Genomic DNA, 43559 nt, shown 5'->3' on the forward strand with positions numbered 1-43559 from the left:
TCACCACCGAAACCACCCCAACCTGGCGAGACGACTAAACCACAACACACGCAAAATACGTGAATCAGACGTCCTCTCAGACCGGAGCGCCGTTGATGGTCTCAGCCGGGCGCTGGTAGCCGAGCATGACCTGGAGTCGTTGATCATGGACCCACAGGTCTGGCGGTAGCGGATCGGATAGCGGGCGGATCCACCGTTCGACGAAGCTCATCAGTACTGCAGCGCGCGGCTGTTCGGACGCGTTGAAGCCCGATCGATGCCAGGTCGCCGCCGCCATGATCAGCAACGTTCCGGGCGACGCGGTGAACGTCTCGGCGGTCGTCTGCCCCATGGAGGGAGGTCGGCGTGGTGGCACGTGTGATCCGGGGACGAGACGGGTGGCACCATTGTGCTCATCGAAGTGATCGAGCGCCAGGACGCATTGAAGGCCGAGGATGGCCCCATCGACCAGTTGCGGCATCTCGTTGTAGGGGTAGTCGATGTGCCAGTCATCGACCGGTTGTCCAGGGTGGACGACGTTGAGGCTGTAGTCGGACAGCAGGTAGTACCGGCCGAGGAGTTCGTCGAGCAGATCAGCGAGTCCTGGCTTGACGAGCATGTCGGCGAAGATCGGATCGAACTGATAGAGGTTCCATACCCGGGTCGACTTGGGGTATCTCCTGGCGTGTTCGCCGTTGGCGAGGATGTCCGTTGCGGTTTTCAGCGTCGCGCATTCGCTCGGTGTGGCGAAGCCAGGCCAGGTAGCGAAGCCGCGATCGCGGATCTCGTCAGCGAGGAGGGCGGGGACGACGGTCATGGTTCGTTCCTTGGCTCAGGGGCGACGACGCGGAGTTCGACGATGCCGGTGCCGTTGTCGTATCGAGATAGATCGATCATGGTCCGCTCGTGGTCGAGCAGCGCGACGATCGTGTCGGTGAAGGCGTTGAGGTCGTTGTCCGTTCGGCGCACGGCATAGGTCCGGATCGGCACGGTCGCTGGTTCGGCCTCGCCCGTGTCAGGTCGATTGCGCATCCGGCCTCCTTTCGAGTAGGCGCTCGGCCTCCTGAGCGACGATGGCACTGACACCCACGACGCGAACAGGCTGACGTGCGATCCACTGCCCAACTGCCGTCAGGTAGTCAGCCAGCGCCAACGGCGGCAACGCGCGGAGGTCGACCAAGATGGTGCCGGCGGCGCCGGCATTGAGAAGCTTCGTCGCGCGCCGCTTGAGGGCTTCTGGGCGAGGTGACGCCCTGACGAGTTCGGCCTGCTGAGCGAGCAGAGCCGGACGACTGGGGTGAAGCCGAAGCCAGCGGTCAACGGCAGGCGACGCGCCTGTCCGGATCAACAGGCGTACGCCACGTTCGGCGAGTTGTTGAGGAGTCATCGGACCGACCTCGCCGTCAACGACCACGGCTGCCACCGCCTTGAACGATGTCCTGTCGAGTGAGGTGAGCCTGACGAGCGGCTCATCCTGTTCGAGGCTGTCGACGATCACCGCCTCCCGAAGGGAGTCCGGTAGCTGTTTACGAAGCTCGGCCGGTTCAAGGTAGTCCGGTGCTATCAGCGCCAACAGGAGGAGCTTGGGGGAGACATCGCAGCCTGGCGCGAATCCGGCATAATCGTGGATGGCGTCCACCACTGCGGCGAGGGCGGTGGGCCGAGGCGCCAACCGAGCTGGTCTGGGCCCGCGGGCCAGCGCACTCCGGATGAGCGGCTCAAGGCTGTTCCGGTCTGGAGTTCCGACGACCCCGCCGTAGCGCTGAGCGACCCTGGCCGCGTGTTCGTCGAGTCCCTCCATGAACGACACATCCGGTACGAGGACGAGCTGACCGCCTCCGGCAAGCGCCTCGGACAGCGCATTGTTGCCCGGCTTGATCACTACTACGTCGCCCGCAGCGAGTAGCGCGGGCAGGCGTGGGTCAAACCGGCGGACCGTCACGTTCTCGGACTCCTGGAGGGGCCGACCGGCGTAGTAGGGGCCGGTGACGAGGACGAACCGCGCGGGGTTGCCCTCGGCCGCCAGCGCGGCGGCGACGTCCTGACATGCCGTGAACAGGCGATCGCCGTATCCGTCTGGCATCTGGTCGCCGCCGGCACCTCCGTTGACCACGACGAGGGGGGCGCCATCGGGCGCGTAGGCCATGCGCGCTGCTATGACTTCCTCGCCGTTTGCGATGTGCGCGATGTTCCCTACGAAGCGAAACCGGCCGCTGAGTTCCACCGCGGCGAGTGACTCGCCGCTGTGTCCTTCCTCGTGGAATGCGTGTTCGTCCTGGGCTACGAGGATCTCGTCGTAGTGCCCGAAGTCGCCGCGTTGACGGATCTGGTCGAAGGAGAGGCCGTCGAGCCGGCGCATAACCAGCAGCCGGGGACGGTCGGCCAACGCGGGGAGTCGTCGGTATCGGGCGTCTGGGTAGGTGTCCTCCACGACGACGACGGGATCAAGGCGGCTGAGCAGGCGGTCGAGGAGGTCGGTGTAGAGGTCCTCCGCGACGGCGGAGGGCACCCGGTGCAGCAACGGGAAGTTGACCACTCGCACCGGGCTGTTTCGATAGAGGGCGAGGGAACTGGCTTGGCTGATCACGATTGGGCGAAGCCGGCCTGCCGACTGGACGGCCTCTGCGATGAGTAGCGCCCGACGGATGTGGCCGAAACCGATGCCGTTCTTGACGAGGAATACCGCGTTCTTCATCGGCTTCCAACCCGTTCGTCGTTCGAGGTCTGGGTGAGCCCGAGCAGTTGCAGCAGGATGCGGCGGGCAACATCATGGCTGTGTCGTTCCTCGATCGCAGCGCGGGCGGCCAGCCCAAGTCGCCGCCGTTCCAGCGGGCTGGCGGCGAGATCAAGAAGTGCCGCCGCCATGTCGGCGACGTCCTGCTCGGCGACGAGCCGGCCGTGAACTCCGTCAATGACCGCCTCCGGAATGCCGGCGTGTCGGGTGGCGATTACCGGTAGCCCCGCCGCCATCGCTTCGAGGATCGCCAACGGCTGGCCCTCGGTGTCGCCGTCCTGCGGCGATGTCACGGCATGGTGCAGGAGAAGATCCGCGCTGCGGATCAGCGCCAGCGTATCTGCGTGCGGCAGGCTGCCATGGACGCGAACGCGGGAAGCTAGGACGTGCTCATCGACGTACCGCCGCACGTCCGTCATCAATGGGCCGTTGCCCACCAGGTCTAGGACGATGGCAGGGTTGCGTGTGGCCGCGCGGCGGAACGACTCAAGAAGGAGCAGAGGGGCCTTCTTCGGTACGAGCCGTCCCACAGCGACACAGCGGACCTCCCCCGATGAGTTTGTTCTCGAGACGTCGGCGATCGTCGGCAGATCAACGCTGTACCGCACGACGTGGATCTTTTCTGATGGAAGCCCAAGCGCCACCAGAGCCTCGGCGGCGACGTGGCTTGGTACGACGATGCCGTCTACCCGGTCATACCGTCGGTAGACCTCGCGCCACCGCTGTTCCCTCAGCCGCGCCGAGAAGTCCACGCCGTGACCACGCAGCCAGACACGCACGCCCTGCTTTAACAGGACATCAAGCCAGCGATCGGCGAAGTCGAGGTACTCCACCAGGACGACCTCGACCCGATGCTCGGTCAGAAAGTCGGCTACCGCCGCCATTCGCTCCGGGGAAGGCGGAGGGTCGCCAGGAATGGGAGTGAGGGCGAGCGTGGGACGACCATCGGTGTCCCATGCTGGGCGTTGGCGGATCGACGCGCCGCCCGGCGGCGGATCGGCGATCACCACGGTCCCACGGGGCAGCAATTCACAGGCGTCCCAGCGGAGGAACGTCTCGCTGATCACGCCGATTTCGGGCAGGAGGATACAGAGGGGCCGTGACACGCCGAACAGTATCGGATGATCAGCACAACGTGGCCACCCCGTGACGCGTGGACATCACCCGCGGCTTGGGGTCCTCTCTGCCGGCGGGGTTATTCGTCGGACGGTGGGGCGGCGTGGACTAGATTGTCTTCCCATGGCGACCCTGGAAAAGCTGCTCCATGATCGGCTCGCGTCCGCGTTCGAGGCCGTGGCCGGCACGCCAGCTCCCCCCACCGTCCACCGATCGCAGTACGCGGATTTCCAGGCGGATGGCGCGCTGGCTCTCGCCCGCCAGCTGGGCCGCAAGCCCCGTGACATCGCCGCCGATGTCGTACGCCACGCCCAACTCGACGATCTTTGCGCCTCGGTGGAGATCTCGGGGCCAGGATTCATCAACCTCACTGTGTCTGAGGGCGCCCTCGCGCCGCTGCTTGCTGAGATGAGCCGCGGTGAACGCCTAGGGGTCCCGCTCGTCGCCAGCCCCGACACGGTTGTGATCGACTATTCGGCACCCAACGTGGCGAAGGAGATGCACGTCGGTCATCTGCGCTCCACGGTGATCGGGGACGCGGCTGTCCGGGTGCTGGACTGGCTTGGCCACCGGGTGATCAAGGCGAACCACCTCGGTGACTGGGGCACCCCGTTCGGCATGTTGATCGAGCACTTGCTCGACATCGGCGAGTCCGAGGCTGCCCATGAATTGTCGCTCGGCGATCTCAACTCGTTCTACAAGGCTGCCCGTGTCAAGTTCGACGCCGACGACGCGTTCAAGGAACGCGCCCGGCGGCGCGTGGTCGCGCTTCAGGGTGGCGACAAGCTGACCCTTCGGCTGTGGCACCTGCTCGTGGACGCGTCGGAGAAGTACTTCATGGCCGTCTACGACCGGCTTGACGTATGCCTCACAGAGAAGGACTTCTTCGGCGAGAGCTTCTATAACGACATGCTGCAGCCGGTTGTCAGCGAGTTGGACCGGCTAGGTCTGCTACGGGAAAGCGAGGGCGCGAAGGTCGTCTTCCCGGCGGGGTTCACCAACCGCGAGGGAGAGCCGTTGCCGCTCATCGTGCAGAAGCGTGACGGTGGGTTCGGTTACGGTGCCACGGACCTTGCGGCGATCCGGTACCGCACCCAGGAGTTGGAGGCGACCCGCCTGCTCTACGTGGTGGGGCTGCCGCAGCGACAACACTTCGAGATGGTCTACGAGGTCGCCCGCGAGGCTGGTTGGTTGCGGCCGCCGGCCCGGGCGCAACACGTTGGGTTCGGCTCTGTCCTAGGCCCTGACGGGAAGATGTTCCGCACCCGGGCGGGTGACACGGTCAAGCTGGTCGACCTCATCGACGAGGCCGTGGCGCGGGCGGCGGCCCTTGTCAAGGAGAAGAACCCCGATCTTGACGAGGCGGAGCGCGCTGAGGTGGCTCGGATGGTCGGCATCGGCGCATTGAAGTACGCCGACCTTTCTAACGACCGGAACAAGGACTACGTCTTCGACTGGAAGCGAATGCTCTCCTTCGAAGGCAACACCGCCCCTTACCTGCAGTACGCCCGGGCTCGGATCCTGTCGATCTTCCGGCGCGGCGGCGTCACGCCCGCTCGGGACCTAGCCACGATCACCGTGTCCGAGCCTGCGGAGCGGGCGTTGGCGATCGAGCTGCTCGCCTTCGAAGACGTGGTCACCGGTGTGGCGGAGTCGCTGGATTTCCATCGGCTGGCGGTGTACTTGTATGGGCTTGCGACGGCGTTCACGGCGTTCTACGAGCGGTGCCCGGTGCTGCGCGCCGAGGGGGAGGTACGCGAGAACCGGCTGGCGTTGTGCGACTTGACCGCGCGAGTGCTCGCCCGCGGCCTCGGCCTACTGGGGATCGGCGCCCCAGACCGCATGTGATCAGAGGTACCCGAGAGCGCGGCACAACGACCGCAGTTCCTCGGGCGTCTGTGCCTGGGTCGGTGCGGGTCGGCCGGGTAGCACCCGGCCGGCCCGGATACGGTCGGTGAAATCGCCAATGCCCTGCAGGAACGGCCCATGGTCCTGCCGCCCGTACTCGATCATGGTTGGCTCCCACGGGACACCAAGGTAGTCACATGTCCGGCGGGTCGCAGCCTCGGGATCTGCGGTCAGCTCTTCGTAGCGAACCGTCATCCCCGGCAGGCTCTGCCGCGCCTCGACCAACTGGGTCAGGAAGAGATGGACCAACTCCGTGGAGTCGGTCGGCGTCGCGCGCGGCCGTGCAGCGATCGCCGACTCGACGACGTGGACAGGGTGGCGCAGAAGAAAGATGTATCGGGCGGCAGGCCAGCAATCGGCGACTCGTCGCCACCGCAGCAGGTTCGTGGGCGTCTTGTCGACGATGACTGGCTTGCCTGATCGGAGCAGTTCCCGGTGAAGCACCCGGTCCCACAGCAGGTGTTCCAGCTCGCGCTTGTCGAGATGGGCGACCTCCATGGCCAGCCGCGCGAAACGGCTGTCCATGCCGACCGTCAGGTCCACCATGTGCAGTTCGTGGGGAGCGTGCAGTTGTGAGTGCGTGTTGAGCATGCATCGCAGCAGCGTGGACCCGGATCGGATCGAGCTGAGGATGAACACGGGCGAGGCGACCAGGCGGTCCGAGACTGTCATGACCCCGTCCGATCGTGCGCCAGGCCCAATATCGCCATGAGACTTGCCTGGTGTTCGGCGTGGCGTTCCAGGACGCTCCTCGCTCGTGCGGTGAGCTCGTCAAGCACCGGTGAAGGCCGTATCACCATCCGACGGTCGAGCAGCGCACCGAGCACCTCTACCTCGTCACTAGTCGCAACCGAGGGATCGAGCTGCCCACCGGCGGCGCCCGCGAGAGCTCGGTGCAGCGGCTCGCTTTCCAACGCGGCAACGCAGGCGCCGACGGAGAACAACTCAATCGGGTAGTCGGGGTCGGGAACGTAGCCAAGGGAACATTGCAGCGTGGCGAACTCGTTGCCGAGCAGGTGCCGCTGTTCCGGACTGAGGTCCCGGGCGGTGATGACGAAGCAGTCGATGTCGCTGTACGGTCCGGCCCTGTCGGCGGCGACGGACCCGTAGATGAAGGCCGCCGTCAGCATCGAGCCGAGCTGGCGTTCGAGGAATGACGCGATCGCGGCCAGGTTCATGGCATGTCGCTCCACCCAGCCGGCCCGGTGAGGTTCCCCCGGTAGCTCGGAGGCTTTCGATCATGCTCTGATGGAGCTGAAGGGAGTCATCCGTGGCAGCACCGAAGAAGTACCCCGATGAGCTGCGTGAACGTGCGGTGCGTTTGTATCGGGAGTCGGACCCGAAGCCCGTGATCCGCCAGCTGGCCCGCCAGCTTGGTGTGCATCACGAAGCGTTGCGGAACTGGATCCGTCAGGACGAGGCCGACCGGGGTCAGCGTGACGACCGGCCGACGACCTCCGAGTTGGAGGAGTTGCGTCGGCTGCGGCGGGAGAACGCCGAGCTGAAGCGGGCCAACGAGATCCTGAAAGCCGCCTCGGCTTTTTTCGCCTCGGAACTCGACCCGACCCGGCGACGGTCGTGACGCTCGTCGACGAGCTGAAAGACCGCTTCGGGGTCGAGCCCGTCCTCCGGGTCATCGGCGTGGCCGTGTCGACCTACTACGGCTGGCTCGCCCAAGCCGCCAACCCCTGCGCTCGCCGACGCGAGGACGCCGTACTGGCGGTGGAGATCGCGGAGATCCATGACGTCTCCGGTGGCACCTACGGCAGTCCACGAGTGCACGCCATGCTGCGCCGCCAAGGCCGCCAGGTCGGCCGCAAGCGGGTCGAGCGGTTGATGCGGACCGCCGGCCTGCAGGGCGCGTTCCTGCGCAAGAAGTGGCGCATCCCGTCGACGCGGTCGAACCCGAAGGCGACACCGGCTCCGGACCTGGTCAACCGGCAGTTCACCGCTGCGGCGCCCAACCGGCTGTGGGTCGCTGACGCCACCCGCATCCCCTGCGGCGAAGGCGCGTTCTGGCTCGCCGCCGTGCGGGATGTGTTCTCCAACCGCATCGTGGGCTGGCGGTGTTCCGACCGCTGCGACACCGATTTGATCCTCGGCGCTCTGGAGTACGGCATCTGGTCCCGCGACGTCCGTGACGGCCAACTGATCCACCACAGCGACCGCGGGTCGAACTACACGTCGTTCCGCTTCGCGCAGCGCTTGGCCGACAACGGCATCCTGCCCTCGATGGGGTCGGTCGGCGACTCGTTCGACAACGCGCTCATGGAGAACTTCTGGTCGACGTTGAAGATCGAACTGGTCTACCGCACATCCTGGCGGACCCGGGACGAGGCCGAGAACGCGATCTTCAGCCATTACGGCTGGTACAACACCCGCCGTATCCAGAAAGACCTCGGCTGGCGATCTCCAGACGAGTACGAAACCGCCTGGCACACCCACCAGGCACAGCACGACCTGACGGCTATCGTTCAGCCTGAGCCCACCGGCGCCAGGTAACCAACCCTCCGGCAAACCGGGGGAACCTCACCCCAGCGGACGATGGTGCATCCCGTGGGACCTCACCACCCAGGAGATTTACCGGCCGAAGGTCGCCGGCTCGTTCCGCCTCAAACCGGTCCAGCAGACGCAGCGAACGGTAGGCGACGTCTGATTCGATGTCGGAGTACGGCCAACGCGCGCAGCGAGGTCGCCGAGGCAGCCGACCGGCATCCCATCGAGCCGGACGGAGATCCCCTGACGAAGGTCAGGGGTGCGGGGTGTCGATCGGGTCCTGTACCTGGTCGCCCCGATTCCTACCGTGGTCAGCTATGTGGCAGAACAAGCACCGACGACGTGGCCTGATATCCGTGCTGATCCTGGGCCTGGCCGTTCCCGCCGCGCAGGTGGTTCCCGGTCCGGCGTACGCGCAGAACGGTATCGACAGTGGCTCGGTCGAGCGCGTGGTTAACGGCTTCACCGCCAAGGCGGGCTACCCGGGTGTCGCCGTCGCGATCACGAAGGGCGATCAGGTGCTGCACGCGGCGGGGTACGGGCGTGACGCGACCGGCGCGGCCGTGACCGCGACGACGCCGATGCCTATCGCCTCGCTCAGCAAGTCATTCACGGCGCTCGCCGTCATGCAGCTGGTCGAGGCGGGGAAGGTGACGCTGGACGCGCCGGTGCGCGACTACCTGCCTGGCTTCCATGTCGCCGATCCCCGCGGCGCGCGGATCACCGTGCGGCAGTTGCTGAACCAGACGTCCGGGATCACCGACCGCACACTGCGGGAGAAGAGCCTGCAGCAGCCCGACTCGCTGGCGGCGGCCGCGGTACGGGCGCGCGCCGCGACCTTGGCGAGCGAGCCCGGCACGCGTTACGCATACACGAACACCAACTATCACCTCGCCGCCCGGCTGGTGGAGGTCGTGTCCGGTGAGCCGTTTGCCGGCTACCTACGCCGGCACGTCTTCGAACCGCTCGGCATGTCGGACAGCACCACGATCGACCTGACCCCCCGCGATCTACCGGACACCGTGCGGCAGGGACACATATACGCCTACGGGGCGTCGATCGCCGCCGCCGAGCCAAAACGGTTCGTCAACGGCTCCGACGGTGTGCTCACCACGGCGCGGGACCTGGCCCGGTGGCTGGTCGTCCAGGGCAACGCCGGCGCGGCGGCCGACGGCACCCGGCTGGTCTCGGCGCAGAGCATGACGGCCATGCACACCTCGTCCGACCGGCGATGGACGTACGGGATGGGCTGGAACGCCGACAGCGACGGCCGGGTCCACCACAACGGGATCTGGTTCACCTACACCGCGAGCGCGCTGCTACTGCCCTCCGGATACGGCATCGCGGTGCTCGGCAACAGCGGCTTCAGCCTCGCCAACGGGGGCACCGACCAGCTGGCCGACGAACTCGCCGCCCTGGTCCAGGACGGTCGCTCCGCCCCGCCCCCCGCGCCGACCCGGTTGATCGTCGACCTGGTGCTGGCCGCGCTGACGGTGATGAGCGTGCTGCTCGGCGTACGCAGGTTGCGCCGCACGTCGGCCTGGGCGGTGCGGGCCGGTGAGCGGCCACTCTGGCGGCCGATCCTGCGGCTGCTGCCCAGGCTGGTGCCGGTCGCGGTACTCCTGGCGCTGCCGTACCTGCTCGGCACGATCGTCGGCGGCGGCCGGGACATCACATTCCGCCAGGTGGCGTACACCGCGCCCGCGCTGGTCGGGTGGAGCGCCGTGGCCGCGGCGATGAACGCCGGCTCGCTCGTCGCCCGGGTGGTGGCACTGATGCGGCGTCGGCCGACCGGTCCGACGGCACGGTAGCGTTGATGACCATGAAAGGCGACCGGGACGGCTGGTGGCGGCGGGGTCCGGCCCCGCCGTGGGTGCTCTCCGCGCTCGTCGTGCTGCTCGCGGGCGTCGCGACGTCCTATCAGCAGCTGCCGTGGTGGGTGTCGACCGGGGCGCTGCTGGCGCCGGTGACCGGCGTTGCGCTGCTGCGGACGTATCCGATCATCTCGCTCGCCCTGGGTACGGCGGCGAGCGTGGCAATGGCGCTCGCGTTGGGTGATTCCGTACCGGTCTGGAGCGTCGCGCTCGGTGCGACGATCTTCGTGATCAGCGTGCTCGCCGGCCGCCAGATGCCGCGGACGACGCATGCGCTGGCCGTCTTCGTGGCGGGGGCGACGCTCGCGATCCCGCTCGGCCTGGCCGATGGCAGTGCGTGGCTCTCCGCCCTAGTGCTGCTCGGGGTGACGGTGGTGCTGCCGTGGATTCTGGGGCGCGCTCTCCACCAGCAGGCCGAGCTCGTCGCGGTCACCGCCGAGCGTGCTCGGCTCCAGGAACGCAGCCGCATCGCCTACGACATGCACGACACTCTTGGCCACGAACTGACCCTGCTGGCCCTGCGCGCCGGCGCGCTGGAGTTGGCGGCCGATCTCGACGACGGCCACCGGGCCGCGGCGGCGGACCTACGAGCCGGCGCGGGACTCGCCACCGACCGGCTCGCCGAGATCGTCACCGTCCTGCGCGACGGCGAGCCGGTGCCGCTGCACCCCGGCCCGGATCGCATCGAAGACCTCGTCGATCGCGCCATCGAGGCCGGTGTCGCGGTCTCGTTGGACTGGGACGGCCCCCGTGACCTGCCGCCGAGGACCAGCCGGGCCGCCCACCGCGTCGTCCAGGAGGGGCTCACCAACGCCCTGAAACACGCACCCGGCGCGCCGGTACGGGTGTGCCTAGCCACCGTTGCCAGCACGACCACCGTCACCGTCACCAACCCGGTCACCCCCGGCGCCCGTCCAGGGCCCGGCGGGCACGCCGGCCTGACCGGGCTGCACGAACGAGTACGCCTCGCCGGCGGCACACTCCGCGCCGGTCCGCGCGGTCACACGTTCGAAGTCATCGCACGGCTGCCACACGCGGATGCCTCATGATCCGGATCCTGCTCGCCGACGACGAGGCGATGATCCGGGCCGGTGTCCGCGCCATCCTCGCCACCGACACCGACATCGAAGTGGTCGCCGAAGCCGGCGACGGGCGCGAAGCCGTCGAGCTGACCCTCGCGCACCGCCCCGACGTCGCCCTGCTAGATATCCGCATGCCCCGCCTCGACGGCCTCGCCGCGGCCGCCGAGATCGTCCGCGCGATGCCCACGACCGGCGTCGCGATCCTGACCACGTTCGGCGAGGACGACTACCTGGCACGCGCGCTCGACGGCGGCGCCCGAGGCTTCCTGGTCAAGTCCGGCAACCCCCGCGAGCTGATCGCGGGCGTCCACGCCGTCGCCTCCGGCGGCGCCTACCTCTCACCGGCCATGGCCGCACGGATGATCGGCAAGCTACGCGATGGCGGGCTCAGCCGCGCCGCGACGGCCCGCGCCCAGGTGCAGACACTCACCGAGCGCGAACGCGACGTACTGGCCTTACTCGGTGCAGGCCTGTCCAACGCCCAAATCGCCCACCGCCTCAACGTCGTCGAGGGCACGGTCAAAGGCCACGTCAGCGCCATCCTCACCCGTCTCGACCTGGGCAACCGGGTGCAGGCGGCCCTCCTCGCCCACGATGCCGGCATCACCACCAAGTGACCCGCCGATGCGCTGCGGGGCACCGGTCGGCGTAAAGCCCGTCCCGCAAGGGTCGTACTGGCGGCGCCGGCGCTGGTCGTGGCTGTAGTGACGTACCGCGACCAGCAGGAGATCAACCGGGCACAGTTGGAGATGACACGGCTGGAGCGTCAGCGGTACGACCAGCGCTTCGCATCGCGGGTCGCCGCGTGGCAGATCCGGGAGAAGCCATGGGATTCGAAGACGCCGGTACACGTGCGCGTGCAGAACCGAGCACCTGTACCAATTAAGCGGTTGTCTGTCGAGGCCACATCGGATTTCCTGCTGAGCTGGCCTAGTGGTCCCAGGTTCTTCGATCTGAACGTGGACATCCCGCCCTGCACCCTGATGACGTTCGACATCAACAACATGATCGTGCCGGAGGGTGAGAGTGATCTGCCACTGATCAATGTCACCCTCTGGTTCTCCGACCCAGTCGGCTCCTGGAAGGCCGGACCTCAGGGGGTAGAGAGGGTCGACGAAACGTCACGCAAGCCGGTGTTCGGTTACGGCGTGGAGTTGTCGGAGGAGCGGGAGACCGCAGCCGACTGCGGCGAGGGCTGACTCAATACCACAACCGGCCCTCGACTTGGCTGATGTGTCTACAGCAGCCGATCTGTCCACACCTGATCGTCGCGGTCGAAGGCTGCGTCGACTCCGTCGCCCTGTCCCTAGAGGGCCCGCCACCCCAGGTGGCGGGGCCCTTTTCCTCACATCAAGAAGGACAAATGCCATGGATAGCACATTCCCTGTTCCTTCTTGAACACCCCGGCATCCCCGCCCGTCTGGACGATCGAGCGCATCCGCGCGCTCGGCGCGGTCACCGATGTCGCCACCACCGGGCAGATCTTCGGCCTGTCCCGTAGCAGTGCCTACGAGTTGGCGCGCTGGGACCGGCTGCCGGTGCCCGTGTTGCGGTCGGCTCCCGCTACCGGGTCTCCGTCGCGGCGATCCTGGCCGCCCTCGGCGTACCGAACGAACTCCCGACCCCACCGGCGACTTGAACACACGACCGCGACGAGCGTCGATCACCATCCGACGAACACCCCACAATCCGATGCCCGCCCACCGGCGGCATCGGCGAGGAGAGAACTCGTGGCAGACGAACCCATCACCAAGCTCTGCAGCTGCCGCATAGACGGCAAACGCCTCGGCGCACGATGCCCCAAGCTGCGCCGCGGCAACGGGTGGAACCCCCACCACGGCACATGGCGCTACCAGCTGGAACTCCCTCTCGATGCCGCCGGCAGGCGGCGGCAACTGCGCCGCGGCGGCTTCGACACCCGAGACAAGGCCGCCGACGAATGCGACCACGCCCGCGCGCTGCTCGACCTCGCCGGCCGCGATGAGATCCGACGCCGGCAGATCGCCGACCTGCTGTACGCGGTCACGCCCCAGCAGCCGCTGATCGAGCGTGATCACGTAGCCCGTCGCATCCGCGCCGAGGTGTCCACCGGCACCCAGCTCACTGTCGGCGAGTACCTCGCCGAGTGGATCAAGGGGCGGACGAAGCTGCAACCGGCGACGCGGCGCAGCTGCCAGGACCACATCACCACGTACTGGACACCCCACCTGGGGCAGGTGGCCCTTCAGGACCTCACGGCCGCGCACATCGAATCGGTGTTCACCGCGATCGAGTCCCGCAACGCCGAGATCGTTGCCGCCAAGACCAGCCCCGTGAAGGAGATTCGGGATACGGTCATGGGGAAACGGACGGTTGGCGCCGCCAGCCAGCAGCGCATCCTGGCGACCCTGCGCAAGGCGCTCAACGACGCGCGCCGTCTCTACCACCACCGCCTGATCGACCGTAATCCGGCCGAGTCAGTCGAACTCAGGTCCGGCAAGTCGCCAGAGCCTCGGCTGTGGACCGACGCGGCGGTCAACCGGTGGCGTCACACCGGGCAGCGACCCAGCCCGGTGATGGTCTGGACCCCCGCCCAGGTGGTCGCGTTCCTCGACATCGCCGAAGCCGAAGAACCCGAGCTGTATCCCCTGTTCGACCCGGCCATCCACCGCGGCCCGCGTCGAGGTGAGCTGTGCGGTCTGCACGACTACGACGTCGATCTGGCAGCCGCCGCGATCACCATCACCAGCCAGCGCACCAGCGTTGGCTACCAGGTGATCGAGAAGGGGGTGAAGTCGGCGGCCGGGGACCGGGTCGTCGACCTCAGCGACGACACCGTGACAACCCTGCGCACCTACCTGATGCGCCGCGCGGGGTGGAAGCTTGCCGCAGGCGACGCCTGGGTCGACAGCGATATCTTCTTCGTCCGACGCCGTGGCGGCCAACCCTGGCATCCCGAGACGGTCACCGGCCGCTTCGATCGGCTCGTCGCCCGAAGTGGCCTGCCCCCGGTCCGGTTCCACGACATGCGGCACATCGCCGCGACCCTGATGCTCGCGGCTGGGGCGAGCATCAAGCAAATCCAGGACACCCTCGGCCACTCCTCGTACACGATGACCGCCGACATCTACACCTCCGTCCTCGCGGAGTTGAAGAGGACCACCGCCCAGGCGACGACCAAGCTCGTTCCACGCCGCAACCGCCCGGAGGCGGCATAGCGCCCACCGATGGCACGTTGCTGACCTCGACGCGGCACGGGCTTTGGGCAGGTCCGACGGCCAGGTAGGGCCCGGGTTGCACGCCTGGGTGTTCCCGTGCCGATGGTGAGAGTGCTCCGGCTGGGGGAGAAGCATCTTTGGTCAGTCCAGTTGGCCGACGACGATGCGGTTGGCCTCGAAGCCCAGCGGCCCGCCGACCCAGCGACCACCGCAGGTGACCAGCACGATCCGGTGGGGCCCGTGCTGTGCGAACAGGTCCGGGGCGCGTCGCGGCAGGTCGTTCTTCACCACGGTGTGCACCTCGGTGATCCGGTAACGGTGCAGGCGTCCGTGCCGGTCGGCGACCTCGATGTGGCCGCCGTGCTCGGCCTGCCACAGTTCGGCGAACGGTCCAACCTCGCCCTGCCAGTTGACATGCCCGGCGAGTACCGCCGCTCCGCTTGCGGCGAGCAGGTCCGATCCCCACCAGGTCACCTCGGTGACCCCGTCAGGCACGGGCAGCGTGCCATCGGGCCGAACGTCCCGGCGGACGAGGCGAGCCGTGCTACCTCGCGGCAGCCGGACGGATCCCGCCGCCAGCAGGGACGGCGCGGTGACGGCCGTGCCGGCGGTAGACACGGCCGTCGGTCCCGGACCGGCGGCTGCTGTGGGTGTCACGGACCTGGCCGGTCGCGTTGTCGGTGGGCTCGTCGCTGTCCGCTGTTGGGACAGTCCGGTGGTCGACGGGGGTGGCGTCTCGGGTGCCGAGACGACCAGGACGGCGGCGGTGGCCAGCATGGTCACCGCCGTCGTCAGCGGTGCGGTACGGCGGATCGTGGACTGCGCGCCCATCAGGGAAGTCGAGGCGGCTCGCCCGGCACCGCCCGGTGGCGGCGTCGCAGCCGCACCAGGGTGAGCAGGGAGAGCACGGCCGCGGTCGCCGCGAGGGGTGAGGCTGCGCCGCTTTCCACCGGCCTTTCGACGGGGGTGGCGGCTGTGGCTTCGGCGGGCTGGTCGCCGGCGGGGATCTGCGTGGGGACCGTCGGCTGCGGCCAGGGCGGGCAACCCTTGGGAAGCTTGAGTTGCAGCAGCTTGGCCACGCGCAGCCGGCCCTCGGGCGGCGCCCAGAGCAGCCGGACGTCGAGGAGGTCGGCGGTGGCCTGGTCGAAGTCGGCGTTGCGCTGCCGGGTCTTCGTCATCGCACTGAGGAAGGCGTTCAGGTCCGGGTTCCCGGGTGTCGCGGGGCTCAGGTCGGCGGGGAAGAGCGACCGGAAGTTGGCCAGTGGAACTGCTGCGCCGGGGAGCACGTTGCCTCGGTTCGCCGTCAGGCTCTGTCGGCCCTTCGCGTCCCGCGTGTTCACCAGGGCCAGCAGCGCAGTGTTCGCCCGCCGAGTCAGCTCGGTGCCGCTGGTGGTCAGCTTCGGTTGCTCGAGTAGCACCTGCCCGTAGTAGCCGCTGTGTAGGGCGTAGGCGATGTACTCCTCCATCCCGCTGATTGCGGGGTCCTGGTGCAGTGTTTCATGCGCCATCGTCACGCCCAGCAGGCTGAAGTTCTCGAAGCGGTACCGCTCGTTGAACAGGATTCGCGGACCCGGTGGGTGAACCTCCGCGATAGACGTTGGATCCAGTTCCGCGAAGATGACCTCGGTGTAGAGGCCGGAGCGGATCGTGTCGACGCTGACCTCGGACGGACCACCGACCAGCGACGCCAACGCCGCCCGCAGGTTCGGGTCCGGAATGATCACCGATCCCGACTTCACCACGAAGATGCGCCGGATCCTGGATCTCTACGACCACCCACCCGCCGATGGCAGGGTGCTGTGCGTCGACGAGTTCGGGCCGTTGAACCTGCAACCCCGCCCCGGCCGCGCCTGGTGACCCGTCGAATGGATGACGGGAGTCGGGCGTAACCGGACGACGGATCGACCCACCGGCTCTGCCGATCGTCCGGCTGGGAGTTTGGGCCAGTCAGTGAGTCACGCCGGTTTGATGGAGGAGAGGAACGCCAGCACCCGCTCCATGAGTAGCGCGGCCGCCTCCGGGTCGTACCTGTCGAGCGAGGAGTCGGCGAAGAGGTGCTGGTCGCCGGGATAGACGAACAGTTCGGCGTGCGCCGTGGAGCCGACTAGCTCGCGTGCGGCCGGCAGGTCCTCGTCGAAGAACTCGTCGTCCTCCTTGCCGTGGATCTGCACCGGCACGCCCTCGGGCCATGTCTCTCCGAACTCCGTGACGGGGAGGCAGGATTCCATGAGGAGCGCCCCGCAGGCGTCGGGTCGGGTCTGCGCGAGCCGCTGGGCGATTGTCACGCCGAAGGAGAATCCGGCGTAGACGAGCCCGTGGCCGAGTCCGGCGGCTGCGGCGATGCCGCGTTCCTGGAGCGCGTCGAAGCCGAACTTTCGAGCGAATCCGAGCCCCTCCTCGATGCTGCCGAACGTGCGGCCGTCGAACAGGTCCGGGGTGTGCACGGTGTGCCCGGCCTGTCGCAGGCTGTCGGCGAAGCTCCGGACCCCGCCGGTCAGACCTTGGATGTGGTGGTAGAGCAGCACGTCGGCCATGGCGTCGAACCCCCCGCTAACGATCGAGATTTTTGGAACGTTCGGTGATGCTAGTTTGTTACGCCATGGCCGACAACCCACCGGACTACGAGCTTGCCGATCGGAAGGCGCTGACCAGACCGGAGCAGGTGAAGGCGATCGGTCACCCGCTCCGTACGGTCATCCTGCAGCTGCTCCACGAGCGGGCCGCGACCGTCACCGAGCTCGCGGCCGCAGTCGAGCGCCCCAAGAGCACGGTCGCGCACCACGTGGACGTACTGACAAGGAACGGCCTTCTCCAGGTGGTGCGCACGCGGAAGGTGCGGGCGGTCGAGGAGCGCTTCTACGGGCGTACGGCGCGCATGTTCTACGTGGCGGCGGAGCCATCGCCCGGCGGAGAACAGCTACCGGGTGACTTCAACGACTTCGAGGTGGCTGCACGCGAGTCAGCGAAGGCGTTCGAGCAGGGGAAGCTCTGGGGCTTCATTCGACATGCGCGCATTTCGGCAGATCAGGCCTCGCAGTTCTGGGACCAGATGGCGGAACTGGTCGATGCGTTCGACCGGATGCCGAGGTCCGGCGAGACCGTGTACGGGTTCGCGGTCGGCATCTACCCCACCGACCACCCGACCCTGCCGGCAGTGGAGTGAACACACGGGTGTGGCCGAGGAGCTACAGGTGTCCCGTGTCGTTGAAGCTGATCAGGGTTGGCGGCCGGTCGGAGTGCCACTGCACGATGGTGAGTGCACAGTTGGCCTGGTTGAGGCCGATCCATCGCCAGGTCGGGGCGTCGAGGGCGTGGCGTACGAACCAGCCGATGACGAAGTTGTGCGTGATCAGCAGTTCATGTCGCTCGGCGTCGCCGGTCACGCCGAAGTGGGCGACAGCGGCTTGCAGGGCTGCGGCGTCCTCATCGCGTTCGTCGTCGGGTATCCCGTCGAGCCAGGCATGCCAGCGGTGCGGGTAGTGGCCACGTTGTCCGACGGAGGGCACTGGTGTTCGGTCGGCCACCAGGTCGCAGGGGTGCCTCGGCACCTGAGGCAGGTGGGTGGCAACGACGTCGGCGGTCTCGGTCGCTCTGGCCAGCGGGCTGTGGTGGAGCGTCGCGAACGGCACCGTCTGCAAGCGTCGGCCCAACCGGTCTGCTTGTTCGCGGCCGAGGTGTGACAGGCCAGCATCTGACCGGTGCCCGGACGCCGCGTCCTGTTCCCCGTGGCGGACGAGGTACAACCAGGTCCGACCCATGGCGGACCTCCCTCCGAACCTTCGACCGGCGATGAGCACCAAGATCACGTAGTGGCTGGCTGGCGGGCGTCAAGTCCTCGCCTACGGCTGGAAGTACTCCGACATCAGTTGGCTGACCCACTCCGGCTGCTGGACGTTCGTCGGCAGGAACTCGGTCATCGTCGGCTTCACGTCGATGACGGGGGTACCCGAGACCGCGTCGAGGCCGACCACCGTCAGTTCGCGTCCGCGTACGGATTCGATCGCGCAGCACGTCACCCCGATGCGGTTCGGTCGGCGGGGACCGCGACCGGCGAAGACGCCGACGGGCGGGAGGTCGGTGCGGCCGCGATTCGGGCGAGGCTCGCGGTAGTCGTCGTGTTCCGAAAGCTGATCGAAGACGAACAGTACGTCGACGTGGGAGAAGTCTTCCAGCCCTTGCAGGCACGCCTCGCCGAAGCGCTCGTCGATGGTGATCGTGCTGCGGACGGCACCCCAGTTGTCCGTGTGCTGGACATCCGTCCGGTCGTTGCGCACCGTACCGATCGGACTGATCTCGAAGCTGAGCATGGAGAGGAGCTGTTCCCTTCAGTGATGCGATCGTCGGCTGAAGCGGCCTGACTATGTGGTCAGGCGACGAGGAGGAGCACGCTGATCACCACCATCATCGCGGCGGTGGCGGCATGCACGCCGTACGCGATCGCCTTGGGGCCGTTGCCGCGCAACACGATCATCGCGTCGCCGGTGGGCATGCCGGCGGCGGCCAGCATGTACCAGCCCAGCAGGTGGGGAGTGCCGCCGGCCAGCACGATGAAGATCAGGATGCCCGAGGCGATGTCGCGTACGGCCTTGACCCTCAGCCAGGCCCGGAAGGTGGGGTCCTCGGTCGGCGTGTCCGGGATGCCGAAGCCGGCTGCGGCGTGTGGTGCCCGGAAGGCGTTCAGCCCGATGGCGATGATGCCTGCGCCGATCAGTCCGGCGAGGACGGTGGCGACGGTGGTGAGCACAGCGTCTTCTCCCTGGCAGCGGCGGTGAAATCTAGCGGTGCTAGATCTGATAGCGACGTTAGGCTGTCTTCGACAGGATGTCTAGCGTTGCTAGGATGTGGCAATGTCCGCCGTCAGCGAGCGCCGCGAGCGGGAACGCGCTCACCGTCACCAGCTGATCATCACGGCCGCCCGCGAACTCGCGGAGGCCGAAGGTTGGGAAGCGGTCACGACACGACGGCTGGCGGAACGCGTCGAGTACAGCCAGCCGGTGCTGTACAGCCACTTCAATGGCAAAGACGCCATCGTCAGCGCTGTGGCCCTGGACGGATTCAGCCAGCTCGCCGTCCACCTGAGCCAGGCAAGGCAGGCCGCTGCCGAACCCGGACAGGCCCTGCGCGCCGTCAGCCACGCCTACCTGGCGTTCGCCACCGAGCGACCCGCCCTGTACCAGGCCATGTTCATCCTGCCCACCGACCTGAAGTTCGCCAGCACCGAGACACCGGCCCCGCTGCGGGCTTCGTTCGACGAGTTCGTCAACTGTTTCCCCCCGGAGAACGAGCGACGCGAACTGTTCGCCGAAGTCGTCTGGAGCGCCTTGCACGGCATCACCGTCCTGGCGGGCAGCGGCCGCATCCCCCCTGACGGGCAGGAGGAGCGAGTCGACCTGATCGTCGCCCAGATCGCCGGCATCCGACAGGATCGATAACTGGGCGTCAGGGGACGATCACCACGCCGCCACGGACGCCGCCTTGCGCCAGCCGGTCGTGAGCGGCCGCGGCGTCGGCGAAGGGGTACACGCCGGCGACCCGAAGCGGGATGTCGCCGCTGGTAACGAGTTTGACCAGTTCACTCAGGCGCGATCCGTCCGGTCGTACCTCCAGCGCGAAGGTCCGGATGCCCCGCACCGGTTCCGGACGAAGCGGAGGCGACGCGGCCACGTAACCGCCGCCGTCGCGGATGAGGTCCAGCAGCGAGGGACCGATCACCGCCAGGTCGACGACCGCATCGAAGACTCCCGTCAGGTCGTCTGAGCACGACAGGAATGCCGCGCCCAGCGACTCCACGAACGCCCGGTCGTCGGTTCTGGCGAGTCCCGTGGCGTGTAGGCCGATCGTCCGGGCCAGCGCCAGAACGAACCCGCCGACCTGCCCGGCGGCGCCGGTGACGAGCACCGTCGAACCGGCCGGGACCGCGAGTAGGTCGAGGGCCTGTGTGGCGGCGAGGCCGTTGGTGGGCAGGGTCGCCGCCTCGGTGGCGGGGACGTCGGCGGGCGCGAGGGCCAGCCAGGCCGCGTCGAGCACCACGTACTCCGCGTGGGCGCCGACCGTGGTGCGCAGCCATGGCGAGAAGCCGACGACCGCGTCGCCGATCGTGAACTGCTCGACCGCCGGGTCGATCGCATCGACGGTGCCGGCCACATCCCAGCCGGGGGTGTACGGCAGACCGGTCGGCAGCGGTGCCGGGAACCGACCGGAACGGATCAGCAGGTCGACCGGGTGGACGACGGACGCGGTGACCCTCACCCGCACCTGTCCCGGCCCCGGCTCGGGCACCGGCACATCGGCCACGTGCAGGACCTCCGGGCCACCGAACTGTGCATACCTGACTGCGCGCATCGTCGACTCCTTCGTGGAACTTCGTGATCACCAGGACCGTACGAATCAGCGGGCACCATGAGAAAGTAGGTACCTGGAAGTGCCTAGGGCACCAGTGGGGGGCAAGATGGCTACGACGACCGCGGCCCAACGACGCGAGCAGGCCAAACGCGAGTACGACGCGTTCCTGCAACGGTGCCCGACCCGCGAACTGCTGAGCAGGCTCACCGACAAGTGGGTCGCACTGGTGATCCCAGCTCTCGCCGACGGCCCGCAGCGGCACAGCGAACTCGCCAACCGCATCGCCGGCGTGAGCCAGAAGATGCTCACCCAGACCCTGCGCACCCTGGAGCGCGACGGCCTGGTCACCCGCACGGTCACGGCCTCGGTACCGGTCCGCGTCGACTACGAACTCACTCCGCTCGGCCATGAACTGTTCCCGGTCATGGTCGCGATCAAGAACTGGGCGGAGACCCACATGGACCGCGTCTTCGAAGCCCGCGCCCAGTTCGACGCACGTCGCTGAACCTTCTCAAGTGCGTGATGGGCTTGGTCCCGCCGTCACTAGGCTGCTGCGATGAACTCCGCCGATTCCGTGGGTCCGACACAGCTGACCGACCAGATCATCGCCGCCCGTCGGCAGCTGGCCGACGATCTCGCCGACCTGACCGAGGCCCAGTGGGCCGCCCCGTCGCTCTGCGAATCGTGGTCCGTCGAGGAAACGCTGGCGCACCTGACCTCGGCCGGGTGCATGACTCCGTTCCGCTGGATCCGTAGCATCGTCGCAGCCGGATTCCGCCCGGACCTGCACAACCGGCGCCGCTTGAACGAGCAGCTCGGTGAGACGCCCGCCGAGACGCTTGCGAAGTTCCGGGCGATCATCCCGTCCACCACCGCGCCCATGGGAAATCCCGCCGCCTGGCTCGGTGAGGTCGTCGTGCATGGCCAGGACATCCGCCGCTCGCTCGACCTACCCGGTGGGCCGTCGGTCGAGGCGGCCACCACGGTCGCCAGGTTCTTCGTGGCCAAGAACTTCGCCGTCAACAGCCGCAACGTGGCCACCGGACTGCGCTGGGAGGCGACCGATGGACCGCTCCACATCGGTGACGGTCCGATCGTCCGGGGAACCACCGAGGCGTTGGTGATGCTTCTCGCGGGAAGGCGTGCCTATCTGGCGGACGTCACCGGCGACGGCGTGGAGACGGTGAACGCTCGCATCTAGCCCCTCGGCGGCAGGCTCGTTGCGGGATGCAAAGCTCAGTCGGAGCTGGCTGGCGGTCAGTGCGTGCGTTGCGCCACGAACACGTACTCCCGTCCCGGGCGGTCCGGGGCCTCGCGGACGTCGATGACGGTGAAACCACTGGTCACCAGGGTTTCCTCAACCTCTGCTCGACTGCGGAACCTCAGGGTGGAGTCGGACTCCACCGAGAAGCCGTCCGCGGCGAAGGTGTACGTGTACCGGAAGGAGACATACGGCAGCGCCACCCTGGTGACCTCCATGCGCCGTTCGACCGCACCGATGCCAGGAACGTTTCGGGTGACGGGGTCAGTGTCGAGTACCCATTCCTCCCAGGCACGGCGCTGCGGGCGTCTCGTTTCGAAGACGAGGTGACCGCCGTCGCGTAGCGCGCCATGAATGCCCTGGAGCGTCGCGCTCCAGGCATCGTCGTCAAGGAAGACTTGAGCCACGTTGCCGGTCATCAACGCGATGTCAGCTGACAGCGCGGGAAGCGTCGTGGCATCCCCGTGGAGCCAGGTGACCGATGCGGCGCCGGGTTTGGACATCGCCACGTCGAGTGAGGCGGCGGCGGGATCAACACCGGTCACGTGTCGTCCGCTTCTCGCCAGCGCGATGGCCAGGGCTCCGGTGCCGCACCCGATGTCGAGCACGTGCCGGGCGTCGAACTCGTCGACGATGCGCAGGTACGCGTCGAGGTCTGCGCGGTCGCCGTCGAACGCACCGTAGACAGGCGCGAGGCGCGGGTGGGCAAAGATCGCGTCGGGCATGGCACCGAACCGTAGCGACACCAAGTGTCCGCGACCAGCAATAACCGAAGCGGTTGCGAGGCCGGGTATGTCAGCCTGCGGCGTACCGACGCTCCCCAGTACGAACTCGCACTGCTCGACTAGACCCACCCCACGGTGCCTGCTGCCTACCGCAAACCCGTCCAGGGCATTCGTTCGCCCCCCGGTATCGCAGAGGAAGCTTCGTCCTGACGCTACCGCGCGCTCCAAGGCGAGGACCAACTTGAGCACTGCTATGCGGGTTTGGACGGAGAACGGTTGTACGGCAACCCGATCAACGGCTGTCTCCCCGCCGAACCGTGGGATCGGTAGTCATCGCCGTGCCGCCGCCAGCAGCGAACCGGCTGGCGGCGGCACGGCGACAGAATTTAGGGCTGACTACGGGTACTCAGCTGAGCACGTCGCGGACTCGGTCGCGTTCCGCCTGGAAGAGGTTCCAGAGGTGCTCCTCGTCGGCGTCCGGCAGGTTCTCGACGCGGCCGTAGTCGAACGGCGGCTGCGGGTCGTACTCCAGGAATGCCTGGCCCCGGCCGGCGGCCCGTTCGCCCCACAGGCTTGCCGCGACCACGAGCGCGGCGTCTATCCCGGCGCTGACGCCGGCGCTGGTAACGATCCGGCCGTCGACGACCCAGCGTCGCCGCTTGAAGCGTGCGCCGGACAGCGGCAGCTCGTCGGCGAACGCCCAGTAGGTGGTCGCCGCGCGGCCCCGCAGGATGCCGGCGGCGGCCATCAACAGCACGCCGGTGCAGACTCCGAACGTGATGCGGGTGTGCCGGTGCGCGGTGCGGATGTAGTTCAGGGTGGCGGGATCCTGCATGAGGATGCTGGGTTGGCCCGGCCCGGGCACGACGAGCACGTCGGGGCGGGGGAGGGTGTCGTAGGTGGCGGTCGGCGCCCACTGTAAGCCCGCACCGCCGGGGATCGGTGCCAGGTCCGGGCCGACGAAGTGCAGCCGGGCCGGTGGTCCGCCCGCGCGTCCGGTGGAGCCGAGGACGCTCAGCGGGCCGATCAGGTCGAGTGGGACGAGCCCGTCGAAGACCAGGAACGCGATGTCGAGCGGTTCCTCGTCGCCCGCCGACCGCGTGCGGGCGGCGGCCGGGGCGGCGCTGCCGATGGTGAGCCCGGCAGCGGCCAGCGCTGCGCCCATGGTCAACAGTTGGCGACGGTTCGGGTGGTCAGGCATGGGGTGCGCCTTTCTGGAATCGTTGGCGGTAGGTCGTCGGGGCCATTCCGAGGACCCGGTGGAAGGCCTGCCGCATGGTCTCGGCGCTGCGGAATCCGCACTGCTTGGCCACCACCTCGACGGTGTCGTCACCGGCTTCGAGGAGCTGTTGGGCGGCCTCGACCCGGATCTGTTGGACGTACTGGCCGGGCGTGGTGCCCAGTACCTCGATGAAGAGGCGGGACAGGTGGCGAGGGCTTATCGCCGCGCGGGCGGCCATCGCCTCCAGCGAGTGGTCGGCGTGTGGCTGTTCGACGACCGCGTCGAGCACCGCCCGCAGCGCCGGCTGGCGTGACGGTCGGGTACGGCCACGGACCGACAGTTGTGACTGTCCGGCCGGTCGCTGTAGGAAGACCACCAGCCACTGGGCGACCTGCCGGGCGAGTGCGCCGCCGTGGTCACGTTCGAGCAGGGCCAGCGCGAGGTCGATGCCGGCGGTTACCCCGGCGGCGGTGTAGACGTCGCCGTCCTGCACGTACATGCCGTCGGTCTCGACGGTGACCTGTGGGTACCGGTCGGCCAGTTCGCGGCACCGGGCCCAGTGGGTGGTCGCCCGTCGGCCGTCGAGCAGGCCGGCCTCGGCGAGTACGAACGCGCCGATGCACACCGAGGCGACGACGGTGCACCTGTCGCGGACTCGACGCACCGCCTGCGCCAGCGACACCAACGTGGTGCTGGTCGGAGCCGGGTCGCAGCCGGCGACCACCAGGAGGTGCACCGGATCGGTCACCGCGTCCAGGGCGGTGTCGACGCCGAGGTGGACACCCTCGCGGGTGTGGATCGGCTGACCGTCGGGCGACGCCAGGCGGACCCGGTAGTCGCCGCCGAACTTCGCGGCGAGCGCGAACACCTGCAACGGTCCGGCGACGTCGAGCAGTACGGCGTCGTCCGCCGCCACGATGACCACGTGCCGAGAGCCGTCAGCGGGCGAGGGCGAAGCTCTCATGCGTCGAGTATTCGAAGCAGATATCGATCACGGCAACGACGGCCGTCCCACGGATCCGGCCATGATGGTCCGGAACCGCAGCCGCTCTCCGAACGACCGTCAGGCGGATCGCTGCGCGCTGTCGCCGCTGCGGAGGTGGTCCAGTTCGGCGAGGTACATCGCCTGCATACGGTCGTAGTGCTGGACCAGCAGCTTGATCTCCTCGACGCGGTAGCCCTCGACGAGCTGTTCCACGCGGGCGGCGAACCGTTCGTACGGTCGCTCCAACTCGGCGATCCGCTCCGGACGCAGGGTGACGATGACCCGCCGTCGGTCTGCGGGATCGCGTTCGGCGGTGACGTAGCCGGCCTGCTGGAGCCGGCGGAGCATGCTGGTCACGGCCCCGGTGGTGAGGTTGGTCCGCTCGGCGACCTGACCTGCGGTGGCGGATTCGACGTCCGCCAGGTAGTCCAGGCACTCCAGGTCGCTCACGGTGAGGCCCAGCCGCTCCGCGATGGCGTACCGGAACACCGTGGCCAGGCGGGACGTCTCCCGCCCGGCACGCATGAGGTCGGCGATCGCGGACGCACGAGCCGGCTGGTGGGACATGCCGGCAATCATGCCTCCGGTACGGTCACCCGGTGCAGCCGAGGTAACACCCGGGTCAGGACCCAGTGTGGTGCGGCGGCGCTGCCGGTGAGCCGGCGCATCAATCGGCTGGCGGTGCCGACGGCGCGGAAGGCGTAGCGGACCATCTCGTCCTGGTAGCCGTCGATCGCCTCCTCCACCGGCGTGCCGTTCGTCCGGGCCTCGACAAGTTTGCGGCCCAGCAGGGCGGCGTCGCGGAGTGCGGTGTTGCCGCCGTGCGCGCCGAACGGCGGCATCGCGTGTACCGCGTCGCCCATCATCGTCGCCCGGGGCATCGCCCACCGGTGCGGGCGTCGGCCGGTGGCGAAGAGGTTGAGCACCGTGGCGTCCGGCTCGGCCGTGTCGACCAGCCGCCGGACGAGCGGGTGGAAGTCGGCGCTCATCCGGTCGACCAGCTGCCACAACGCCAGTAGGTTCCTGCGGATGCCGGTGGGCACCTCCTCCTGCCGGAGCAGCATCGCCCACATGACGTAGTCGTCGCCGGTGGGCGCGTAGCTGCCCGGGGCCAGCCGGGCGAACGCCGTCCGTGGGCTCTCGCCGAAGTGCATCGAGGTGAAGAAGAAGGCGCGTCCGGGCTGGTCGGCGATGGCCAGGACCCCGCTGGTACGCAGGGCGTCCGGGATGACGCTCGCGCCGTTGTGTCGAAGCGGTGACCGGCCGTAGATGCCGACCATAGGGGTGCTCGACGGCTCCGCGTCCGGCATGAGCTGCGCGCGTATCGCCGAGCCGACGCCGTCCGCGCCCACGACGACGGATGCCGTGGCGGCTGTGCCGTCGGAGAACCGTAGTCGCGGTCCTGCCTGGCCGTCGCTGTCCACCGCGACGGCGGCCTTGCCGTAGTGGATGCGTCCGTCCAGTCCGGATTGCAGGATCGACCGCAGGGTCAGCCGGTCGAGCTGCCGGGTCGCGTGCGGTTCGTCCTTGAAGGTGATGGTGAATGCGTCCCGCAGGCGGCTGTCGGTGAAGCGCATGTGCCCGCCGGGCTGGTCGCCGGTGGTCAGCGCCAGGCGGTACAACGGGCGGGGCAGGCTCTCCCGCAGCGCCTCAAGCCCGTGTTGGTCGAGGATGATCCGGTAGCCCTGTCGTCTGACGAAGGGCCCCGGGTCCCGTTCGTAGACGTGCACGTCGACGCCGGCGCGCGTCAGGTACTGGGCGAGGCAGAGGCCGGAGAGGCCAGCACCGGCGATCGCCACTGAGAAGTCGGTCGATATAGGCATGGAATTATCTTAACCGTTAAGATGATTTGGTGAAGGGTCGCCGGCACCTGGGGCGTTCGTTCCGCAACGGAGGGCTGTCGCACCAGGGCGCGGGTTGTGCCGAGCGGCACCGGCGGCCGGAGGATGAGGGGGGTGCGACCCGGATCGCAGTAGCGGCCGACTCCTACGGGGGAAGGAGTCGGCCGCGTCCGGTTACCACACCACACCACGGGCGTGGCCGCGACCCCGGCGCGTTATCGACCACGGGGTACGCGGAGGTGCCTCGACGGTCGTGAGGGTCGAGCGCGTACGTCACAGACATTGATCGGCGTTGTGGCCCCGGGCGATGGGGCCCGGGGCCACCGAATGCCAGATCGTGGGTCGGCGCAGGTGCAATGTGCGGCGGTGTCGGCCCGGTCGTCTTTCGTCGCCGGTGGCATCCCGGGTCGGGACGCGTATCCAACGCGATTCGCACATCCCCCGATCTGCGACCCCGCCACGCCTGGCGATTGTTACCCGACCGTAATATCGTCTCGGCCCCTGCGGGAGGACGGGCGCGGCCATGCCGTCACTATGGTTGTCCAGTGTGGCGTCGCGGCCACTGAAGTGGTCGGGCTCCGCTAGTGAAGCACGGTCGATCTGCTCCTGCAACTATTGTGGAGCAGGTATCCGGGTTCACCACGATTGTGGCGCTCTGGGATGGGAGGGCGGTCATGGGGGACGGTGGCGAGGACGTGGGAAAACCGTCCTTCGCGGCGAGACTCAGGCATCTGCTGGATACCCACGTCAAGCCTGGCACCGACGAGCCCTACTCGCCGGACGAGGTCGCCAAGGGGACGGGACTGTCGACCAGCTACGTGAACTATCTGCTCAGCGGCGCGAGAGACAACCCCTCACGGTCGGCGATCCAGCAACTGGCGAACTTCTTCCGGGTGCAGCCGAACTACTTCTTCGACGCCGTGGCCGACGCCGACTCCGGCGAGATCGAGGTTGATCCCGACCTGGAGACCATCACGGTGCTGGCCCGCCGGCTGCCGCCGGGAGTTCCGCGCGCCAGTCTGCGCAGGATCGTCGAGCAGGTCGCCGCGCTGGAGGCGCGTAACAAGTCGGCGCGGCGAGACCGGCCGACGCAGTAGCTACCGAAGCAGCAGGAAGATCGGCACCGCCACGACGAGACCGGCCACGGTGCCGGCGATCACCTGACCGACGGTGTGGTCGCGAAGCACGACGCGCGACCAACCCACGAGGACGACTGCGGGAGCGGCGAGGAGCAGCTTCGCTCCGAAGACGATGACCAGGACGGCGCCCGATCCGGCGGCGACCGCCGCGTGAATGCTCAGTTTCCACACCAGGTTCACCAAGGTCACGGCGAGGCCCAGGCCGAACATCACGACGACCATCGCGATGACCGGCCGGGGCGCCCGGAAGCCGATCAGCAGAGCCAGACCGACCAGTACGGAGACGAGCCCGTACACCAGGGGTGTGCGCCGCTGCTCGCGTACCCGGATGTGATGGTCGCTGAGTCGCCCCCGGCGGACCCCCCACCAGATGAGGCTGTTGGGGATCACCGAGCAGAACAGCGCACCGACCAGCGCCCAGCCGAGACCCGGCCCGACGGCCGGCGCGGTGGTGTGCAGCGCGACGACGACCGGCATGACTGCGGCCAGGAGCGCCGGCGCGAAAACCTCGGTGACGACCCGAGCGAGTCGTGGGGACACGCGGCGGCTGGGGGATTCCTGGACGTCGAGCACCCCTCGAATTCTGCATCAACCGCTTACGATCCCGATGTAGCGACGCCGGTAGCGGGGAACTGCCGGTTTTTTGCCGGTGACACCTCCTGCCGCAGGTCACCCGTGTGCCAGCCGAGGCTGCCTCCGGCACCTGCCGCCCGCCCCCGCCGCGAGCAGTCCTCGCCGACTCCTGTGGGTGCCCCGGCTTGACTATGCTGCCTGTCTGCGAGCGCCACTATCGTGGCTGATACGAGCGCTGACGGCCGGACCCTGACCCTTGTGGTCGGAGTGACGCACGAGCGGGAGGCGTCTCGGGCACTGCCCGCAGAAGGGTGATGACGCGATGTGGCACCAGAAGCGCCGCGCTCGAAGGTTGCTGCGTCGGCTTGATATCGCCCTGCCGGTGCCGTTGACCGTTCCGGCGTTGGCATCCGCGATCGAACAGCAACGTGGCCGCCCCATCCGGTTCGTCGCGATGACCGTCGACGAGCCAGCCGGACCGTGCGGACTGTGGGTGGCGACGGCCGAGACGGACTACGTGCTCTACAACCGCGACTCGTCGCCGGTGCTACAGGTCCAGACGACGTTGCACGAGCTGATGCACATCGCGCTGAAGCACACCGGCGCGGCGGTCGTCGACGGTCCGGCGCAACCGGCCGAGCGCGAGGACGCCGATCGGGCGGTGAGCATCCTCGCCCGGTCGGCATCGTCCTTCGATCAGCAGCAGGAGATGGACGCCGAACTGTTGGCCACCTATCTGGGGGCGCGGCTTGACAAGGTGGGCCAGGTCGGGGCCTTCGAGAACCTGCACGAGCACACCGCCGCAGTGATGTACCGCATCGCGGCGACGCTGACCGACTAGACAGGAGCAGCAGGTGCTGGTGGCCATCGGCCATGTCGTCGCCGCGCTCGTGGCCGCGGTGGCTCTCGTCGTCAAGCTGGGTGCGCTGGTCCGCGACCCGAGGGACCAGAAGATCTGGGCGAGTGTGGGCATCTGTCTGGGCTGCGGTCTCGCCGTCACGCTCGGCTGGGCACCGGTCTACAGCTTCATCGACCAGGTCACCGGCGTACCGAATCTGGCGAAGCTCGCCGAGCACGGCTCGGCACTGCTGACGGCGACCGCCATCCAGTTCCTCTTTCTGCACCTCGGCGACCCAGAGCGGGCGCGGCGGCAGATCCGTCGGCGGCTGGCCCTGCTGGTCGTCGTGTTCGCGGTGATGGCCACGATGTTCTGGGCGGCGGACTTCCCGGCCTCCGAGCCGCTGCACTTCGCCGAGCGGTACGGGGACCTACCCGAGGTCGGCGTCTACATGCTGGCCTTCCTGCTGTACCTCGCCGTGTCGGTGGCCGACATCCTGCGCATGTCCCTCGGCTATGCCAGATATGCCGGCACCCGGCTGAAGGTGGTGATGCGCCTGCTCAGCGGCGGAGCCGGGTTCGGCGGTGCCTACGTCGGGCACAAGGCGTTCTTCATCGCTCTCGCGTTGTCCGGCGTACGGGCACCATGGCCGGAACCCGCCGCCTCGCAGACCCTGGTCGCCCTGTCGGTGTCGTTGACCTGTTCGAGCTTCGTGCTGGCCACGGTGTGGAAGGCCGTCGACAGCCTGCGCGCCTGGCCCCGTCGGAGTGAGGCGTACCGCCAGCTGCACGCCCTGTGGTTCCTGCTGTATCAGGCATCCCCGACCATCGCGCTGCATCCGCCTCGTCGACCTGAACGCGCCCGTGGTGCGACGTGGGGTCTGGGACAGCGGCTCTACCGACGATGCGTCGAGATCGGTGACGGATTGCAGGCCATCGGCAAACTCGATCCGAGCGTGCAGGCGGCGGCCCGGCGCCGCGCGATCGAGGCGGGCTGGGAGAAGGAACGAGCGACGGCGGCCGGCGAGGCGGCGGCCATCCTCGCCGCGGTACATCGCCAGCGGCAGGGGCAACTCGTCAGCCACGAGCAGGATCCCTCGCTGGAACAACGGCCACCGATGATCGAGCGCATGGACGTGGACGCCGATGCGCGACGGCTCGGGATGATCTCGGCGGCGCTGCGTGAACCCTTCGTGGGACAGGTGGTAGCCGAAGCCGTCGACGTCACGCCCAAGGGTTGACCGACTCACGTGGTGCCAGGCACCGATGCGTCCAAACGGGAGGATCCGTCCCGGACTGACACAGGTGTGGCTGTCGCCGCAAGGTTGAGTGACGAAGGTGGTCACCCATTGCGAGATCGCCTTCACGAATTGCACACTGAGCCCTGACTAAGCCCTGGAAGTTGTGCTCTCGGCAACTTTCAGGGCGAGGCTTTGGGAGGAGGCCAACGGTGACGCCGAAGGTAGGGACAGTCAGCAAACCCGTGACGGTGCCGGCTTGGCAAGCCCTGCCGAGCTTCCTCCGAAACGCACACCAGTCCCTGGTGGACGCCGGTAACGCCGCCGGCGGCGCGGTGGTGCGCCTGGGGCTCGGAGTCTCCCGCCCCTACCTGGTGACCGATCCGGAGCATGTGCACCAGGTGCTCCAGGAGCGGGCCGCGAACTACCCCCGGGGCGATGACACCGCACTGTGGCGATCTGTCCGCAAACTGGTCGGCGACGGGATCCTCGCCGAGGGCGACACCTGGTTGGCGTCCCGCCGGACGCTCGCCCCGCTGTTCCGGCGGGGCCGCCTTGACGCACTGGTGGACCCGATGGCGCAAGCCATCGACGAGGCGACCGGCCGGCTGGAGGAGGCGGCCGCAGCGGGCAGCGTCGTCGACATCGGCAGCGAGCTGGCACGCCTTGTCTGCGCCGCCATCATGCGGGTGTTCTTCGACTCGCGGGTCTCGGTCGACGAAGCGTTGCGCATCATGGAGGCACAGGAGGCCATCGTCACCGCCATGGCGTCACGCCTGTTGGCCCCGTTCGCGCCGTGGTGGGTCCCGATGCCGGGCGACCGTCGTTTCCATCGCTCCGTGCAGGCCATCGACGACATCCTGCTCCCAGTGCTGCGCGCCGCGGTACGTGAGCCCGGCGACGGTGACGACGTGCTGTCGACCCTGGCACGCGCCCAGCGCGACGGCCAACCGTTGTCCGAACGCCAGATGCGCGACGACCTGGTGTCGATGGTGGCCGTCACCACGGAGACCAGCTATGTCGTGCTGACCTGGCTCTGGCCGGTCCTCGCCAACCACCCCGACGTCGCGGACCGGCTGTACGCAGAAGTCGACGAGGTGGTCGGGGCGGGGCCGGTACGCGCAGAGCAGCTGCCCCAGCTCACCTACACGCAGATGGTGCTCAACGAACTACTGCGGCTGTACCCCGCAGGCTGGATCGTCCCCCGGCGGGCGGTGGCCGCCGACGTGCTGGGGGGCGTACGGATACGACCGGGCGCGACGGTGATCATCTCTCCGTACGCCACTCAGCGGATGACGGCTTACTGGGGTGAGGCCGCCGAATCCTTCGACCCGGAGCGCTTCGCCCCGGGCCGGGCCGAGGCGGAGAAGGACCGTCGCCGCGCCTACTTCCCGTTCGGCCTCGGCATGCATCGATGCCTCGGGGAGCACCTGTTCAACGTGGAGGCCCTCTTGATCGTGGCGACCCTGGTCAGCAAGTTCCGGGTCACCCTCACCGACCGCACAGTGCCCACGCCACGGGTCGCCGCGTCGTTGCGTCCAGGGCGGCGAGTCGAACTGACCCTGTCCCGTCGCGAGCACTCTGTCGCCGGTAGGAGCCTCTGATGTCCACGGAACCCCTGGCCGCCACGTTCGAGCGCACCGCCGAACAGGGACGCATCTGTTCCGTGGCCACGCGCGGTCATCGCGACCTGCAGGAGCGGGTCGCCAGTTATCCGGCCCTGTTTCCGGACCCGCCCGTCGACGGGGCGATGCTGAGCGCGCTGGCGATGTCCACCGCGTTCATCGCTCCATGGTGCACCGCCGCCGAGCTACGAACGGCGAACCGTACATCGCTGTGGGTGACCGCTGAGGACTGGCGGATCGACTCGGAGATCATTTCGCTGGAGGAGGCCACGGCTACCGTCGCCGCCTGTCTCGCCGTGGCGGAGGGCGGCGCGCCCGCAGCCGATGACCAACTCACGCAGTTCCTGGCCGATATCCGCGACGACCTGACGGCCACGCCCGGGTTCGCCCGCCTGGGGCACCTGTGGCGAGACGAGTTGCGCCGGATGCTCGACGCGGAGCTGCGGGAGTGGCAGTGGAGAGCGAACAGCGCGAGCGGAACCGCTCTGCCGTCCGCCGATGAGTACCTGGCCAACGCCGCCGGATACGGCGCTACCTGGGTCAACATCTCGCACTGGATCGCCACCGACGCGGTGGAGACGGAGGAGCAGCTGGCCGCGCTGGCCACCGCCAGCTACGCGGTGGAGAAGGTGCTGCGGCTGGTCAACGACCTGGCCAGCTACAAGCGGGACGTCAAGGGCGGCGACCTGAACATCCTGATGCTGGGCCTTGACGAGGAGCAGGTGCGCAAGCAGGCGGTGGATCAGGCCGACCAGTGCCAGAAACTGCTCGATCCGTTGACCAAGGTCAGCCCGAGGCAGGTGGCCTACCTTCGGCGCGTACTCGATTTCACGGTCGGCTTCTATCACGGCACCGACTTCTGGGGGGTCCGGTGACATCGGCCCACCCTCGGGCGGCGACCATCGGAGGGGTGCGGCCGGGTACGGGGTCTCGGGCCCGGCAACCGAGTGTGTTCGCGTGACCACCGACGCCGAGCTGGTCTGCCTGTCGGCCGGCGGCTGAGGCGAGTCGATCACCAGCCCGACGCGGCACCGGGAAGCCGTTGACCTCCCCTTCTGAACGAGCTTTAGGTTTGCCGGTCGCATTCCGCGATCGAACTGCCCGAAAGCCACTGTCCACTATGGATATAACTCATAGTTACGACCTTGAGTCGATAGTCAGACAACTGCTAGCGTGCGTCGGTCTGCCTACACCGGCGGCTTGGTCGGCATGCCCCTGTCGACAAGTTTCTTCTGCTCGGCATGGACGGTTCAATGCGGTCTCGCAGCGCCAATCTGCGCACAAAGGTCATCGCGCTTCTCGCCTCTCTCGTTGCCCTTTGGGCATTCGCTGCCTGGGTCACCTTACGAGAGGGTGTGAACCTCCTTGGTGTGCAAGCGGTGGACAGTCAGATCGTCTCTCCGAGCGAGCCGCTGTTGTTGGATCTCCAGGTCGAGCGACGTCGCACCGTGGCTTACCTCGGTGATCCCACCGCCGAGCGGAAGGGCGCACTCGATGACGCCCGCGCGGCTGTCGACGAGAACGCCAAAGTCTTCATGTCGAGCGCACGCGGCCGGCTGGCCCGCCTGGCGGCGGATCGTGAGGCCGAACAACGCGTCGACGAGACCATTGCCGAACTCGATCGCCTGAAGAACGTCCGCGAGTCCGTGGACAGTCGGTCGATCGACCGGGCGAGCACCATCACCACCTACAGCTCGCTCGTCGAATCGCTGTTCGCGATCTACGACGTCGTCGGCACGCTCGATGACACCGAGATCCAGCAGGACACTCGGAACCTGATCGAGCTGTACCGTCTCCGCGAGATCATCTCGCAGGAGGACGCGCTGCTCACCGGAGCGCTGGCCACCAGCCGGATCACCGCTGGTGAGCAGTACCGGTTCACCGAGCTGGTCATCTCGCAGCGCTTCGTCGCCGGGCGCACCAAGCTCAACGACGCCGATCAGCGAGCCTTCAACCAGGTCGTCAACGGCGATGCGTTCCGGAGTCTGCGGCAGCTCGAGGACCGGATCATCAACGCCAGGACGTCGGCCCGCCCGCCCGTCACCGTCGAGGAATGGGACGAGGTCGCCGACAACGCGTTGACCCATCTACAGGAGATGGTCCTCGACAGCGGTGACAACGTGGTGCAGCGCGCCGCCCCGGTCGCGGTCGGCGTGATCGTACGGTTGGTCCTGGCCGCCGGTCTGGGTCTGCTCGCGGTCATCGCGTCGATCGTCGTCTCGATCACCACCGCGCGTGCGCTCGTCGCCCAACTTCAGCGGCTGCGCGACGCGGCCCATCAGCTCGCCGACGAACGACTTCCGGCAGTGGTCGAGCGCCTCCAGCGCGGTGAGAAGGTGGACGTCGCGGCGGAGGCGCCACCCCTCGACTTCGGCTCCGACGAGATCGGGCAGGTCGGCCAGGCATTCAACGCCGTCCAGGAGACGGCTGTCCGCACGGCGGTCGAGCAGGCGGAACTGCGTCGAAACGTACGCGATGTGTTCTTGAACCTGGCCCGGCGCACCCAGGCCCTCGTCCACCGCCAGGTGACCCTCCTCGACGAGATGGAGCGCCGACAGGAGGATGCCGACGAGCTCGAAGACCTCTTCCGCGTCGACCACCTCGCCACCCGGATGCGGCGTAACGCCGAGAACCTGATCGTTCTCTCCGGCGCGACGCCCGGCCGTGGCTGGCGTCGGAACGTGCCGATGGTCGACGTCGCGCGTGCCGCCGTGCAGGAGGTGGAGGACTACACCCGGGTGAAGGTCATGCCGTTCGGGTCGGTCGCGCTCGTCGGCCGGGCCGCCGGTGACATCATCCACCTCCTCGCCGAACTGATCGAGAACGCCCTGACCTTCTCGCCGAAGAGCACCCCGGTCGAGGTGCGGGGGCAACTCGTCGCCAACGGCTTCGCCATCGAGATCGAGGACCGGGGTCTCGGCATGGCCGAGGACGACCTGGACGCCGCGAACGCCGGTCTCGCCACCGCTGTCGAGTTCAACCTCGCCGACGTCAAGAAGCTGGGGTTGTTCGTCGTCAGTCGGCTGGCCGCCAAACACCACATCGCGGTGCGGCTGAAGCCTTCTCCGTACGGCGGAACGACCGCGGTTGTGCTCATCCCCAAGGATCTGGTCACGACCGCCGATCCGATCGTCGCCACGTCAGCGCCGGCAGCGGACGCTGCCAAGGAGGCAGCTGCCGCCGGTGACGCCCAGCGCGCCTCCACCACACGACAGACGTCTGTCGCCCTCGCCGAGCCCGCACCCGTGCACGGCGAGACGGTGGAGCTGCCGGCGGTGCGTCCACTGCGTGCCGCCGCCGACGCCGCCGCCGTCGTCGAGGGGCCGGACACGAGCGTGCCCAGCGCGCCGCAGCGGCCGGCACCTTCGACCACCCGCGTCGAGCACACCGAGCACGGGCTACCCATGCGGGTTCGCCAGGCCAACATCGCACGACAACTGCGCGACACGTCGCCGGGCCAGACGACGGCACCGGACGACGACGAGGCGGTCCGGTCCCCGGACGACATCCGCAGGATGATGGCCTCTTATCAATCTGGCACCCGCCGTGGGCGCGATGACGCCGCCCGTCTCGTCAACGCCGACGACCAGCAGGAACCCCACGCCGCCGCCGACGAAACGGTTGCGGTCGAAACTGACCGGTGAGAAAGAGGAACGGGCAAGTGCAGCAGAATTCCGCGGGCGATTTGGCCTGGCTGCTCGACGACCTGGTCGGGCGTGTGAAACAGGCCGAGCATGCCATCGTGCTCTCCGCCGACGGCCTGCTCATGGCCTCCTCCGCCCAGCTCAGCCGGGACGACGCGGAGCATCTCGCCGCGATGGCCTCGGGCATCCAGAGCCTCGCGAAGGGCGCCAGTAAGCGGTTCGGTGGTGGGCCCGTTCAACAGACCATCATCGAGATGAAGTCGTCGTTCCTGTTCGTCACCGCGGCCGGCAGCAACGCATGCCTGGCCGTCCTCGCGGCTGAAGACACCGACGTCGGACTTGTCGCATACGAGATGGCGATGGTCGTTGCCCGAGCCGGCAAGTTCCTCGCCTCTCCGACCCGGCCGAGTCAGCACACCAACAACTAGGGGCCGCCATGACGATGCCCGACGAAGAACCGGTCTGGTTAGACGATGCAGCCGGGCCGGTTGTCCGGCCGTACGCCGTTACCGGCGGGCGGGCGAAGCCAGCCAACAGCTTCAACGTGGTCGCCATTGTCCTGGCGACCCGATCGGCCCCGCCCTCCGAGGTGGGCATTGCACCAGAGCAGGCGAAGATCATCCACCTCTGTCAGCGTCCGCTTGCGCTCGCGGAAGTGGCCGCACACCTCAGCCTGCCCCTCGGCACCATCCGCGTGCTGCTTGACGGACTGATCGCTCAGGGATTCGTCCAGGTCAACGAACCTCGCCAAGCCGCCACCCTTCCCGACGACAGCGTATTCGAGGCGCTCATCAATGGACTACGTCAACTCTGAGCGGACGGGTCAGGCGACCCTCCCCACCGCCATCAAAATCCTCATCGCGGGTGGCTTCGGCGTAGGCAAGACCACCCTCGTGGGATCCGTCAGCGAGACCAAACCGCTGCGGACCGAGGAGGTCCTCTCCGAGCAGGGAGTGGGCGTCGACGACATCTCCGGTGTGGAGGCGAAGTCGACGACGACCGTGGCGATGGACTTCGGCCGGATCACCATCAGCGAGCAACTCGTCCTTTACCTGTTCGGCACCCCGGGCCAGGACCGCTTCTGGTTCGTCTGGGACGAACTCACCATCGGTGCCCTGGGTGCCGTGGTCCTGGCGGACACCCGACGGCTGGCCGACTGCTTCCCATCCGTCGACTACTTCGAGCGGGCGAGGCTGCCGTTCATCGTGGCTGTCAACTGCTTCGAGAATGCCCGCCGCTACAGCCTCGACGAGGTGCGACTGGCCCTGGACCTCGACCCGGACGTGCCGGTCATGCTCTGTGACGCGCGGCAGCGGCAGTCGTCCAAGGAGGTCCTCGTCGCGCTCATCGAGCACGTGAAGAGGCAGGGGCGAACCCGACGGCCCGAACCGGTGGGCAACTAGCCGGATCGCTACATCTCCGACTCCACCCGTTTTTGTCCTGAATGTGGGCGTATGCTAGCTATCGCCCGCGTTCATCCGTAGAACGGTGATGGAACTGGTCGGATGATGAGCCTGCTGGAGTCGCTGCTCGGCATCGGTGCGGACGAACTCGGTCCCGGTCACATGGCACTGAGGGCGGTGCTGACCTTCATCGTGTCGGTGGTGATCGTCCGCGTCGGGCACAAGCGGCTGTTCGGTAAGGCCACCGCGTTCGATCTCGTCGTCGCGGTCATGTTCGGCTCGATCATGAGCCGGGCCATCACGAACACGCTGAACCCCTTCTCGGTCTGGCTGGCCGGTTTCGTGCTCATCCTGCTCCACCGGTTGATCGCAACGCTCTCCTGCCACCTCAGGTGGTTCGGGCCGTTGGTCAAGGGCAGTCCGATCCTGCTCGTCGAGGACGGGCAGCTCCGTCCCGGGATGCGAAAGAGCCACATCTCCCGGGCGGATCTGGACGAGGCCCTGCGTGAGTCCGGCAGCGAGGCCGACCTGTCCCGGGTGCGGCTCGCCCATCTCGAACGCGACGGCACGATCAGCGTAGTTCCCCGCCGCGGTGAGTAGCGCTTCCCGGATGCGACGTTTGATGCCTCGGCGAACAGGTATGCGAGGGGCATGGCGACGTCCGAAGGGGCAGCGGTCGCCGGGGGGTCGGGTCGTGGCCGCCCGGCCGAGCCGCCCAACATCCTGTTCATCCTGGCCGATGACCTGGGTTGGGCCGATCTGGGTTGCTACGGCTCTTCGACTATCCGTACGCCCCATCTCGATCGACTCGCCGAGGCGGGCATCCGGTTCCGCCACGGTTACGCCTGCTCGCCGTGGTGTTCGTCGACCCGCATCGGGCTCTACACCGGGCGGTACCCCTCCCGACTGCCGGCGGGTCTGGAGGAACCGCTGACCTCGCACACGGAGGAGAACGGAATCCCGGCCGACCATCCGACCCTGTCGTCGTTGCTGCTGGCCGCCGGTTACCAGACGGCCATGTTCGGCAAGTGGCACTGCGGGTGGCTGCCCTGGTACAGCCCACTGCGGATCGGCTTCCAGACCTTCTACGGCAACTTCGACGGTGCGATCGACTACTTCGAGCACATCAACACCATCGGCGAGGCCGACCTGTACGAGGGTGAGACCTCGGTGGAGGAGGTCGGCTACTACACGTCGCTGATCTCCGACCGTGCGGCCGAGTTCGTCGCCGCCGACCACGACGGCCCGTTCTACGTGCAGCTCAACTACACCGCGCCACACTGGCCCTGGGAGGGGCGCGGTGACCATGAGATCGGCAAGGAGATCCGGCGCAGGTTCAGCCAGCAGCCGGTGCCCACCCCGTTGATCCATTCCGACGGAGGTTCCCTGGCGAAGTACGGCGAGATCGTCGAAGAAATGGACTCCGCCATCGGCAGGGTGCTCGCCGCACTGGCCGACGCCGGCCGGGCGGACAACACCATAGTCGTCTTCACCTCCGACAACGGCGGTGAGCGATGGTCGAAGAACTGGCCGCTCGTGGGTGAGAAGGGTGACCTGGCCGAAGGCGGCATCCGGGTGCCGCTGATCCTGCGGTGGCCGGCGGCCGTGGCCGCCGGCCAGACCACCGACGAACCCGTCGACACCCTCGACCTGACCGCGACACTGATCAACGCCGGTGGAACCGGCCCGGACGACCGCTACCCGCTCGACGGGGTGAGCCTGTTGCCGTGGCTCGTCGACGGCGCAGCCTTCCCCGAGCACGACCTCTTCTGGCGTACCTCCAGCCAGGGGGCGTTGCGCAGCGGGCGTTACAAGTACCTGTACGACCGGCGCGAGCGGTCGGTGCTGGGCAACTGGCCGCGCCGCGACGGCCCCTTCCACCTGATGTACGACCTGGCGGTCGAGAGTCGGGAGCAGGCGGACATCGCCCGTCACCATCCCGAGAAGCTGGCCGAGATGCGCGCGACCTGGGAGCGGATCGACGCCGAGTTGTTGCCCTATCCACCGGATCATCCGGGCTTGCCGCAGCCGTCGAAGACGAGGGCCGCCGCCAGCGAGCCGGACTGACGATGCGGGTGACGTGACGATGCTGTCAGATCTTCTCAGCGCGGTGGCGAACCTCGCGGTTCCGTTCTTCGCCGTGACCTCGATGCTTTCCGTCGGGTTCGCCTACTCGGCCAGGCAGATCCTCGCCCCGCTGCGTGATGTGCGGGCGTTGCTGCGGGCCCTGCTGGCCAACTTCGTGCTGGTTCCTCTGTTCACAGTCGGCATCCTCCGGCTCTGGCCCATCGACCGACCGCTGGAGGCCGGACTGCTCCTGGTCGCACTGTCCGCCGGCGCACCGTTCCTGATCAAGCTGACGGCGGCAGCCAGGGCCGAGGTGGCACTCAGTGCAACCTTGCTGGTGCTGCTACTGCCCGTCACCGTGCTGTACGCGCCGATCGTCGTACCCCGGGTGCTGCCGGAGGCCGAGGTCTCCGTGGTCGCACTCGCCACGCCGCTGGTGCTGGCCATGCTTCTGCCGCTCGCCATCGCTCTTCTGATCAACAGTCGCTGGCCGGAGCGGGCCCGACGGTGGGCGGCACTGACCCGCCGCCTCTCCACCGCCGCGCTGGTGGTGCTCGTCGTCGCCACCACGCTGGCCAACATTCCGACGATCATCGAACTGTTCGTCGAGGGCGCGATCGGGCCACCGCTGCTGATGATCGCCGGAGCCTTCGTGATCGGCTACCTGCTCGGCGGCAAGGACCGCGATGTCCGCGAAGTGCTCGGGCTCGGCACCGCGCAACGCAACATCTCGGCGGCGACGGTGATGGCGACACAGGGCTTCGGCAACAGCGCGCTGGTCATGGTGATCGTGACGTCGCTTGCCGGCTTCGCCCTGCTCTTTCCTGTCGCGGCGGTGCTCCGCAGACGGCCCACGAACGCGAGCAAGCGCAGGGCCGCCGATGCCGGCACAACCAGGAATGCCCGCGGCGCCGGCTGAGAGCGGCCGGCGCCGCACGGACGAGCGGGCCCGTCGGCGACGCCGGGCCCGCTCGGTTCAATCCGCTGGATCGGTCAGCTCATGCCCGGATCCGGAACTGTTGGTTGGTTTGTCCGTGGCAGTCGTAGAGCTGGATCTGGGCTCCGTTGTTGGTGCTCCAGACGTCGAGGCAGCGGTTGGATTGGACGCCGCTGATGGTGCCGTTGGAGTTGAGGTTCCACTGTTGGTTGGTTTGTCCGTGGCAGTTGTAGATCTGGACGGCGGCGCCGTTGCCGGAGCCGGCGGCGTCGAGGCACATGTCGCCGTAGACGCGGAGTTGTTTGGTGGTGCTGTTGTAGGTCCAGGTTTGGTTGGCTTGCCCGTGGCAGTCGTAGAGCTGGACGCGGGTGCCGTTGTTGCGGGAGGAGTTGGGTACGTCGATGCACCGGTTGGACTGGGTGCCGACGATCTGGCCGGTTGATCCGGAGGGCGGCGGCGTGGTCGGGTCGGTGCTCGGTGGCGGCGTGGTCGGGTCGGTGCTCGGCGGCGGCGAGGTGGGCGGCGGAGTCGTCGGCGTGGTCGGCTGGTCCAAGCCGAAGAACTGGATGGCGACCCGCGCCATGCCGCTGGACGGCAGGCTGTGCCCGGCGCCCTGGATGGCGTACGCCTCAACCTGGGTGCCGAAGCGGCGGCGGTTCCAGCTGGGCTGCGGGGTGTCGGTGGACGTCGGGTTCTGGCTCAACCCGTGCACGTTGGTCCACTGCTTGACCGACTCCTCCAGCAGCGAGTAGGGCACGAGGGTGTCGTTGGTGCCGTGCCACAGCTGGATCGGCGGGCGCGGGCCGGTGTAACCGGGGTACGCCCCCCGAACCGCGTCGCCCCACTGCTGGGGGGTCCGGTTCATCGTGCCGTTGGTGCAGGGGCCGCCGGGCGGGTAGGCCGCCGCGTTGGCGAAGCAGTTGAAGGGCACACCCATGAAGGACGCACCGGCCTTGAACAGGTCGGGGTAGACCGCGAGCATGTGCTGGGTCATCATGCCGCCGGAGGAACTGCCGGTGGCGTAGACCCGGTTGATGTCACCGCCGTACTGCGTCCGTGCGTAGTTGACCATCGACTCGATGGAGACCGGGTCGCTGCCACCCCCACGGCGCTTGGACGCCTCCGACCAGGTGTCGAAGCACTTGCCGAACCCGGCCTCCTGCATGGCGCTGGGGTAGATCACGATGAACCCGTACTGATTCGACAGCGAGGCGAACTCGCTGCCCGAGTAGAAGGCCGGCCCGGATCCACCACAGCCGTGCATGGCGACCACGATGGCCGGGTTGGCGGGACGGTTGTCCGGCACGTAGATGTGCATCCTCATGCCGCCCGGGTTGTTGCCGAAGTTGGTCACCTCGACCAGCGACGCGGCGGACGCCGGTGATGACAGGGCGACAAGACCCACGGTGAGGAGCAGGAAGCTGGCCAATCCAGCCAGCGCCGCCCTGGTTCGTTTCATGGCACCTCCATCGATGTTAACTAATGTAAACACTAGACATATCTCTGACGACCGTCAATGAAGCGCCTAATGTTTCGACACCGTGGGTCCGGCAGGCGGGACGCTGGAGCACCGTCCTGCGGTGGTCGGGGCTGCGTGGTCGGCCCGCGACCGGCAGCCCCGCCGGTGTTCGTACGAGGTCTGGACAAGCAGGGGCGGGCCCGGCATGATGCCGAGCCCGCCCGTTTCGATCCGCTCTGTCAGGTGCAGCCCTGCGCGTACCCGACCAGGATGCGTCGGGTCGGTCAGGTCAGGACCGGATGCGGAACTGTTGGTTGGTTTGTCCGTGGCAGTCGTAGAGCTGGATCTGGGCTCCGTTGTTGGTGCTCCAGACGTCGAGGCAGCGGTTGGATTGGACGCCGCTGATGGTGCCGTTGGAGTTGAGGTTCCACTGTTGGTTGGTTTGTCCGTGGCAGTTGTAGATCTGGACGGCGGCGCCGTTGCCGGAGCCGGCGGCGTCGAGGCACATGTCGCCGTAGACGCGGAGTTGTTTGGTGGTGCTGTTGTAGGTCCAGGTTTGGTTGGCTTGCCCGTGGCAGTCGTAGAGCTGGACGCGGGTGCCGTTGTTGCGGGAGGAGTTGGGTACGTCGATGCACCGGTTGGACTGGGTGCCGACGATCTGGCCGGTTGATCCGGAGGGCGGCGGCGTGGTCGGGTCGGTGCTCGGCGGCGGGCTGGTCGGGTCACCGGTCGGCGGCGGAGTCGTCGGCGGCGTGGGCAGCAACGGACAGGTGCTGCGGTAGGTGACGACGCCGCTGTTGTCCATCAGCGGGCAGAGGAACTGGCTGTACCGGGTGTCGTTGTCGACGAACATCTTCAGGAACGGCAGCATGGTCCGGATCAACACCGGGTTCGACCGGCCGACCATGAATCCGTGATCCCCGCCGGCAACCTCCAGGTAGACGCTCTCCGTCGAGGCCGGAAGGCTGTTGTACAGGTCGAGGGCGTAGGACGGGGTGACCACCGTGTCCGCCTGCCCGGAGATGACCATCGTGGGCACCTGGTTGCTGGCCAGGTTCGACGACGGCGAGAACGGCGTGATGCCGACGACGGCCTTCAACGACGAGCGACGCATGGCTGCGCTCAGCGCCCCACCGCCGCCCATGGAGTGACCGGAAACGGCCAACCGGCTCGGGTCGATCCGGTCGCGAACCGGGCTCTGCTGCGTCAGGTAGTCCAACGCGGCGAGCAACTGGGTGCCTCGGGCCGTGTCGAAGTCGTTGGTGCTGTTGGTCTCGATGCCGATCACGACGAAGCCGTGCGACGCCAGCCACGGCCCCATCCAGGCCAACTCGACGGAGAACAGCGCGGTGTAACCCGGCGAGATCGCGATGGCGCCGAAGGTGCCCTGGCTGGTGTCGGTCGGGTAGTAGATCCTGCCGCCGTTGAAGCCGTGCCCCGACGGGACACTGACCGACGTGTTGGCGAAGGGGCCGCGCTCGGTGGCGACGCTGGTCCGGGTCGGGTCCGGGCCCCGCTCGTACGGGTTGTCGGCGGCTGACGCCGAACTGGTCGCCACGGTCATGGTGAACAGACCGACGGCGGCTGCGATCCCGGCCGTGGCGAGCTTGAACAGCCGTCCGCGGACTTTGGCGGGCACCCGGTCAGCGGGGGCCTCCCCCGAGGGCGGGGGGTGATGTGCGTTGACTCGCACTGTCGGTACCTCCTGGTGGTGATGGTGGTGGGTGGTGCGGGATGGGCGGGCTCGGTGTGTACCGAGCCCGCCCGCACCGGCTGTGCCCGAGCCGGATCAGTGCCGTGTCAGCGTTGGAGGGTGAGGATTCCGGGGCGGTAGGGCAGGAGGCCGTAGTCGCCGCCGGAGTTGGGGGAGCGTCC

At 68.0% G+C, this 43559-nt stretch carries 46 protein-coding genes; 25 read left to right on the plus strand and 21 right to left on the minus strand.

Annotation, left to right across the window (positions count from 1 at the left end; all coding sequences use genetic code 11):
* Positions 1–76: 76 nt before the first annotated feature.
* Genes ACLQ2S_RS25100 through ACLQ2S_RS25115 form a run of 4 tightly spaced genes read right to left on the minus strand, consistent with a single transcriptional unit; the run spans position 77 to position 3819 of the window.
* A complete protein-coding gene (locus ACLQ2S_RS25100) occupies positions 77–796 on the minus strand; it encodes a phytanoyl-CoA dioxygenase family protein (RefSeq protein ID WP_425703338.1) in 720 nt (239 codons plus the stop codon).
* On the minus strand, positions 793–969 hold the full coding sequence (locus ACLQ2S_RS25105) for a hypothetical protein (protein ID WP_425703340.1): 177 nt from the start codon (positions 967–969) through the stop codon (positions 793–795). Before ACLQ2S_RS25105 ends, ACLQ2S_RS25100 begins: the two co-directional genes overlap by 4 nt.
* Positions 970–994: 25 nt before the next feature.
* Positions 995–2674 (minus strand): hypothetical protein, encoded by a 1680-nt coding sequence (locus tag ACLQ2S_RS25110; protein WP_155222201.1) that lies wholly within the window; start codon positions 2672–2674, stop codon positions 995–997.
* Positions 2671–3819, minus strand: a complete 1149-nt coding sequence (locus ACLQ2S_RS25115; protein ID WP_425703342.1) for a glycosyltransferase — start codon at positions 3817–3819, stop codon at positions 2671–2673. The genes ACLQ2S_RS25110 and ACLQ2S_RS25115 overlap by 4 nt, the downstream gene beginning before the upstream one ends.
* Positions 3820–3952: 133 nt before the next feature.
* Between ACLQ2S_RS25115 and argS the strand changes: the two genes are divergently transcribed.
* Positions 3953–5677: an arginine--tRNA ligase gene (argS, locus tag ACLQ2S_RS25120; protein WP_155222191.1), complete on the plus strand. Its 1725-nt coding sequence runs from the start codon at positions 3953–3955 to the stop codon at positions 5675–5677.
* Here the strand turns inward: argS and ACLQ2S_RS25125 are convergent, their stop codons facing one another.
* Together ACLQ2S_RS25125 and ACLQ2S_RS25130 are read right to left on the minus strand one after the other, a co-directional pair.
* Positions 5678–6409 carry a sulfotransferase family protein gene (locus ACLQ2S_RS25125; RefSeq protein ID WP_425703344.1) on the minus strand — a complete coding sequence of 244 codons (732 nt, stop codon included), beginning with the start codon at positions 6407–6409 and terminating at the stop codon, positions 5678–5680.
* The gene (locus ACLQ2S_RS25130; protein WP_425703346.1) at positions 6406–6915 is read right to left on the minus strand and encodes a nucleotidyltransferase domain-containing protein; all 510 of its coding nucleotides are present in this window, start codon (positions 6913–6915) and stop codon (positions 6406–6408) included. Before ACLQ2S_RS25130 ends, ACLQ2S_RS25125 begins: the two co-directional genes overlap by 4 nt.
* A gap of 92 nt (positions 6916–7007) precedes the next feature.
* On the opposite strand from ACLQ2S_RS25130, the gene ACLQ2S_RS25135 reads away from it, so the two are divergent.
* The 7 genes from ACLQ2S_RS25135 to ACLQ2S_RS25165 all read left to right on the plus strand — a co-directional run bounded on the left by ACLQ2S_RS25135 (position 7008) and on the right by ACLQ2S_RS25165 (position 14386).
* On the plus strand, positions 7008–7319 hold the full coding sequence (locus ACLQ2S_RS25135) for a transposase (RefSeq protein ID WP_104113285.1): 312 nt from the start codon (positions 7008–7010) through the stop codon (positions 7317–7319).
* The gene (locus ACLQ2S_RS25140; protein ID WP_425703349.1) at positions 7316–8239 is read left to right on the plus strand and encodes an IS3 family transposase; all 924 of its coding nucleotides are present in this window, start codon (positions 7316–7318) and stop codon (positions 8237–8239) included. The genes ACLQ2S_RS25135 and ACLQ2S_RS25140 overlap by 4 nt, the downstream gene beginning before the upstream one ends.
* 311 nt (positions 8240–8550) lie before the next feature.
* Positions 8551–10044, plus strand: a complete 1494-nt coding sequence (locus ACLQ2S_RS25145; protein ID WP_155222190.1) for a serine hydrolase domain-containing protein — start codon at positions 8551–8553, stop codon at positions 10042–10044.
* Positions 10045–10049: 5 nt separating this feature from the next.
* Entirely contained in the window at positions 10050–11156 is a 1107-nt protein-coding gene (locus tag ACLQ2S_RS25150; RefSeq protein WP_425703351.1) for a sensor histidine kinase, read from the plus strand.
* Positions 11153–11806: a response regulator gene (locus ACLQ2S_RS25155; protein WP_155222188.1), complete on the plus strand. Its 654-nt coding sequence runs from the start codon at positions 11153–11155 to the stop codon at positions 11804–11806. The genes ACLQ2S_RS25150 and ACLQ2S_RS25155 overlap by 4 nt, the downstream gene beginning before the upstream one ends.
* 87 nt (positions 11807–11893) lie before the next feature.
* Positions 11894–12388 carry a hypothetical protein gene (locus tag ACLQ2S_RS25160; protein ID WP_425703353.1) on the plus strand — a complete coding sequence of 165 codons (495 nt, stop codon included), beginning with the start codon at positions 11894–11896 and terminating at the stop codon, positions 12386–12388.
* 531 nt (positions 12389–12919) lie between these two features.
* On the plus strand, positions 12920–14386 hold the full coding sequence (locus tag ACLQ2S_RS25165) for a tyrosine-type recombinase/integrase (protein WP_309223895.1): 1467 nt from the start codon (positions 12920–12922) through the stop codon (positions 14384–14386).
* A gap of 141 nt (positions 14387–14527) precedes the next feature.
* On the opposite strand, the gene ACLQ2S_RS25170 is transcribed toward ACLQ2S_RS25165, so the two are convergent.
* Positions 14528–15217, minus strand: coding sequence for a sortase domain-bontaining protein (locus ACLQ2S_RS25170; RefSeq protein WP_425703355.1), 690 nt, complete (start codon positions 15215–15217; stop codon positions 14528–14530).
* Complete coding sequence (locus ACLQ2S_RS25175; protein ID WP_155222036.1) at positions 15217–16110, minus strand: hypothetical protein; 894 nt, start codon at positions 16108–16110, stop codon at positions 15217–15219. Before ACLQ2S_RS25175 ends, ACLQ2S_RS25170 begins: the two co-directional genes overlap by 1 nt.
* Between ACLQ2S_RS25175 and ACLQ2S_RS25180 the strand changes: the two genes are divergently transcribed.
* A complete protein-coding gene (locus ACLQ2S_RS25180; protein WP_230462953.1) occupies positions 16103–16243 on the plus strand; it encodes a hypothetical protein in 141 nt (46 codons plus the stop codon). The two genes, ACLQ2S_RS25175 and ACLQ2S_RS25180, sit on opposite strands and share 8 nt — an antisense overlap.
* 98 nt (positions 16244–16341) lie before the next feature.
* On the opposite strand, the gene ACLQ2S_RS25185 is transcribed toward ACLQ2S_RS25180, so the two are convergent.
* Positions 16342–16920 (minus strand): dienelactone hydrolase family protein, encoded by a 579-nt coding sequence (locus ACLQ2S_RS25185; protein WP_155222035.1) that lies wholly within the window; start codon positions 16918–16920, stop codon positions 16342–16344.
* A gap of 65 nt (positions 16921–16985) precedes the next feature.
* Between ACLQ2S_RS25185 and ACLQ2S_RS25190 the strand changes: the two genes are divergently transcribed.
* The gene (locus ACLQ2S_RS25190; RefSeq protein ID WP_155222034.1) at positions 16986–17549 is read left to right on the plus strand and encodes an ArsR/SmtB family transcription factor; all 564 of its coding nucleotides are present in this window, start codon (positions 16986–16988) and stop codon (positions 17547–17549) included.
* A gap of 22 nt (positions 17550–17571) precedes the next feature.
* On the opposite strand, the gene ACLQ2S_RS25195 is transcribed toward ACLQ2S_RS25190, so the two are convergent.
* The 3 genes from ACLQ2S_RS25195 to ACLQ2S_RS25205 all read right to left on the minus strand — a co-directional run bounded on the left by ACLQ2S_RS25195 (position 17572) and on the right by ACLQ2S_RS25205 (position 19130).
* The gene (locus ACLQ2S_RS25195; protein ID WP_155222033.1) at positions 17572–18144 is read right to left on the minus strand and encodes a histidine phosphatase family protein; all 573 of its coding nucleotides are present in this window, start codon (positions 18142–18144) and stop codon (positions 17572–17574) included.
* Between the two features lie 81 nt (positions 18145–18225).
* A complete protein-coding gene (locus ACLQ2S_RS25200) occupies positions 18226–18693 on the minus strand; it encodes an SAM-dependent methyltransferase (RefSeq protein ID WP_155222032.1) in 468 nt (155 codons plus the stop codon).
* Between the two features lie 59 nt (positions 18694–18752).
* Entirely contained in the window at positions 18753–19130 is a 378-nt protein-coding gene (locus tag ACLQ2S_RS25205; protein ID WP_309223894.1) for a DUF4267 domain-containing protein, read from the minus strand.
* 103 nt (positions 19131–19233) lie between these two features.
* Here ACLQ2S_RS25205 and ACLQ2S_RS25210 point away from each other — a divergent pair, with 103 nt between their 5' ends.
* A complete protein-coding gene (locus ACLQ2S_RS25210; protein WP_155222031.1) occupies positions 19234–19818 on the plus strand; it encodes a TetR/AcrR family transcriptional regulator in 585 nt (194 codons plus the stop codon).
* 7 nt (positions 19819–19825) lie between these two features.
* Here ACLQ2S_RS25210 and ACLQ2S_RS25215 read toward each other — a convergent pair whose 3' ends face one another.
* Entirely contained in the window at positions 19826–20728 is a 903-nt protein-coding gene (locus ACLQ2S_RS25215) for an NADP-dependent oxidoreductase (RefSeq protein ID WP_155222030.1), read from the minus strand.
* A 106-nt stretch (positions 20729–20834) separates the two neighbouring features.
* Here ACLQ2S_RS25215 and ACLQ2S_RS25220 point away from each other — a divergent pair, with 106 nt between their 5' ends.
* On the plus strand, positions 20835–21233 hold the full coding sequence (locus ACLQ2S_RS25220; protein WP_155222029.1) for a winged helix-turn-helix transcriptional regulator: 399 nt from the start codon (positions 20835–20837) through the stop codon (positions 21231–21233).
* 51 nt (positions 21234–21284) lie between these two features.
* Positions 21285–21929: a maleylpyruvate isomerase family mycothiol-dependent enzyme gene (locus tag ACLQ2S_RS25225; protein ID WP_155222028.1), complete on the plus strand. Its 645-nt coding sequence runs from the start codon at positions 21285–21287 to the stop codon at positions 21927–21929.
* A gap of 56 nt (positions 21930–21985) precedes the next feature.
* Here the strand turns inward: ACLQ2S_RS25225 and ACLQ2S_RS25230 are convergent, their stop codons facing one another.
* The 5 genes from ACLQ2S_RS25230 to ACLQ2S_RS25250 all read right to left on the minus strand — a co-directional run bounded on the left by ACLQ2S_RS25230 (position 21986) and on the right by ACLQ2S_RS25250 (position 26744).
* The gene (locus ACLQ2S_RS25230) at positions 21986–22714 is read right to left on the minus strand and encodes a class I SAM-dependent methyltransferase (protein WP_425703361.1); all 729 of its coding nucleotides are present in this window, start codon (positions 22712–22714) and stop codon (positions 21986–21988) included.
* Between the two features lie 406 nt (positions 22715–23120).
* On the minus strand, positions 23121–23915 hold the full coding sequence (locus ACLQ2S_RS25235) for a DJ-1/PfpI family protein (protein WP_425703363.1): 795 nt from the start codon (positions 23913–23915) through the stop codon (positions 23121–23123).
* Entirely contained in the window at positions 23908–24900 is a 993-nt protein-coding gene (locus ACLQ2S_RS25240) for a GlxA family transcriptional regulator (protein WP_155222025.1), read from the minus strand. Before ACLQ2S_RS25240 ends, ACLQ2S_RS25235 begins: the two co-directional genes overlap by 8 nt.
* Before the next feature lie 99 nt (positions 24901–24999).
* The gene (locus ACLQ2S_RS25245) at positions 25000–25488 is read right to left on the minus strand and encodes a MarR family winged helix-turn-helix transcriptional regulator (protein ID WP_230462952.1); all 489 of its coding nucleotides are present in this window, start codon (positions 25486–25488) and stop codon (positions 25000–25002) included.
* Positions 25489–25496: 8 nt separating this feature from the next.
* Positions 25497–26744 (minus strand): FAD-dependent oxidoreductase, encoded by a 1248-nt coding sequence (locus ACLQ2S_RS25250; RefSeq protein WP_155222023.1) that lies wholly within the window; start codon positions 26742–26744, stop codon positions 25497–25499.
* A 692-nt stretch (positions 26745–27436) separates the two neighbouring features.
* Between ACLQ2S_RS25250 and ACLQ2S_RS25255 the strand changes: the two genes are divergently transcribed.
* The gene (locus ACLQ2S_RS25255; RefSeq protein ID WP_155222022.1) at positions 27437–27859 is read left to right on the plus strand and encodes a helix-turn-helix domain-containing protein; all 423 of its coding nucleotides are present in this window, start codon (positions 27437–27439) and stop codon (positions 27857–27859) included.
* Here ACLQ2S_RS25255 and ACLQ2S_RS25260 read toward each other — a convergent pair whose 3' ends face one another.
* Positions 27860–28474 (minus strand): phosphoesterase PA-phosphatase, encoded by a 615-nt coding sequence (locus ACLQ2S_RS25260; protein WP_309223893.1) that lies wholly within the window; start codon positions 28472–28474, stop codon positions 27860–27862.
* A gap of 322 nt (positions 28475–28796) precedes the next feature.
* Here ACLQ2S_RS25260 and ACLQ2S_RS25265 point away from each other — a divergent pair, with 322 nt between their 5' ends.
* The 11 genes from ACLQ2S_RS25265 to ACLQ2S_RS25315 all read left to right on the plus strand — a co-directional run bounded on the left by ACLQ2S_RS25265 (position 28797) and on the right by ACLQ2S_RS25315 (position 40207).
* The gene (locus ACLQ2S_RS25265) at positions 28797–29315 is read left to right on the plus strand and encodes an ImmA/IrrE family metallo-endopeptidase (RefSeq protein ID WP_155222021.1); all 519 of its coding nucleotides are present in this window, start codon (positions 28797–28799) and stop codon (positions 29313–29315) included.
* A gap of 13 nt (positions 29316–29328) precedes the next feature.
* A complete protein-coding gene (locus ACLQ2S_RS25270; protein WP_155222020.1) occupies positions 29329–30552 on the plus strand; it encodes an MAB_1171c family putative transporter in 1224 nt (407 codons plus the stop codon).
* 248 nt (positions 30553–30800) lie between these two features.
* Positions 30801–32153, plus strand: coding sequence for a cytochrome P450 (locus ACLQ2S_RS25275; protein ID WP_425703373.1), 1353 nt, complete (start codon positions 30801–30803; stop codon positions 32151–32153).
* Positions 32153–33049 carry a terpene synthase family protein gene (locus ACLQ2S_RS25280; protein ID WP_425703368.1) on the plus strand — a complete coding sequence of 299 codons (897 nt, stop codon included), beginning with the start codon at positions 32153–32155 and terminating at the stop codon, positions 33047–33049. The genes ACLQ2S_RS25275 and ACLQ2S_RS25280 overlap by 1 nt, the downstream gene beginning before the upstream one ends.
* 378 nt (positions 33050–33427) lie before the next feature.
* Positions 33428–35818: a sensor histidine kinase gene (locus ACLQ2S_RS25285; protein WP_155222017.1), complete on the plus strand. Its 2391-nt coding sequence runs from the start codon at positions 33428–33430 to the stop codon at positions 35816–35818.
* 17 nt (positions 35819–35835) lie between these two features.
* Positions 35836–36246, plus strand: a complete 411-nt coding sequence (locus ACLQ2S_RS25290) for a roadblock/LC7 domain-containing protein (protein WP_309223892.1) — start codon at positions 35836–35838, stop codon at positions 36244–36246.
* Between the two features lie 8 nt (positions 36247–36254).
* Entirely contained in the window at positions 36255–36632 is a 378-nt protein-coding gene (locus tag ACLQ2S_RS25295) for a DUF742 domain-containing protein (RefSeq protein WP_155222016.1), read from the plus strand.
* Entirely contained in the window at positions 36613–37221 is a 609-nt protein-coding gene (locus ACLQ2S_RS25300) for a GTP-binding protein (RefSeq protein WP_155222015.1), read from the plus strand. Before ACLQ2S_RS25295 ends, ACLQ2S_RS25300 begins: the two co-directional genes overlap by 20 nt.
* Before the next feature lie 102 nt (positions 37222–37323).
* The gene (locus ACLQ2S_RS25305; protein WP_155222014.1) at positions 37324–37821 is read left to right on the plus strand and encodes a DUF421 domain-containing protein; all 498 of its coding nucleotides are present in this window, start codon (positions 37324–37326) and stop codon (positions 37819–37821) included.
* A gap of 51 nt (positions 37822–37872) precedes the next feature.
* On the plus strand, positions 37873–39288 hold the full coding sequence (locus ACLQ2S_RS25310; protein WP_155222013.1) for a sulfatase family protein: 1416 nt from the start codon (positions 37873–37875) through the stop codon (positions 39286–39288).
* 19 nt (positions 39289–39307) lie between these two features.
* Positions 39308–40207 carry a bile acid:sodium symporter family protein gene (locus tag ACLQ2S_RS25315; RefSeq protein WP_155222012.1) on the plus strand — a complete coding sequence of 300 codons (900 nt, stop codon included), beginning with the start codon at positions 39308–39310 and terminating at the stop codon, positions 40205–40207.
* Positions 40208–40286: 79 nt separating this feature from the next.
* On the opposite strand, the gene ACLQ2S_RS25320 is transcribed toward ACLQ2S_RS25315, so the two are convergent.
* Positions 40287–41684, minus strand: coding sequence for an extracellular catalytic domain type 1 short-chain-length polyhydroxyalkanoate depolymerase (locus tag ACLQ2S_RS25320; RefSeq protein WP_155222011.1), 1398 nt, complete (start codon positions 41682–41684; stop codon positions 40287–40289).
* Between the two features lie 289 nt (positions 41685–41973).
* Positions 41974–43323 (minus strand): ricin-type beta-trefoil lectin domain protein, encoded by a 1350-nt coding sequence (locus tag ACLQ2S_RS25325; protein WP_309223891.1) that lies wholly within the window; start codon positions 43321–43323, stop codon positions 41974–41976.
* Positions 43324–43559: the final 236 nt, after the last annotated feature.

This window comes from Micromonospora sp. DT48, from assembly GCF_049844495.1.
Lineage (GTDB): Bacteria > Actinomycetota > Actinomycetes > Mycobacteriales > Micromonosporaceae > Micromonospora.

Bases quoted from the DNA above. Each gene is read 5' to 3' on its own strand.
- ACLQ2S_RS25100 (WP_425703338.1), bottom strand. From the start codon at position 796: ATGACCGTCGTCCCCGCCCTCCTCGCTGACGAGATCCGCGATCGCGGC.
- ACLQ2S_RS25110 (WP_155222201.1), bottom strand. From the start codon at position 2,674: ATGAAGAACGCGGTATTCCTCGTCAAGAACGGCATCGGTTTCGGCCAC.
- argS (WP_155222191.1), top strand. From the start codon at position 3,953: ATGGCGACCCTGGAAAAGCTGCTCCATGATCGGCTCGCGTCCGCGTTC.
- ACLQ2S_RS25125 (WP_425703344.1), bottom strand. From the start codon at position 6,409: ATGACAGTCTCGGACCGCCTGGTCGCCTCGCCCGTGTTCATCCTCAGC.
- ACLQ2S_RS25130 (WP_425703346.1), bottom strand. From the start codon at position 6,915: ATGAACCTGGCCGCGATCGCGTCATTCCTCGAACGCCAGCTCGGCTCG.
- ACLQ2S_RS25145 (WP_155222190.1), top strand. From the start codon at position 8,551: ATGTGGCAGAACAAGCACCGACGACGTGGCCTGATATCCGTGCTGATC.
- ACLQ2S_RS25150 (WP_425703351.1), top strand. From the start codon at position 10,050: ATGACCATGAAAGGCGACCGGGACGGCTGGTGGCGGCGGGGTCCGGCC.
- ACLQ2S_RS25155 (WP_155222188.1), top strand. From the start codon at position 11,153: ATGATCCGGATCCTGCTCGCCGACGACGAGGCGATGATCCGGGCCGGT.
- ACLQ2S_RS25170 (WP_425703355.1), bottom strand. From the start codon at position 15,217: ATGGGCGCGCAGTCCACGATCCGCCGTACCGCACCGCTGACGACGGCG.
- ACLQ2S_RS25180 (WP_230462953.1), top strand. From the start codon at position 16,103: ATGATCACCGATCCCGACTTCACCACGAAGATGCGCCGGATCCTGGAT.
- ACLQ2S_RS25185 (WP_155222035.1), bottom strand. From the start codon at position 16,920: ATGGCCGACGTGCTGCTCTACCACCACATCCAAGGTCTGACCGGCGGG.
- ACLQ2S_RS25190 (WP_155222034.1), top strand. From the start codon at position 16,986: ATGGCCGACAACCCACCGGACTACGAGCTTGCCGATCGGAAGGCGCTG.
- ACLQ2S_RS25195 (WP_155222033.1), bottom strand. From the start codon at position 18,144: ATGGGTCGGACCTGGTTGTACCTCGTCCGCCACGGGGAACAGGACGCG.
- ACLQ2S_RS25200 (WP_155222032.1), bottom strand. From the start codon at position 18,693: ATGCTCAGCTTCGAGATCAGTCCGATCGGTACGGTGCGCAACGACCGG.
- ACLQ2S_RS25210 (WP_155222031.1), top strand. From the start codon at position 19,234: ATGTCCGCCGTCAGCGAGCGCCGCGAGCGGGAACGCGCTCACCGTCAC.
- ACLQ2S_RS25215 (WP_155222030.1), bottom strand. From the start codon at position 20,728: ATGCGCGCAGTCAGGTATGCACAGTTCGGTGGCCCGGAGGTCCTGCAC.
- ACLQ2S_RS25220 (WP_155222029.1), top strand. From the start codon at position 20,835: ATGGCTACGACGACCGCGGCCCAACGACGCGAGCAGGCCAAACGCGAG.
- ACLQ2S_RS25225 (WP_155222028.1), top strand. From the start codon at position 21,285: ATGAACTCCGCCGATTCCGTGGGTCCGACACAGCTGACCGACCAGATC.
- ACLQ2S_RS25230 (WP_425703361.1), bottom strand. From the start codon at position 22,714: ATGCCCGACGCGATCTTTGCCCACCCGCGCCTCGCGCCTGTCTACGGT.
- ACLQ2S_RS25235 (WP_425703363.1), bottom strand. From the start codon at position 23,915: ATGCCTGACCACCCGAACCGTCGCCAACTGTTGACCATGGGCGCAGCG.
- ACLQ2S_RS25240 (WP_155222025.1), bottom strand. From the start codon at position 24,900: ATGAGAGCTTCGCCCTCGCCCGCTGACGGCTCTCGGCACGTGGTCATC.
- ACLQ2S_RS25245 (WP_230462952.1), bottom strand. From the start codon at position 25,488: ATGTCCCACCAGCCGGCTCGTGCGTCCGCGATCGCCGACCTCATGCGT.
- ACLQ2S_RS25250 (WP_155222023.1), bottom strand. From the start codon at position 26,744: ATGCCTATATCGACCGACTTCTCAGTGGCGATCGCCGGTGCTGGCCTC.
- ACLQ2S_RS25255 (WP_155222022.1), top strand. From the start codon at position 27,437: ATGGGGGACGGTGGCGAGGACGTGGGAAAACCGTCCTTCGCGGCGAGA.
- ACLQ2S_RS25265 (WP_155222021.1), top strand. From the start codon at position 28,797: ATGTGGCACCAGAAGCGCCGCGCTCGAAGGTTGCTGCGTCGGCTTGAT.
- ACLQ2S_RS25280 (WP_425703368.1), top strand. From the start codon at position 32,153: ATGTCCACGGAACCCCTGGCCGCCACGTTCGAGCGCACCGCCGAACAG.
- ACLQ2S_RS25285 (WP_155222017.1), top strand. From the start codon at position 33,428: ATGCGGTCTCGCAGCGCCAATCTGCGCACAAAGGTCATCGCGCTTCTC.
- ACLQ2S_RS25295 (WP_155222016.1), top strand. From the start codon at position 36,255: ATGACGATGCCCGACGAAGAACCGGTCTGGTTAGACGATGCAGCCGGG.
- ACLQ2S_RS25300 (WP_155222015.1), top strand. From the start codon at position 36,613: ATGGACTACGTCAACTCTGAGCGGACGGGTCAGGCGACCCTCCCCACC.
- ACLQ2S_RS25305 (WP_155222014.1), top strand. From the start codon at position 37,324: ATGATGAGCCTGCTGGAGTCGCTGCTCGGCATCGGTGCGGACGAACTC.
- ACLQ2S_RS25310 (WP_155222013.1), top strand. From the start codon at position 37,873: ATGGCGACGTCCGAAGGGGCAGCGGTCGCCGGGGGGTCGGGTCGTGGC.
- ACLQ2S_RS25315 (WP_155222012.1), top strand. From the start codon at position 39,308: ATGCTGTCAGATCTTCTCAGCGCGGTGGCGAACCTCGCGGTTCCGTTC.
- ACLQ2S_RS25320 (WP_155222011.1), bottom strand. From the start codon at position 41,684: ATGAAACGAACCAGGGCGGCGCTGGCTGGATTGGCCAGCTTCCTGCTC.